This window comes from Kribbella sp. NPDC059898 (assembly GCF_042730855.1).
In the GTDB taxonomy this organism is placed as follows: Bacteria; Actinomycetota; Actinomycetes; order Propionibacteriales; family Kribbellaceae; genus Kribbella.
Map to the genome: position 1 here is coordinate 57,672 of NZ_JBHWKR010000014.1, position 56,786 is coordinate 114,457.

At 68.8% G+C, this 56,786-nt stretch carries 56 protein-coding genes and 1 riboswitch (2 of these 57 cut by a window edge); of the genes, 34 read left to right on the forward strand and 22 right to left on the reverse strand.

Translation table 11 applies throughout. The annotated features are described in order from the left end of the window. The 8 genes from ACFV9C_RS34325 to ACFV9C_RS34360 all read left to right on the forward strand — a co-directional run. Positions 1-682 carry the 3' portion of a Cmx/CmrA family chloramphenicol efflux MFS transporter gene (locus ACFV9C_RS34325; protein WP_380200170.1) on the forward strand. 455 nt of this gene lie to the left of the window's left edge, so 682 of the gene's 1,137 nt are visible here — the last part of the coding sequence; its start codon lies off the left edge, out of view; the stop codon is at positions 680-682. Between the two features lie 27 nt (positions 683-709). Beyond that, positions 710-910 (forward strand): cold-shock protein, encoded by a 201-nt coding sequence (locus tag ACFV9C_RS34330; protein ID WP_132316966.1) that lies wholly within the window; start codon positions 710-712, stop codon positions 908-910. Between the two features lie 59 nt (positions 911-969). After that, a complete protein-coding gene (locus ACFV9C_RS34335; RefSeq protein WP_380200173.1) occupies positions 970-2,118 on the forward strand; it encodes an L-histidine N(alpha)-methyltransferase in 1,149 nt (382 codons plus the stop codon). Then, complete coding sequence (locus ACFV9C_RS34340) at positions 2,115-2,678, forward strand: hypothetical protein (RefSeq protein WP_380200175.1); 564 nt, start codon at positions 2,115-2,117, stop codon at positions 2,676-2,678. The genes ACFV9C_RS34335 and ACFV9C_RS34340 overlap by 4 nt, the downstream gene beginning before the upstream one ends. A 128-nt stretch (positions 2,679-2,806) precedes the next feature. Beyond that, the gene (locus ACFV9C_RS34345) at positions 2,807-4,825 is read left to right on the forward strand and encodes a hypothetical protein (protein WP_380200177.1); all 2,019 of its coding nucleotides are present in this window, start codon (positions 2,807-2,809) and stop codon (positions 4,823-4,825) included. Between the two features lie 93 nt (positions 4,826-4,918). Further along, entirely contained in the window at positions 4,919-6,184 is a 1,266-nt protein-coding gene (locus ACFV9C_RS34350) for an extracellular solute-binding protein (protein ID WP_380200179.1), read from the forward strand. A 104-nt stretch (positions 6,185-6,288) separates the two neighbouring features. Further along, on the forward strand, positions 6,289-7,104 hold the full coding sequence (locus ACFV9C_RS34355) for a carbohydrate ABC transporter permease (protein ID WP_380200181.1): 816 nt from the start codon (positions 6,289-6,291) through the stop codon (positions 7,102-7,104). Beyond that, positions 7,105-7,968, forward strand: coding sequence for a carbohydrate ABC transporter permease (locus ACFV9C_RS34360; protein WP_380200183.1), 864 nt, complete (start codon positions 7,105-7,107; stop codon positions 7,966-7,968). Between the two features lie 628 nt (positions 7,969-8,596). On the opposite strand, the gene ACFV9C_RS34365 is transcribed toward ACFV9C_RS34360, so the two are convergent. From ACFV9C_RS34365 to ACFV9C_RS34380, 4 genes are read right to left on the reverse strand one after another with little or no spacing between them, the layout of a single operon-like run. Beyond that, entirely contained in the window at positions 8,597-9,418 is an 822-nt protein-coding gene (locus ACFV9C_RS34365) for a hypothetical protein (protein ID WP_380200185.1), read from the reverse strand. Continuing rightward, positions 9,415-10,095 (reverse strand): pentapeptide repeat-containing protein, encoded by a 681-nt coding sequence (locus ACFV9C_RS34370; protein ID WP_380200187.1) that lies wholly within the window; start codon positions 10,093-10,095, stop codon positions 9,415-9,417. Before ACFV9C_RS34370 ends, ACFV9C_RS34365 begins: the two co-directional genes overlap by 4 nt. Positions 10,096-10,125: 30 nt before the next feature. Further along, positions 10,126-10,308: a hypothetical protein gene (locus ACFV9C_RS34375; protein WP_380200189.1), complete on the reverse strand. Its 183-nt coding sequence runs from the start codon at positions 10,306-10,308 to the stop codon at positions 10,126-10,128. Continuing rightward, positions 10,295-11,473: a radical SAM protein gene (locus tag ACFV9C_RS34380; RefSeq protein WP_380200190.1), complete on the reverse strand. Its 1,179-nt coding sequence runs from the start codon at positions 11,471-11,473 to the stop codon at positions 10,295-10,297. The genes ACFV9C_RS34375 and ACFV9C_RS34380 overlap by 14 nt, the downstream gene beginning before the upstream one ends. Positions 11,474-12,168: 695 nt before the next feature. On the opposite strand from ACFV9C_RS34380, the gene ACFV9C_RS34385 reads away from it, so the two are divergent. Both ACFV9C_RS34385 and ACFV9C_RS34390 read left to right on the forward strand, forming a co-directional pair. After that, a complete protein-coding gene (locus ACFV9C_RS34385) occupies positions 12,169-13,563 on the forward strand; it encodes a transcriptional regulator (protein ID WP_380200192.1) in 1,395 nt (464 codons plus the stop codon). Next, the gene (locus tag ACFV9C_RS34390) at positions 13,560-14,519 is read left to right on the forward strand and encodes an FAD-dependent oxidoreductase (protein ID WP_380200194.1); all 960 of its coding nucleotides are present in this window, start codon (positions 13,560-13,562) and stop codon (positions 14,517-14,519) included. Before ACFV9C_RS34385 ends, ACFV9C_RS34390 begins: the two co-directional genes overlap by 4 nt. A 346-nt stretch (positions 14,520-14,865) precedes the next feature. On the opposite strand, the gene ACFV9C_RS34395 is transcribed toward ACFV9C_RS34390, so the two are convergent. Then, the gene (locus ACFV9C_RS34395; RefSeq protein ID WP_380200195.1) at positions 14,866-15,831 is read right to left on the reverse strand and encodes an LLM class flavin-dependent oxidoreductase; all 966 of its coding nucleotides are present in this window, start codon (positions 15,829-15,831) and stop codon (positions 14,866-14,868) included. Between the two features lie 94 nt (positions 15,832-15,925). Here ACFV9C_RS34395 and ACFV9C_RS34400 point away from each other — a divergent pair, with 94 nt between their 5' ends. The 3 genes from ACFV9C_RS34400 to ACFV9C_RS34410 all read left to right on the forward strand — a co-directional run bounded on the left by ACFV9C_RS34400 (position 15,926) and on the right by ACFV9C_RS34410 (position 19,422). After that, the gene (locus ACFV9C_RS34400; RefSeq protein WP_380200197.1) at positions 15,926-17,044 is read left to right on the forward strand and encodes a mandelate racemase/muconate lactonizing enzyme family protein; all 1,119 of its coding nucleotides are present in this window, start codon (positions 15,926-15,928) and stop codon (positions 17,042-17,044) included. 11 nt (positions 17,045-17,055) lie between these two features. Then, positions 17,056-18,009 carry a dihydrodipicolinate synthase family protein gene (locus ACFV9C_RS34405; protein WP_380200199.1) on the forward strand — a complete coding sequence of 318 codons (954 nt, stop codon included), beginning with the start codon at positions 17,056-17,058 and terminating at the stop codon, positions 18,007-18,009. A 189-nt stretch (positions 18,010-18,198) separates the two neighbouring features. After that, a complete protein-coding gene (locus ACFV9C_RS34410) occupies positions 18,199-19,422 on the forward strand; it encodes a hypothetical protein (RefSeq protein ID WP_380200200.1) in 1,224 nt (407 codons plus the stop codon). On the opposite strand, the gene ACFV9C_RS34415 is transcribed toward ACFV9C_RS34410, so the two are convergent. The 5 genes from ACFV9C_RS34415 to ACFV9C_RS34435 form a co-directional block, all read right to left on the reverse strand. After that, the gene (locus tag ACFV9C_RS34415) at positions 19,423-20,427 is read right to left on the reverse strand and encodes a zinc-dependent alcohol dehydrogenase family protein (RefSeq protein ID WP_380200202.1); all 1,005 of its coding nucleotides are present in this window, start codon (positions 20,425-20,427) and stop codon (positions 19,423-19,425) included. 104 nt (positions 20,428-20,531) lie between these two features. Next, positions 20,532-20,810 carry a ubiquitin-like small modifier protein 1 gene (locus ACFV9C_RS34420; RefSeq protein WP_380200204.1) on the reverse strand — a complete coding sequence of 93 codons (279 nt, stop codon included), beginning with the start codon at positions 20,808-20,810 and terminating at the stop codon, positions 20,532-20,534. Beyond that, positions 20,807-22,072: a threonine synthase gene (gene thrC, locus ACFV9C_RS34425; RefSeq protein ID WP_380200206.1), complete on the reverse strand. Its 1,266-nt coding sequence runs from the start codon at positions 22,070-22,072 to the stop codon at positions 20,807-20,809. The genes ACFV9C_RS34420 and thrC overlap by 4 nt, the downstream gene beginning before the upstream one ends. Positions 22,073-22,085: 13 nt before the next feature. After that, a riboswitch (SAM riboswitch) is annotated at positions 22,086-22,227 on the reverse strand. A gap of 220 nt (positions 22,228-22,447) precedes the next feature. Further along, positions 22,448-23,392 (reverse strand): DNA-3-methyladenine glycosylase family protein, encoded by a 945-nt coding sequence (locus ACFV9C_RS34430; RefSeq protein ID WP_380200208.1) that lies wholly within the window; start codon positions 23,390-23,392, stop codon positions 22,448-22,450. Positions 23,393-23,421: 29 nt separating this feature from the next. Beyond that, a complete protein-coding gene (locus tag ACFV9C_RS34435) occupies positions 23,422-24,585 on the reverse strand; it encodes a Fic family protein (RefSeq protein WP_380200210.1) in 1,164 nt (387 codons plus the stop codon). Between the two features lie 111 nt (positions 24,586-24,696). Between ACFV9C_RS34435 and ACFV9C_RS34440 the strand changes: the two genes are divergently transcribed. After that, positions 24,697-25,164 (forward strand): hypothetical protein, encoded by a 468-nt coding sequence (locus tag ACFV9C_RS34440; protein WP_380200212.1) that lies wholly within the window; start codon positions 24,697-24,699, stop codon positions 25,162-25,164. Here the strand turns inward: ACFV9C_RS34440 and otsB are convergent. The 3 genes from otsB to ACFV9C_RS34455 form a co-directional block, all read right to left on the reverse strand. Next, positions 25,130-25,963 carry a trehalose-phosphatase gene (otsB, locus tag ACFV9C_RS34445; RefSeq protein WP_380200214.1) on the reverse strand — a complete coding sequence of 278 codons (834 nt, stop codon included), beginning with the start codon at positions 25,961-25,963 and terminating at the stop codon, positions 25,130-25,132. The genes ACFV9C_RS34440 and otsB overlap by 35 nt on opposite strands. A 7-nt stretch (positions 25,964-25,970) precedes the next feature. Next, positions 25,971-26,558, reverse strand: a complete 588-nt coding sequence (locus ACFV9C_RS34450; RefSeq protein WP_380200216.1) for a LytR C-terminal domain-containing protein — start codon at positions 26,556-26,558, stop codon at positions 25,971-25,973. A 62-nt stretch (positions 26,559-26,620) separates the two neighbouring features. Further along, the gene (locus ACFV9C_RS34455; RefSeq protein WP_380200218.1) at positions 26,621-26,929 is read right to left on the reverse strand and encodes a DUF3263 domain-containing protein; all 309 of its coding nucleotides are present in this window, start codon (positions 26,927-26,929) and stop codon (positions 26,621-26,623) included. A 148-nt stretch (positions 26,930-27,077) separates the two neighbouring features. Here ACFV9C_RS34455 and ACFV9C_RS34460 point away from each other — a divergent pair, with 148 nt between their 5' ends. The 4 genes from ACFV9C_RS34460 to ACFV9C_RS34475 are packed head-to-tail and all read left to right on the forward strand — an operon-like array spanning position 27,078 to position 32,296. Next, positions 27,078-28,481 (forward strand): amidase, encoded by a 1,404-nt coding sequence (locus ACFV9C_RS34460; RefSeq protein WP_380200220.1) that lies wholly within the window; start codon positions 27,078-27,080, stop codon positions 28,479-28,481. Next, the gene (locus tag ACFV9C_RS34465) at positions 28,472-29,473 is read left to right on the forward strand and encodes a Gfo/Idh/MocA family protein (protein WP_380200222.1); all 1,002 of its coding nucleotides are present in this window, start codon (positions 28,472-28,474) and stop codon (positions 29,471-29,473) included. Before ACFV9C_RS34460 ends, ACFV9C_RS34465 begins: the two co-directional genes overlap by 10 nt. An 8-nt stretch (positions 29,474-29,481) precedes the next feature. Continuing rightward, positions 29,482-30,888, forward strand: coding sequence for a trehalose-6-phosphate synthase (locus ACFV9C_RS34470; protein WP_380200224.1), 1,407 nt, complete (start codon positions 29,482-29,484; stop codon positions 30,886-30,888). Beyond that, entirely contained in the window at positions 30,875-32,296 is a 1,422-nt protein-coding gene (locus tag ACFV9C_RS34475; protein ID WP_380200226.1) for an FGGY family carbohydrate kinase, read from the forward strand. The genes ACFV9C_RS34470 and ACFV9C_RS34475 overlap by 14 nt, the downstream gene beginning before the upstream one ends. A gap of 10 nt (positions 32,297-32,306) precedes the next feature. Here ACFV9C_RS34475 and ACFV9C_RS34480 read toward each other — a convergent pair whose 3' ends face one another. Beyond that, a complete protein-coding gene (locus ACFV9C_RS34480) occupies positions 32,307-32,915 on the reverse strand; it encodes a hypothetical protein (RefSeq protein WP_380200228.1) in 609 nt (202 codons plus the stop codon). 129 nt (positions 32,916-33,044) lie between these two features. Between ACFV9C_RS34480 and panD the strand changes: the two genes are divergently transcribed. Next, positions 33,045-33,461: an aspartate 1-decarboxylase gene (gene panD / locus ACFV9C_RS34485; RefSeq protein ID WP_380200230.1), complete on the forward strand. Its 417-nt coding sequence runs from the start codon at positions 33,045-33,047 to the stop codon at positions 33,459-33,461. Between the two features lie 24 nt (positions 33,462-33,485). Continuing rightward, positions 33,486-34,925: an aminopeptidase P family protein gene (locus ACFV9C_RS34490; RefSeq protein WP_380200232.1), complete on the forward strand. Its 1,440-nt coding sequence runs from the start codon at positions 33,486-33,488 to the stop codon at positions 34,923-34,925. Here ACFV9C_RS34490 and ACFV9C_RS34495 read toward each other — a convergent pair. The 5 genes from ACFV9C_RS34495 to ACFV9C_RS34515 form a co-directional block, all read right to left on the reverse strand. Further along, positions 34,922-35,626 carry an aspartate/glutamate racemase family protein gene (locus ACFV9C_RS34495; RefSeq protein WP_380200234.1) on the reverse strand — a complete coding sequence of 235 codons (705 nt, stop codon included), beginning with the start codon at positions 35,624-35,626 and terminating at the stop codon, positions 34,922-34,924. The genes ACFV9C_RS34490 and ACFV9C_RS34495 overlap by 4 nt on opposite strands. After that, positions 35,626-37,134: an NCS1 family nucleobase:cation symporter-1 gene (locus tag ACFV9C_RS34500; RefSeq protein ID WP_380200236.1), complete on the reverse strand. Its 1,509-nt coding sequence runs from the start codon at positions 37,132-37,134 to the stop codon at positions 35,626-35,628. Before ACFV9C_RS34500 ends, ACFV9C_RS34495 begins: the two co-directional genes overlap by 1 nt. Positions 37,135-37,268: 134 nt before the next feature. Beyond that, entirely contained in the window at positions 37,269-37,973 is a 705-nt protein-coding gene (locus tag ACFV9C_RS34505) for a GntR family transcriptional regulator (RefSeq protein WP_380200238.1), read from the reverse strand. A 43-nt stretch (positions 37,974-38,016) separates the two neighbouring features. Further along, positions 38,017-38,694 (reverse strand): LppP/LprE family lipoprotein, encoded by a 678-nt coding sequence (locus ACFV9C_RS34510; RefSeq protein ID WP_380200240.1) that lies wholly within the window; start codon positions 38,692-38,694, stop codon positions 38,017-38,019. 49 nt (positions 38,695-38,743) lie between these two features. Further along, positions 38,744-41,551 (reverse strand): LuxR C-terminal-related transcriptional regulator, encoded by a 2,808-nt coding sequence (locus tag ACFV9C_RS34515; RefSeq protein ID WP_380200242.1) that lies wholly within the window; start codon positions 41,549-41,551, stop codon positions 38,744-38,746. Between the two features lie 118 nt (positions 41,552-41,669). Between ACFV9C_RS34515 and ACFV9C_RS34520 the strand changes: the two genes are divergently transcribed. Continuing rightward, positions 41,670-42,074, forward strand: a complete 405-nt coding sequence (locus ACFV9C_RS34520) for a DoxX family protein (protein ID WP_380200244.1) — start codon at positions 41,670-41,672, stop codon at positions 42,072-42,074. Next, positions 42,071-43,372: an FAD-binding oxidoreductase gene (locus ACFV9C_RS34525; protein ID WP_380200246.1), complete on the forward strand. Its 1,302-nt coding sequence runs from the start codon at positions 42,071-42,073 to the stop codon at positions 43,370-43,372. Before ACFV9C_RS34520 ends, ACFV9C_RS34525 begins: the two co-directional genes overlap by 4 nt. Here ACFV9C_RS34525 and ACFV9C_RS34530 read toward each other — a convergent pair whose 3' ends face one another. From ACFV9C_RS34530 to ACFV9C_RS34540, 3 genes are all read right to left on the reverse strand, one after another. Continuing rightward, the gene (locus tag ACFV9C_RS34530; RefSeq protein WP_380200248.1) at positions 43,373-45,316 is read right to left on the reverse strand and encodes a M13 family metallopeptidase; all 1,944 of its coding nucleotides are present in this window, start codon (positions 45,314-45,316) and stop codon (positions 43,373-43,375) included. Positions 45,317-45,409: 93 nt separating this feature from the next. Then, complete coding sequence (locus ACFV9C_RS34535; RefSeq protein WP_380200250.1) at positions 45,410-45,691, reverse strand: HU family DNA-binding protein; 282 nt, start codon at positions 45,689-45,691, stop codon at positions 45,410-45,412. 75 nt (positions 45,692-45,766) lie between these two features. Then, complete coding sequence (locus ACFV9C_RS34540) at positions 45,767-46,594, reverse strand: phytanoyl-CoA dioxygenase family protein (protein ID WP_380200252.1); 828 nt, start codon at positions 46,592-46,594, stop codon at positions 45,767-45,769. Between the two features lie 28 nt (positions 46,595-46,622). On the opposite strand from ACFV9C_RS34540, the gene ACFV9C_RS34545 reads away from it, so the two are divergent. From ACFV9C_RS34545 to ACFV9C_RS34600, 12 genes are all read left to right on the forward strand, one after another. Further along, positions 46,623-47,423, forward strand: a complete 801-nt coding sequence (locus tag ACFV9C_RS34545) for a helix-turn-helix domain-containing protein (RefSeq protein ID WP_380200254.1) — start codon at positions 46,623-46,625, stop codon at positions 47,421-47,423. Between the two features lie 84 nt (positions 47,424-47,507). Beyond that, positions 47,508-48,527: an LCP family protein gene (locus tag ACFV9C_RS34550; protein WP_380200256.1), complete on the forward strand. Its 1,020-nt coding sequence runs from the start codon at positions 47,508-47,510 to the stop codon at positions 48,525-48,527. Between the two features lie 20 nt (positions 48,528-48,547). Continuing rightward, positions 48,548-49,312 (forward strand): YndJ family protein, encoded by a 765-nt coding sequence (locus ACFV9C_RS34555; RefSeq protein WP_380200457.1) that lies wholly within the window; start codon positions 48,548-48,550, stop codon positions 49,310-49,312. Further along, entirely contained in the window at positions 49,299-49,844 is a 546-nt protein-coding gene (locus ACFV9C_RS34560; RefSeq protein WP_380200258.1) for a DUF1990 family protein, read from the forward strand. The genes ACFV9C_RS34555 and ACFV9C_RS34560 overlap by 14 nt, the downstream gene beginning before the upstream one ends. Positions 49,845-49,984: 140 nt before the next feature. Beyond that, positions 49,985-50,662 (forward strand): uracil-DNA glycosylase, encoded by a 678-nt coding sequence (locus ACFV9C_RS34565; protein ID WP_380200260.1) that lies wholly within the window; start codon positions 49,985-49,987, stop codon positions 50,660-50,662. 15 nt (positions 50,663-50,677) lie between these two features. Further along, the gene (locus ACFV9C_RS34570; protein WP_380200262.1) at positions 50,678-51,076 is read left to right on the forward strand and encodes a hypothetical protein; all 399 of its coding nucleotides are present in this window, start codon (positions 50,678-50,680) and stop codon (positions 51,074-51,076) included. Positions 51,077-51,143: 67 nt separating this feature from the next. After that, complete coding sequence (locus tag ACFV9C_RS34575; RefSeq protein ID WP_380200264.1) at positions 51,144-51,845, forward strand: DUF969 domain-containing protein; 702 nt, start codon at positions 51,144-51,146, stop codon at positions 51,843-51,845. After that, positions 51,842-52,813 carry a DUF979 domain-containing protein gene (locus ACFV9C_RS34580; protein WP_380200266.1) on the forward strand — a complete coding sequence of 324 codons (972 nt, stop codon included), beginning with the start codon at positions 51,842-51,844 and terminating at the stop codon, positions 52,811-52,813. Before ACFV9C_RS34575 ends, ACFV9C_RS34580 begins: the two co-directional genes overlap by 4 nt. Positions 52,814-52,820: 7 nt before the next feature. Then, the gene (locus tag ACFV9C_RS34585; RefSeq protein ID WP_380200268.1) at positions 52,821-53,795 is read left to right on the forward strand and encodes a DUF2891 family protein; all 975 of its coding nucleotides are present in this window, start codon (positions 52,821-52,823) and stop codon (positions 53,793-53,795) included. Positions 53,796-53,940: 145 nt separating this feature from the next. Continuing rightward, positions 53,941-55,128 (forward strand): ROK family protein, encoded by a 1,188-nt coding sequence (locus ACFV9C_RS34590; protein WP_380200270.1) that lies wholly within the window; start codon positions 53,941-53,943, stop codon positions 55,126-55,128. A 12-nt stretch (positions 55,129-55,140) separates the two neighbouring features. Further along, on the forward strand, positions 55,141-56,463 hold the full coding sequence (locus ACFV9C_RS34595) for an ABC transporter substrate-binding protein (protein ID WP_380200272.1): 1,323 nt from the start codon (positions 55,141-55,143) through the stop codon (positions 56,461-56,463). Beyond that, positions 56,460-56,786: the beginning of a carbohydrate ABC transporter permease gene (locus ACFV9C_RS34600; RefSeq protein WP_380200274.1), read on the forward strand. It continues 600 nt past the right edge of the window; the window shows 327 of its 927 coding nt (coding positions 1-327); the start codon lies at positions 56,460-56,462; its stop codon lies beyond the right edge, outside the window. Before ACFV9C_RS34595 ends, ACFV9C_RS34600 begins: the two co-directional genes overlap by 4 nt.

A 56,786-nucleotide genomic window follows, 5' to 3' on the forward strand; every position in this document is an offset into this window, starting at 1 on the left:
GTACCTCGGCTGGCGGTCGGCGTTCTGGGCGGTCGCGCTGATCTCGCTGCCCGCGCTGATCGGAATCCTCCGCTCGGCCCCATCCCGCGCCACCGGGCCGACCGTCCACGCCGGAATCCGCGTGTCGCCACGGCTCGCCGTACTGCTGCTGCTCGGCGCCCTGGTGAACGGCGCCACGTTCTGCTCGTTCACCTACCTGTCGCCGGTGCTCACCGACGTCACCGGGCTCGACCGTGCGTGGGTCCCGGCGTTGCTCGCGCTGTTCGGCCTCGGCTCGTTCGCGGGCGTGACCGTCGCCGGGCGGTACGCCGACCGGAGCGACCACCGGCTCGTACTCGTTGCCGGAGGCATCCTGCTGCTCGGGTGGTGCGCCTTCGCGCTCACCGCGGCGTACGTCGTACCGTCCGTCGTCCTGGTCCTCGTGCAGGGTGCGCTGTCGTTCGCGGTCGGCTCGACGCTGATCGCGTACGCGCTGTACGCCGGGTCGGCGTACCCGGTGCTGACCGGCGGGCTGGCCACCGCCGCGCTGAACGTCGGCGCCGCCGCCGGACCGGTCCTCGGCGGCCTCGCGATCGGCCTCGCCGGCTTCCGCGGACCGCTGTGGGTGAGCGCGGTTCTGGTGGCCACGGCGCTGCTCGTCGGCGGCTCGATTAGGATTGCTGGTCGCGAGGGGCCTGGGTGAAGCGGGTTCCGTGGTCGAGGAGATTCGATGGTGCGCGGCACCGTGAAGTGGTTCAACGCGGACAAGGGGTACGGCTTCCTGGCCGTCGACGGGCAGGACGACGTGTTCGTGCACTGGAGCAAGATCGTCTCCGACGGGTACAAGACGCTCGAGGACGGCCAGCAGGTCGAGTTCCAGATCGTCGACGGTCCGAAGGGCCGGGAGGCCGACGCGGTCACCCCGGTGTGACCAGGGCGGTCCGGTCCGGTAACCGGTAACCTGACGTCTCATCGTGTGAGGGGTGAGACGTGACTGAGCCGGTACCGGTGATCCGGAAGCTCGAACGTGCGCTGGCGGACGACGATTTCGCCTGGTCCTTGCTGCTGGTCGGCGAGGACCAGACGGACAAGCTCGCCACGCTGACCGGCGACCTGCGCGGACCGTTCTCGGACTCCGGCGACGGCAAGCAGATCACGTCCGGCTTCTCGTACTGGGGCATCGGCCCGACGATCGCCTGGGCGAACGCCACCAACGACCCGTTCTACCTGGTGATGAAGGCCGGCACGGAGTCGTTCCTGCGGCACTGGCGCAAGCTCCGGCCGCACGTCGAGAACGGCGGCTTCCACCTGGTCAGCCTCGGCGTCGGCACCGGCGTCAAGGACCGGACGATCCTCAGCGACATGCGCCGCAACCACCGGGAGATGTACTACATCCCGGTCGACATGAGCTCCGAGATGCTCCGGATGGGCACGCTGGAGCCGGTCCGCGGCGCCCGCTTCCCGGTCTCCCAGGTGCTGCCGGTGCAGCTGGACTTCTCGATCGACGAGAACGTCGACGAGCTGGCCGAGATGCTGGCCCGGCTGGTCGGCGACGAGCCGATCCTGTTCACGCTCACCGGCAACACGCTGGCGAACTTCGACAGCGACGAGGAACTGCTCGGCACCCTCACCCGGGTGCTGCGGCCGCAGGACCGGCTGCTGCTCGAGGTCGCCAGTACGACGCGCCTCGACCAGCAGGCCGCCGACGCGGCCGCGGACGAGTACCACCAGACCCGGGCGTTCGCGGAGTTCGTGACCAGCGCGCTGCGGTACAACACCGACCTGAAGATCAACAACGACCTGGTGAAGTTCGTCGGCGAGGTCGAGGACGACGGGCTGCTGGTCAAGATCCTCTGGCAGAACGACACCGGCGAAGAGGTCCGGATGGAGCTGCCGGACCACACCGAGGTGGTGCTGCCGGTCGGCGACACGATCCGGCTCTACACCACCCGGAAGTACTCGGCGGACCGGCTGAAGCGGCTCACCGAGGCGTGCGAGCTGACCCCGATCGAGGCGATCCAGTCCCAGTTCCGGTACGCCCGCCGCCCGAACCCGTTCGGCCTGGAGCTGCTGCTGCTCGCGCCGAACGGGTCCGTCGAGACTCGGCACAGCCTGGCCGACGACATCTGGTCGCAGTGAACCGGCGCCGCCTGGTCAGCTGGGTGACGTACGGCCTGCTGGGGATCGCGTTCGTCCTCGGCATCATCTGGTTCATCTGGCCGGGCAACTCGCGCTGGGAGCCGGCCGTCAACTCGCTGACCCTGGTGGCCGGGCTGACCGGCATCTTCGTGGAGCGGCTGACGTCCGAGGCGGAACGCCGTACCGAGGTACTGCGATCCGTCGAGGGTGAGCTGGACGAGAACAAGCGGCTGCTGAACGACCCGCGGTTCTCCCCGGACGCGCCGACGAGCCGGCAGGTGTACCCGCGGCTGATCGTGTCCGCGGTCGACCTGGCGCTCGTGTCCGGAGCGCTCGGCCTGCACAAGGACGCCGAGCTGGTCCGGATGCTGCACCGCTGGCGGGACACCGCGCACCTGTTCAACCGGCGCCTCGACCTGACCGAGGTCAGCACGTTCTCGAACACGATCTCGCCGACCGAACTGGCCGCCTTCCGCAAGGCGCTGCAGCGCGACGACAGCTACCTCGCCGCCACCCGCGAGCTGCTCCAGGAGCTCCTCGACGCCCTCCCGCCGACCTAACGGCCGGGGCCGTAACCGGGCGGATTGCTGCCAGTAGTGGCAAATTTTCCTGAGCCGTTGACTTCGTCACGCCGCGAGCGCTTCACTTTCGGACAGGACCGTAAATACGGCACCCCGGAGGCAATCGCATGCGATCAGTCCGCTCCCTTCTCGCACTGGCCCTCGTCGCCGTGCTCGGCACCACCCTGACTACCCCGGCGCAGGCGGGGAACAAACCACCTGTGGGCACCGTCGTCTCACTCGGCACTCCGCTGTCCGACGTACTGCTGATCGGCGGCACGGTCGCGCCCGGCCCGAACGGGAAGACCGCGATCTGGAACGTGTCCAGCGGCAGCCCGGCGTACCTGAACGCGATCGACCCGGCCACCGGTGACAGCCTGCTGTCCGCGGCGTTGCCCGGCGCCGACGGCAGCTACGCGGTCGCCGCCGCGCCGGACGGCACGATCTACGCCGGCACCTACAACAACGGCCACCTGTACCGGCTGAAGCCGGGCGCGACCACCGCGGAGGACCTCGGCCGGCCACTACCGACGGAGACGTTCGTCCTGCGGATCACCGTCGACGAGCAGGGCAACGTGTACGGCGGGACGTACCCGCACGGCAAGGTGTTCCGGTACGACCACGCGACCGGCGCGGTCCGCGACTACGGCACGATCAAGGCCGGCCAGGTCTACGTGAAGAGCATCGACTACGGAGGAGGCAAGCTCTACACCGGCTCCGAGCCGGACGCGTACTTCTCCGAGGTCGACGTCAACACCGGAGCGGTCACCGAGATCCCGGCGCCGCCCGGGATGGGCGACCCGAAGAACCAGGTGGTCTACGACGTGAACGTCCGCGGCGGCCGGATGTACGCCCGGGTCAGTACGGCGTTCCCCGGACCGCTGTACGTCTGGGACATCGCGTCGAGGACCTGGGTCGACACGATCCCGAACGAGCACGGCCTGGACATCTCGCCGGTCGGGGCGGACGGCTCGATCTACATGATCCAGGCGAGTGAGCTGAAGAAGTACGACCCGGCCACCAAGACGCTGACCGGGACCGGCCTGACGTTCACCGGCCGGATCCAGAACGCCCGCTCGATCGGGTACGCCGACCTGAACCTGCCGGACTACCCCGGGACCAGCGTGGTCGGCACGCTCTGGCGCGGCGAGGAGTTCCGGTACAACCCGCAGACCGGCAAGTCCGAGATCTTCCAGACCAAGGTCCGCCGGGAGCCGATCGAGATCCTGTCCGTGGCCGGCGGGAAGAACAGCATCTATGCGGGCGGCTTCCTCAACGGCGGCGTCTCGGTGGTCAACCCGTCGACGGGCGAGGCGAAGTTCAACCGGTTCTCCCAGGTCGAGGCGCTGATGGAGGCGTCCGACGGCACCGTGTACGTCGGCGCGTACCCGGAGGCCCGGCTCTACGCGTACGACCCCACGAAGACCTGGAGCAGCCCGGAGTACTCCCCCGGACCGCCCGGGACGCCGGACAACCCGACCCAGCTGGTCAACCTGAAGCCGGACCTGCTCCAGACCCGCGCCCGGGCGCTGACCGAGGTCGACGGCAAGATCGCTGTCGGTACCGTCCCGGACGGCGACCGGCTCGGCGGCGCGCTGGTGATCTACGACCCCACGACCGGGACGTCGGAGAAGTACCGGAACGTCGTACAGGACGAATCCGTGTTCGGCCTGACGTCGCGCTGCGGCATTGTGTACGGCGGAACGTCGATCGCCGGTGGCCTGACGACCACCCCGCCGACCCGCACGGCGGGCACAGTGTTCGCGTGGGACGTGACGGGGAAGAAGAAGCTCTGGGAAACCGTGCCGGTGCCGGGTGCGGCGACGGTCTCGTCGGTGACGATCGGGCCGGACGGCCTGCTCTGGGGCGTGGCCGGCAAGACCGTGTTCGCGCTCTCCCCGGGCAACGGCAAGCTGAAGCGCTCCTTCACGCTCGGTACGACGACCTCCAGCGGCGACATCGTGGCCACCTCGGAGGCCGTGTACGTGAGTATCGACCTGAACAAGATCTACCGGATCGCGCCCGGGGCGAAGTCCGTCCCGACGCTGTTCGTCGAGCACGCCCACCGGCGGCTCGGCGTCCGGGGAGACCACCAACTACTGATGACCAGCGGCTCCGAGCTGTTCCGGATTGATATCAGCCGTTGACAGCCGAAATTCACCCCGGCTACTTTCGGTCCTGACCGTTATTCGGTTCGAGCAGTTCCGGCCCTGACTTCCGGACACCACCCTGGGGGTGCGATGAAACTCACCGTCCGCCGCATTGCGGCACCACTTACGGCGCTCGTGCTGGCCGCAGCGCTCAGTTCCTGCGGCGGCAGTGACAGCGGCAGCAGCGGGGGCAAGAAGAGCCTCACGCTCTGGATGTACCCGGTGATCGCCGACAAGGCGGCCAACGACACGTACTGGAAGAAGGTCGAGACCGACTTCGAGGCCGCCAACTCGACCGTCGACCTGAAGATCGAGCAGCAGCCCTGGACCGACCGCGACCAGAAGCTCGCGGCCGCGTTCTCCGGCAAGAAGGGCCCCGACGTCCTGCCGATGATCCCGGACCAGATCCCGCAGTACGTCGCGAACGGGAACCTGGAGCCGGTCGACGACGTGGTGAACCCGCTGAAGGACCAGTTCCTGCCGTCGGCCGTACCGGGCCTGACCGTGCAGGGCAAGGTGTACGGCGCGCCGATCTACCACACCGTCACCACGACGATGTACAACAAGACCGTCCTGGCCAAGGCCGGGATCGCCAAGCCGCCGGAGACCTGGGACGAGGTCAAGGCCGCGGCGCCGAAGCTGAAGGCCGCCGGGTTCCAGACGCTGGACTACTCGGCCTCGCCGGAGGCGACGCTGAACCTGAACTTCTACCCGCTGCTCTGGCAGGCCGGCGGCAAGGTGTTCGCCGACGACGGCAAGAGCGTCGCGTTCAACCAGGCGCCCGGTTTGAAGGCGCTGACGTTCCTCAAGACGCTGTGGGACGAGGACGCGATCCCGAAGACCGCGCTGACCGCGGGCAACGTGATCGCCGACTCGCCGCTCGGCAAGGGGAAGGTCGCGATGTCGTTCAGCTCGGTCCTCGCCGACGCCGGCACGGCCGCGAAGACGTGGGGCGCGCCGAACGTCGAGATCGGGCTGCCGCTGAAGGACGAGAAGCAGGCCGCGCTCGGGCTCCCGGGCGGTCTGGTCGTGAACGCGGCGTCGGAGAACATCGACGGTGCGAAGAAGTTCCTCACGTTCATGATGCAGCCGGCCCAGCTCGACGGTCTGGCCAAGGCGTCCGGGTACTACTCCCCGCGCACCGACGCGAAGTCCGAGCTCGCGGACCCGAACGCCCCGAAGTTCGCCGCCGCCCTGCAGTACGCCGTACCGGGTGAACCGAACCCGGCGGCGCGGCAGATCATGTCGTTCCTGAGCACCGACATCCAGGCCGTCCTGACCGGCAAGAAGCAGCCCCAGCAAGCCCTCGACGACGCCGCCAAACAAGCCAACGACCTCCTCTCGAGACAACGTTGACCGACACGAACTCGGAGGCAGGCCGGGCGGGGCCTGCCTCCATCCCCCGCTCGTCTCGCGGCGGGCTCCGACGGCCGTGGGTCGGGTTGGTGTTCGTTGCGCCGATGCTGGTGCTGTTCTTGCTGTTCCGGTTCCTGCCGGTGGTCGGCGCGCTCCTGCTCTCGCTGACCGACTACCGGATCAGCGGCAAGTGGGACTTCATCGCCCTCGACAACTACAAGCGCCTGTTCTCCGACGGCATGTTCGGCGACGCGCTCGTCGTCACGCTGACGTACACAGTGATCTTCGTACCGCTGACCGTCCTGCTCTCGCTCGGCACCGCCGTACTCCTGCACCGCGTCGTCTGGAACCGCGGCTTCTTCCGCGGCGTCTTCTTCCTCCCGTACGTGACGAGCATCGTCCTCGCCGCCGTCATCTGGAAGTGGATCTACGACGTCCAGGACGGCCTGCTCAACTCGATCCTCGGCATCGTCCACATCGGCCCGATCGACTTCCTCAGCCAATCCAGCACGGTGCTTCCGTCGATCGCGGTCACCTCGGCCTGGAAGGGCTTCGGCTACTCGATGCTGATCCTGCTCGCCGGCCTGCAGGCGGTCCCGAAGTCGTACCTGGAAGCGGCGATGATCGACGGCGCCGGCACCTGGCAACGGTTCCGGTACGTGACCCTGCCGCAGCTCCGCCCGGTGCTGTTCTTCGTGCTGGTGATCGAGACGATCGGCGCGTTCCAGGTCTTCGACGCGATGTACGTGATGACCGGCGGCGGCCCGGTGCACGCCAGCTACTCGATCGTGTACTTCCTGTACGACAGCGGTTTCAAGTACTTCGACTTCGGCTACGCCAGCGCGATCGGCCTGGTGCTGTTCCTGATCGTGCTGATCGTCTCGCTCGTACAGCGCCGGCTCGTCGGGAGGGACGACTAGATGACGCAGGTACTCGAGGCCCGCCCGGTGGTCGACACGGCCGTCACGGGCCGCCGTACGACGGCCCGGCTGACGTTGCCGACGCTGCTGACGCTGACCGCGATCGTGACCATCGTGCCGTTCGCGGCGATGGTACTGGTCGCGTTCGCGCCGCCGAGCGGGCAGACGTTCCCCGGCGCACTGAACCCGGCGCACTTCACGCTGGAGAACTTCCGGGACGTGCTGTCCAGCTCGGACATCCCGCGCTGGACGGTGAACTCCCTGCTGTACTCGCTGGTGTCCGTGGCGTGCGTACTGCTGTTCGCGTCGATGGCCGGCTACGCCTTCGCGAAGAAGAAGTTCCCCGGCCGGGAGATCATGTTCTGGGCGTTCCTCGCGACGCTGATGGTGCCGTTCCAGGCGACGCTGATCCCGTCGTACATCCTGGTCGCGAAACTGGACTGGGTGGACAGCTACTGGGGCCTGATCGTGCCGACGCTGGCGAACTCGCAGGCGGTGTTCCTGATGCGCCAGTTCATCATGCAACTCCCCGACGAACTCTTCGAAGCCGCCGAGATCGACGGCGCCCCCGAATGGCGCATCTTCACCACCATCGTGCTCCCGCTGATCCGCCCGGTCCTGGCCACGCTCGGCATCTTCGTCTTCCTCTGGCACTGGAACGACTTCCTCTGGCCGCTGGTCATCGGCCAGTCCGGCAAGATGCAAACCCTCACCGTCGGCCTGGCCACCCTCCAAGGCCAAGCAGTCCCCATCAACCAGATAATGGCCGGCGCCACCATCACGGTAGTCCCCAGCCTCCTGGTCTTCGGCCTCCTCCAACGCTACCTAACCGACAGCATCGCCATGTCCGGCCTCAAGGCCTAACAGCCGAATCTGACGACGGGCTGAGGTGGCATCCGGGGATGTCGTGAACGGGGGATGTGGTGAACGGGGGGATGTGGTCAGCCCCACGCGTGCTCCGCGGGCGCTTACTTCGTCGCTCCGCTCCTCAGCGCACCCACTCCGCGCGCTCCCACCCACCCCCGGGCTGCCGCCCGGTTTTGCGAGCTGCCGCTCGCGAGTGACTACTCGGCCGGCGTGCTACGTGGAGCCGGATGTGGTGACGGGCGGAGTGGCGGTGCGGAGGTGACGTGTGTGGCTGGTGTGAGATGTGGCGGGTGGCGAATGTGGTCAGCCCCACGCGGGTGACCACATTCGCGGAGGTGCGTAAGGCTGCAGGTGGTGCGTGGCTCCTCGGGATGCGAGCCAGCCGGATGTGTTCGACGGGTGAAGGTGGTAGATCCCCCGGCTAAGCGCCGGAGCGGCCGGCTGCCGCAGGCACTCCGCGGCTGCCGCCGGAGCGACCGCCCTACGATGCCGGTCTCCTGTGATTGATGCCGGTCTCCTGTGATTATCGAGTGGATCCGAGCGCTCGGTCCGTGGGGTGTCACGTCATCGACTGCTGCGCCTGATCCGTGTGGAGGGCCGATCGCAGCGCCTCGCCCGAAGCTGTCTAGAGGCGCTTGAGGATCTCTGTCGCGTGCTGCCGGACCGGGCGGGCCAACTCGGTCAGTTCACCACCGTCAGCAAAGCGGAGTAGGCGTGTAGCCGCAGCGAGCGTGGCGACGTGTCCAGTGTGTGTGTCGAGGAACTCGGAAAGCGCTGCGCTCACTGTCCGAGCGAGGTCTGGACGGGCGAGGCTCGTGCAGACCAGGGTTGCGGCGTCGTATCCGGCGGGCGCCCTGCCCCAGGTTTCCCAGTCCAGGATCGTCAATGTCGGGCTGGTGAGGTTGCCCCAGTGGAGGTCGCAGTGTGCGGTTGTCCAAGGCACCGAGGCGATGTCGAGATCGATGCCGAAGAATGCTCTGATGCCGTCGTTCACATAGTCTGCGTCGACTCCGGTCGGCGGTGCGGGGTGCTCGGCGAGCCCGTGCAGGGCCCGGTTGAGATCGGACAGCCATTGCTCGGGCAGGGCGACTTCCCGAGTGAGCGTCATGCCGGTGGACAGGGCCGCATCGGCAACAAATGTGCTGAGCTCGCCGCGCATCCTGCGCCCGCCGTCCTCCCACTCTCTCCATCGCTTGACCGTGGGTTTGGGCACGCCCCGGATCGCGTTGGCAGCAAGGTTCTTCTCGAGGTAGTTGCCGTCGCCCCATTCCGGGTCTGCGTACACAACTCGGAGCCAGGCATCCCTACCCGCATCGGTAACGCGGCAACCGACCGAGTGAAGTCGCCCGGTGTGCAACGGCTGACCGATCCGCTCAACGCCGAACTCGTGCGCGGCCCACTCCAGGTGACCTTCCATCCAGGCACGTCGCTGATTGTCGTCGGTCACCCGTCGTCCCCCTCGGCGTACCGCAGGTCAAGTTCGGATACGAGTGCCTCCGCGAGCTCCTGCCTTTGGACGACGTCGATCAGGATGCCATTGAGGTTGCCAGCGCCGCGGATGGTGGATAGGTCGGTGCGGCGGAAGTCGAAGTCCGTGTAGGTCCCGCCGTCGAACTCCACGGCGTCGAGGGTGCAGCCCGACATGTGGCCGCCAGGAAGCTCTGACCTCTGGAACCTCACCTCCTTGAAGCGGCTGTCGACGAACACAACAGGCGTGCTTGCGCGGATCGAGTCGAAGGTCGCGTACTCGATCCGGCAGTTGTCGAAGACGACGTTGCTCCACATGTTGTCGACGAAGTTGGCGCCGAGGATCTTGCAGTCGCGGAACACCACTCGGGACATCACGCCGTCCATCCAGTCGCTGGACATCAGGACGCAGCGATTGATCACGATCGATTGAAGCGTCACCTGGCTGAATGTCACCCGCTCAGCTTCGATCTGCCTCAGCCGGCCGCCGGACAAGGTCGTGTCCGCCACAATCAAGTGGCGGACAGACTTGTCGGCGTACTCGAAATCGGTCAACGACCCAGCACCATCCAGTTCGTCGACCGCAGACAACTCGTCGTCCTCGAAGGAAGGCTTCAGGATCCTGGCTCGTCCGTATTCTTCGATCTCCATCAGCATCCGTTCGGGACAGAGGTGATTGGGGCCAACCTACCGGTCGCGGAAGTAGATGGTCTTCTTCTTGAACGGCTTCGGCTTCTGCGCCCAGTTGTCCCAACCCGGCTTGTTGTTCCACCCGACGACTGTCGGGGGCGGCGTGTCCTGCCGTCGGGTTTCGATCATCTCTGCGACCTGGCTGTTGGCGGTGGTAGCCAGTTGCTCAAGGATTGTCATATCGCGATGCTCCTCTCGGAATGGATGTCGTGGAGTGCCAGTACCACTGCCTGTACTGAGGTCCGGCAGTGCTCGGTCTCAGTGGCCAAGAAGTTTCCGTGCTCGAAGAACCGGTTTCCGGCGTAGGCGCCTTGGCAGTGAGCGAAGAACTCGCAGGTTGCGATGCACCGCTCGATCCCAGCGCGGAACTCCTGGACGTAGCGCAGTTCCGTGGCACGACCGATGATGCTCGGAAGCGGGTCGGTGAGAACAGTTCCTGCAACGAAGTCATGATATTTCTCGCTGCGAGCACCCAGAAGTTCGGGCGAGAGCAGGACCGTGTCACCGTTCCAACCGATTGTCGGGATCGGATCGACCAGCACTCTGCCGCTCGCGCCGCCGGGGGCAAGGCGAGATATTCGAGCAGATGCTCGACCTCCCGCACCTTCAACTGTGGGTTGCCTTGGCTCCAGATGAACGTCTCGCGCCAGAAGCCACGTGCCTGCTCGATCGTTGGTGTCCCGTCGTGCTGGTTCGCTCCCTCCTTCTCTTCCATATTGATGCCGACGAATGGGCAACCCAGGCTCGCGAGGAAGTCCAATAGCTCGCGCGCTCGGCCAGCGTTCGCCGTGTCGACGACTGCGATGACCGTGAAGCCGATGTCTCGCTGCTCGAGCTTGGAGATCCCCGCAGCAATTCGGTCGAACGCCGGCTCGCCGCGCCAGTCGACGCGATTGCCGGTCATGTCGGGCGGGCCGTCGATGCTGAGTCCGATCGACACGTCGTACTCGTTGAACAGATCGCACCAATCGTCGCTGATCAAGGTCGCATTCGTCTGGATCACGTGCATGATCCGGCCAGCGCGCCGCAACTGCTCGAACGGCGCCAACAGCTCACGCATCGCTGCGACGCCGATGGTCAGGGGTTCGCCGCCGTGCCAGACGACCTCAAGCACGCCGTCCGACGGCCACGTGTCCGGGATGCCTGACGCGATCGCTTCGGCGACAGTTGGCGACATGTCGCGCTTCAGTTTCCGTGCCGGCAGATAGCAGTATGTGCAGTCCAAATTGCAGAGCGACGTTGGCTGGAGGATCAGCGCAGCCGGTTCAGCGGCCAACCACGCGGGTTGGGAACGCGCTGTCTCGGTGCTGGCGACTTGGTCTTCGACTACTTGTACGGCGGGCATCGGCGGTGCTCCGATCGGGTATGGGGCGGGGGCTGAACCCGCGCTGCGTGGAGGTAGATCCGGGGTGCCGAGCGGTGCGACGGAGGGTGGGATCTGCTCGCTGGTCGGTGAGGTGGCGCGGATCCCGGTGGAACGGCGGAACGGACGCGGAGTGTGGGGACTGAGGAGAACGAGGGTTGTCCCATCTCAGCACGTCCGCTCCGCCGGCTTGACTGCGATCACCACCTCCGTGGCCGCCGCTGCGCAGGTGATCGCGGATCTGGGATGGGTTGCCGAGTGCAACCAGGTTGATGAGTGTCGGTACGACGAGCGGGAGGTCGTCGGATTCGAGCAGAGAACCGAGGAGGTCGAAGACGGTGCCGCGCGGCGCCTTGCACGTACACCTTCGCGAGTTGCAGGCCGCGGTCGCTCGCGCAGGTGCTGCGTCGTCGATGTGTTGCCAGGAGTTCCCCGGTGTTTCTCCTGAAGGGCATCGAGATGAACCCGAGCGGCGTCGTCATCACTCGTCCTTCCACGTCCGGTCCTGCCACTGGCGGACGGGCATCGGGTGCCCCGGCTGCTTCTTGTCGAGATCCGGGGCTTGCTGGGGTTCCAGACTCAGCCACGCCCTCCGATTACGGGGAGGTACTAGTTGCGTCAAAAGCGTCAACTTCTGCGACAATCGTGGAGACGATGCGGAGGAGCTGGGGGCTCTGGTGAACGAGGTTCTGGATGAGCTCCTCCGGGAACTGAACTGGTCACCTCGCCTGCTGGCGCGCCGCCTCAACCGAGAATTCGGCGCAGGAACGGTCGCCGAGACGGCGCCGTACCACTGGCGCGACTCGGGTGGCGTGCCTCGCCCGCCACTTCCCGCGCTCGTTGCGCATCTGCTGTCCTGTGAGCTCGGGCGCCTAGTTACTGTCGGCGAACTGTGGCAGAGACGGGCAACGGACTCCCCTGTGGTCATTCCGGCGGACGCGGGTATGCGGCAGTCATGGACTCGAGGTGGCACGCTTGGGGCTATCGATGACTGGGTGGTGGCAGGGTTGCTGGACAGGAGACAGTTTCTGGCGATTTCGGGTGTCAGTCTGACATCGTTTCCTGGTGGCTACCTGGCAGACGAGAAGGCCGCACACGCCGTCACAACCGCCGGTGCAGCCGGCCCGCTGATCGACCAGATCGAGCAGTCAATTCCCTTGCTCCAAAGGCTGGATGACGCCAGCGGTGGTGGTGCTCATCTTGACTATGTGAGCGCACAGTTTCGCTCCGTTGCGTTGCTGCTGCGGCAAAGCAGCCAACCCCGTTCGGTCGAGACCCGCCTGTTCTCGGCGCTCGCGGAGATCGGCCAACTGGCCGGCTGGATGGCCTTCGACGCCGGCCTTCACGGCCCGGCGCAGCGCTACTTGTTCACCGCCCTTCGAGCAGCGCACGAATGTGGGTACAAGTCGATGGCCGCCCATATCGTTGCCGATCTCGCATTCCAGGCGGCCACCCGGGAGCAGTCATCAGACGCGGTGGCTCTCGGTGAGTTCGCAGCCAAGATCGCCGAGCGTGCCCCCGCGAGCGTACGTGCGTCAGTTCAGACGCGCTTGGCCTACGGATACGCCGTGGCTGGCGATCTGTCCGCGTTCGAACGGGCTCACAAGAGTGCGCTCGACGTGCTAGCCAGCAGCGACCGTTCAGAGGACCCAGCATGGATGTACTACCTGACGCCTAGTCACCTCGACACCCAGGCTGGTTACGCGCTGACGCACGTCGGCACACTCGCTTCGGACAACGGCAGCCCATCCAATGGCCGTTCGATGCTGCGTGCAGGGGAGAAGCTCCTGCGCCGAGGTGCGTACGACAGACCACTCGCCGATCAGGCGCAACGTCGCGCGCTCTTCGAGGGAGCGTGGCTGGCGACCGCGGCCGCCGGTCGTGGCGACTTGGAGGAGGCCTGCATTCTTGGACGCACGGCCGTCGCGCGAACGGCCACGGTGCGCTCGGCTCGAAGCCTCGATGTGCTGGGCAAGCTCGCGGCGCGGCTACGGCGCGCCAAGCGCAATGAGTACGTCCGCGACTTCCTTCCATCCCTTGAATCCTGTCTGCGCAGGGGGTCGGTGTCGTGAAGCAGCCGATCGTTGTCGTCGGTGCTGGCGTGATTGGTCTGACCACCGCCGTCCGGCTGGCTGAGGCAGGCAATCAGGTCGACGTGGTCGCCGCCGAGCCGCCTCGAGCTACCACCTCTGCCGTGGCCGGTGCCCTGTGGGGGCCGTGGCTCGTCGAGCCGCGCGAGCGTGTGCTTCCCTGGGCTGCCCGCAGCCTGGACGTTCTGCGCGAGCTAGCCGACAACCCGAAGTCAGGCGTTCGGGTGACGAAGGGCATCGAGGTGTCCCGAAGCAGCTACGGCCCACCGGACTGGGCCAGCCTGCTGCCTGACCGGACACCCTGCACCGTCGAGGAACTCCCGACCGGCTACGGCCACGGGGTCCGGTACAGCGCTCCGCTGGTTGACATGCCAGTTCACCTCGACTATTTGCTTGCCAGACTGCAAGCGGCCGGCGGGACGCTGACCATCCGGCAGTTGAAATCACTGGATCAGGCTGGTGCAGACTCGCAGACCGCGATCGTGAACTGTGCGGGCATCGGTGCCAGGCAACTCGTGCCCGATACGGATCTGGTTCCGGTGCGTGGCTACCACGTAGTAGTGACGAACCCCGGCCTCACGGAGTTTGTCGAGGCGGATACCGGGGATTCGTCCGAATTGCTCGCCATCTATCCGCACAACGATCACGTGATCCTCGGTGGGACCGCGGAGCCTGAAGTATGGAACCGCGACCCAGACGCCGTGATCGCAGCTGCCATCTTGAACAGGTGCGTCGCCCTGGAACCTCGCCTCGCTCGTGCCACGATTCTCGGGCATCGAATCGGCCTGCGGCCGACCAGACCCACGGTTCGTGTCGAGGCGGAGCGATCAGCGACCGGGCGCGTGATCGTTCATAACTATGGACACAGCGGAGCGGGCGTCAGCCTCAGCTGGGGCTGCGCAGATGAGGTCGTGACATTACTTGCGGTCGCCATCTGAGTCGTCGGCCCATTCCGGGGACAGCTCGCCGATTCATTGACCTTCACGGGGGCCGGGTGCCGACGGCACAAGACATCTCAGTGAGTGTTCACGCCCACGCAGACGACGCTCGCGCGACGATACGGGCGCTGGCGTAGGTATCTGACCAGGTCCGCCCGGTGGAACAGTCGGGTCTGTCTCACCACGGTCGGTTGGGTTGTCACTCGCGAGCGCCGGCGAGCAGGTCGCGGGCGGCAGCCGGCAAGAGTCCGGGCGCCAGCCCGGGGGGTGGGTGGGAGCGCGCGGAGCGGACGCGTCTGAGGAGCGCAGCGACGAAGCTAGCGGCCGCGGAGCACGCGTGGGGGACCTACAGCAGGTTGCCGAAGTTTTCGATGGATTTGAGGGTGTCGGACTGGCTCATGCCGGGGGGCTGGATGCGGAGGATGATGCCGTCGGCGCCCATTTCGGTGTAGTGGGCGAGGCGGTCGGCGCATTCGGCTTGGGAGCCAATGAGGCTTCGGGCGGTGATGTCGTCCCAGCCTTGGGTGTAGCGGGCCGCGTCCGTCGATGTGCGCTTCCAGCCGGTATAGGCGTCGTACAGGTCGCGGAGTGGCTCCTCGAGGACTGTGCGGGCCTGCTGGGAGGTGTCGGCGCAGTAGCCTTCGCGGCAGAGGATGACCTCTTGGCCGAGCGACGACGGGCCCTGGGGATACGACCGGTATTCCGCGATCTTGTCCGGCAGATCGGCGTCGAGTTCGTTGAAGGACGTCGTCCACCCGTCGCACATCCGCGCCGTCCGTTCCAGTACGGCGGACACCCGCCCGCCGTTCCACAACCGCGGTCGCGGGGACTGCACCGGGCGCGGCGACAGGTACGCCTCGGAGATCGACGTGAACTTCCCGTCGTACGTCACCTCGTCGGACGTCCACAGCCGGGTGAGGATCTCCAGCCCCTCCTCGAACCGCGCAACCCGCTCCGCCTGCCGTACGCCGTACAGCGCGAACTCCTCCGGCCGGTACCCGAGCACGAACCCGGCCGTCAGCCGCCCGCCCGACAGTACGTCGATGTGCGCCAGCGTCTCGGCCAGCACCACCGGGTCGTACAGCGGCGCCACGATCCCCGCCGTCGCGATCCCGATCCGCGACGTGTGCGCGGCCAGCCAGGTCATCGAGGTGAGGATCTCGTGGTACCCGGGCCGGTGCAGGTGCCGTTCGCCGAGCACCACCCATTCGAACCCGGCCTGCTCTGCGAGCTTCGCCTGTTCGACGGCGTCGGCCAACCGGGGCCGCTCGTCCGGGGTGCCGTAGAGGTTCAGATACAGACCCAGCCGCATCAGGGGTGCCACCTTCCGCCGTTGACAGGGAGCGCTTAGGGTATTTACGGTCTTGACCGTAAATGCTTTCCGCCCAGAACGCTAGGAGCCGGTCATGAGTCTTGCAGCAGAGCCGGCCGGTTTGCCGGACGGGGGAGCGGCCGCGCCGATCAGCGCGGTCAAGACCCGGGTGGTGAGCGCCCGCTACCGGCGGCCGTTCCAGATCAGCAGCGGGGTCAGCAACGAGCTGATCAGCCTGGTCGTCGAGGTGCACACCGCGGACGGCGCGGTCGGGATCGGCGAGACGTCCCCGATGACGGCGTACACCGGTGAGACGCTGGCCGGGGTCCAGGCCGCGATCGAGGAGCACCTGGCGCCGGCGCTGGTCGGCCGCGACCCGCTCGACCGGGCCGGCGCGCACGTCGTGATGGACGGCGTACTGCGCGGCCAGCAGGTCGCCAAGGCCGGCCTCGACATCGCGCTCTTCGACCTCGCGGGACGCCTCAGCGGCTGGCCCGTGCACGCCCTGCTCGGCGGCAGCGTCCGGGACCGTGTGCAGACCACCTGGGTCGTCGGCCTCGGCACGCTCGACGAGATGGCCGCCGAGGCCGCGGAGTACGCCGGCCGCGGGTTCACGCACCTGAAGGTGAAGGGCGGCCACGACCCCGCGAAGGACCTCGAGCTGATCCGCGCGGTCCGCGCCGCGATCCCCGCCGACGCCGAGCTCTGCCTGGACGCCAACGAGGGGTACGACGCGACCACCGCGCTCCCGTACCTCGCGAAGATGAGCGCCGCCGGCCTCACGCTCCTCGAACAGCCGCTCCCCCGCTGGGACCTCGCCGGGCTGGTCCGCCTCCGCGACCGCCTCGACGTACGGGTGATGGTCGACGAGAGCATGCACTCGCTGCACGACGCGCTGGAGATCGCCCGCCGCGGCGCCGCCGACGTACTGAACATCAAGATCCTGAAGGTCGGCGGCCTGCACCGCGCGCTGCAGATCGCCGCGGTCGCCGAGGCGGCCGGGCTCGCGGTGAAGGTAGGCTCGATGCCGGAGCTGGGCGTCGCCACGCTGGCCGCCGTCCACCTGGCCGCCGCCGTGCCGGGCGCCACCGTCGCAGCGGATCTGGTGGGTCCGCTGATGGTCGACGAGGACCCGCTGGCCCCGACCGTGTTCGCCGACTGCGACGGCTGGATCGACGTACCCAAGCGCCCCGGTCTCGGCCACGACGTCTGAGAGGTCATCTGATGCATCCGCTCGTAGAACGCCTTCGCGGCACCCTCCTCCCCGCGGTCGTCACGCCGATGGACCCCGACGGGGTCGTCGCGTACGACGCCTTGTCCGCGTACGCCGTGACGCTGACGAGGCACGCGATCGGCGGGGTCGCTGTCTGGGCACACACCGGCCGCGGACTGTACCTGTCGCCCGGTGATCGGGTGAAGGTGCTCGAGACGTGGCGGGCCGCGACCGACGTACCGATCGTGGCGGGGGTCGGCGTACCGAAATCCGCCGACGCGCAGACGTTGCGGGAGGCGGCGGACGCGACCGTCGAGATGGCGCGGGCCGCGGCGGCGGGCGGGGCCGACGCGGTGATGGTGTACCCGTTGGCCGGGTTCAACGAGGTCGCGGACGGGCACGCGCAGGCGGTCGCGCTGCACGAGCGGGTCACGGCGGAGAGCGGGCTGCCGCTGGTCGGGTTCTACCTGCACGGCGAGGCCGGCGGGTATCCGTACTCACCTGACCTGATCCGGGACCTGCTGTCGCTGGACGCGATGCTCGGCGTGAAGACCGCCACGCTGGACCGGGCGATCGGCTGCCAGGACGCGATCTGGGCCGGCCGCGGTACCGGGAAGCTGCTGATCACCGGCGAGGACCGGATGTACGGCCCGTCGTTCATGTGGGGCGCCGACACCGCGCTCGTCGGGATCGCGTCCGCACAGGTCGAGCTGTCGGCCGCCGTACTGCGGGCCTGGACGGCCGGCGAGCACGCGGAGTTCCTGGCCGCGTCGGACCGGCTGGACCGGTTCGCGGCGGCGACGTTCTACGCGCCGATCGAGGGGTACGTGCAACGGATGCTCTGGGCGGCCGAGTGGGAGGGGCTGGTACCGGCCGCGGCCGCGCACGATCCGTACGGGCCGACGCTCCCGCCGGGCGAGCGTGAGCTGGTGATCCGCTGCTTGCGGGAGCTGCAGGGGCAGTGAGGTGGCGCGCTCCCTCCTTCGCTCCACCACACCGACGCTCCCTGGATCCGCCTCAGGGGGTGGCGGTAATTGTGGTCTTGACCGAAACTAGGAGAGTACCGGCCGGACGTCAAGATCTCAGGCCCGTGCTGCGCTATTCTGCGTGGTGAGAGGACTTGAGGGCCAGACCAGAAGTCGTCGGAGGCTGCCGTGGGGATCTGCGTCGGGGTCGTCGGCCCGGAGGACCTGGTCCAGCGGGTGACCGCGGTCGGCGCCCCGAGCGGTACGACGCTGGTCCCGCTCCCGTACCGGCACGAGACCGAGGCGGTCGACCTGGTCCGGCAGGCGCACGGTGACGTCGACGCGTTCCTGTTCACCGGGGTCGTCCCGTACACGATCGCCACCGAGGCCGGCGCGGTCGACCGGCCGGCGATGTACGTCTCGTACGACGGCGCGACGCTGCTCCGGGCGCTGGTCGAGCTGCTCCGGCTCGGGCACAACGTCACGCAGTTCTCGATCGACACGCTCCGGCGTTCCGAAGTACTGGAGACGCTGATCGAGGCGAAGCTGCCGACGGACCGGATCCACGTGCTGCCGTACCGGCCCGGGCTGACCTCGGACGACATCGTCGAGTTCCACCGGAACGCGCGGGCGAAGCACGACACGAAGGTCGCGATCAGCTGTCTCGGGTCGGCGTTCCACCTGATCGAGAACGAGATGCCCTCGGTCCGGCTCGCCCCGTCGAGGTACTCGATCCGCTCGACGCTGCAGGCGCTCGTACTGACGACCACCGGCCAGCACGTCGGCGACGCGCAGGTCGCGCTCGGCGTCATCGACCTCCCGGAGCCGGACGACGCGCTCGCCGCCGACCTGATCACGCTCGGCGGCAGCCTCGCCGCCCTCCCCGACGGCCGGCACCTCGTCGTCACCACACGCGGCCTGCTCGAGCAGGCGACGGAGCAGTTCTCCCGCATGCCCTTGCTGGATCACCTGGCCGCGCGACACAGCACGGCGTACGTCGGGTTCGGCATCGGCCGCACCGCCGCGGAGGCTGAGGCCCTGGCCCGCCGCGCGGTCGGCCGGGCCGCGTCGATCGGCACCGTCGCGGGCGTGGTGTCGATGTCCGACGACGTCGAGATCGTCATCGAGCCCACCGGCGACCAGCCCGCCACCATCCGCGGCACCGAAAGCCTCCCGCTGCTCGCCCGCCGCGTCGGCCTCAACACCCAAACCCTCGCCCGCATGCGAGAACTGACCGCCACCCTCCCCGACGGCCTCACCACCCAGGACGTCGCCGACCACCTGGCCGTCCAGCTCCGCACCGCCCGCCGAGTCCTCAAACGCCTCGAACGAGCCGGCCTGGCCGCCCCCACCGGCACCCAGCAACACGGCCGCACCGGCCGCCCACCCACCGTCTACCTGATCCGCCTGTAGCTACGGGGTGATGACGGTGACGCCGGCGGGGGTGCCGGTGGAGAGGGCTGCCAGGGCGGCTGGGGTTTCTTCGAGGGTGATGGTGCGGGTGATCAGGCGGCCGGGGTTGAGGTTGCCGGTGGCAACTAGGTTGAGCATTTCGGGGTAGGCGTGGGCGGGCATGCCGTGGCTGCCGAGCCAGGAGAGTTCCTGGCCGATCAGGCGGGCTACGTCGAGGTTCACGCCGGCGGGAAGGAGGCCGATCTGGACGTGGCGGCCTCGGGGGCGGAGAGCCCGCAGGGCTTGCTGGACGATGTCGCTGGAGCCCAGCGCGTCGATGGTGACGTGCGGGCGACCGACTTCGGTGAGGTCTGCAGGAGGTTGGAGGGTGTGGGTGGCGCCGTAGGTGCGGGCCAGGGTGAGGGCGTCGGGGTTGGTGTCGATGGCGGTGACCTCGGCGCCCAGGGCGGTGGCGATCATCACCGCGGAGAGGCCTACGCCGCCGCAGCCGAAGACGGCTACGTGTTCGCCGGCGGTTACCTGGGCGACCTGGTGGACGGCGCGGAACGACGTGGCGAAGCGGCAGCCGAGGCCCGCGGCGGTGGCGAAGTCCATGTCGTCGGGGAGCCGGACCAGGTTCACCTCGGCGTACGGTACGGCGACGTACTCGGCGAACGAACCCCAGTAGTTGAACCCCGGCTGCAGCTGGTTCGGGCAGACCTGCTGATTACCTTCGAGGCACTGCTCGCACGTCCCGCACGCGCAGATGAACGGCGTCGTCACCCGATCCCCGACCACCCACCCGGACACCCCGGCCCCGACCGCGGCGATCGTCCCCGCCAACTCGTGCCCGGGCACATGCGGCAACACGATGTCCGGGTCGTGCCCCATCCACCCGTGCCAGTCACTCCGGCACAACCCGGTGGCCTCGACCTTCAGTACAACCGCCCCGGCCTCCGGCTCCGGCCGCGGAACATCTCGTACGACGGGCACAACGCCGTACGCCTCAACCACAACCCCACGCATCCCCGAATCCTAAGCCGCCCCCGACTCGTGGCGATTGGTTCCTGCCCCGAACCGCGAGTCGTGGATTTCAGCGCCAAAACCCACGACTCAACGCCGGGTCTGAATCAGCAGCCGCCGGCGACGGCGGGGATGATGGAGATCTGGCCGCCGTCCTTGATTGTGGTTTGGAGGCCTTCGGCGAAGCGGACGTCGTCGTCGTCGACGTACACGTTGACGAAGCGGCGGAGTTCGCCGGACTCGTCGAGGACGCGGCCCTTGATACCGGGGTACGACGTGTCGAGCGAGTCGAGTACCTCGGTCAGCGTGCCGCCCTCGGCGGAGACCTCAGAGGCGCCCTGGGTGTAGGGCCGCAGGATGGTCGGGACGCGCACACTCACACTCACTGCAGGCCTGCCTTCACAAAGGCGTCGTACGACGCGGGAATGGTCACCTTGGGGCCGACCCGGTCGGCCACGGCGTCGAGCGTCTTCAGCCCGTCGCCGGAGTTGATGATCACCGTCTCGGCCTCGGGGTCGAGCTGCCCGGTGGCGATCAGCTTCTTCAGCGTCGCGACCGTCACCCCGCCCGCGGTCTCGGCGAAGATGCCCTCGGTCCGGGCCAGCAACTGGATGCCGTCGACGACCTCGTCGTCGCTGACGTCCTCGATCGCGCCACCGGTACGGCGGGCCACGTCCAGCACGTACGGCCCGTCCGCCGGGTTCCCGATCGCCAGAGACTTCGCGATCGTGTCCGGCTTCACCGGCTTCACCACGTCGTGCCCGTCGCGGAACGCCTGCGCCACCGGGGAGCACCCGGTCGCCTGCGCGCCGTACACCTTGTAGTCCGTGGCGTCGACGAGCCCGAGCTTGCCGAGCTCGGTGAAGCCCTTGTCGATCTTGGTCAGCTGGGAGCCGGACGCGACCGGGATCACGATCTGCTGCGGCAACCGCCAGCCGAGCTGCTCGGCGATCTCGAAGGCGAGCGTCTTGGAGCCTTCGGAGTAGTACGGGCGGACGTTGACGTTGACGAACGCCCAGCCTTCCTCCTCGCCGGCGATCTCGGAGGCGAGCTTGTTCACGTCGTCGTAGTTACCGTCGACCGCGACCAGCGTGCCGCCGTACACGGCGGTGGTGATGATCTTGGGGCGCTCGAGGTCCTTCGGGATGAAGACCACGGAGCGGATGCCGGCCCGGGCGGCGGCCGCTGCGACGGCGTTCGCGAGGTTGCCGGTGGACGGGCAGGCGAAGACCTTCATGCCGAGCTCGCGGGTCGCGCTCAACGCGCTCGCCACGACCCGGTCCTTGAAGGAGTGCGTCGGGTTGCCGGAGTCGTCCTTCACCCACAGCTTGCGCAGGCCGAGCTCACGGGCCAGGTTCTGCGCGTCGACGAGCCGGGTGTAGCCGGGCTCGGTGTTCGGGAAGCTCGCCACGTCCACCGGGACGGGGAGCAGCGGCTGGTAGCGCCAGATGTTCTTCGGGCCGGCCTCGATCTGCTCGCGGGTGATGGTCGGGTACTCGTACCCGACCTCCAGCGGGCCGAAGCACTCCATACAGGCGTAGAACGGGCCCAGCGGGGACTTCGCGCCGCAGGCGCGACAGCTGAGGTGCGTACCGTTGCCAAAGGCACCTTCACGGAGGGTGTGGGTACCGGCGGCGGTCAGGCTCATGAGTGAGGTTCCCCTCTCATCTTCCCCGGAACCGGATCTCGGCACGGGACGGATTTGGCACCGTTCCCTCGCGGAGGTGACCCCGGACGGGGGCTCCACGGGGAGGGTTGCCGGGACATCAACGGGCCGTTTCCCTCAGTCCCTCTGGATGAGCTCCCCCGAGATTACCCAATCGGGTCCATATTGTGTCCTGTGATCCCACCATTCGAGATGCGCGATCTCACCCCCGACCCGGATCTCCAGGCCACCACAATCCGCCCGCCGACCGGCCGCTGAGCGGGGCGCCACGCCTCCCGCCGCGATTGTGATGGCCTGGGCATCCGCACCCACTCCCAACCACTGGTGGACGGCCGGTAGGTGGTGGGGGCGGTGTGGCTACAGCCGGTGGGTGGCGCCTGGGGTGTGGGTGGGGAGGGATTTGCGGGGGCCGAAGCGGGGGTGGCCGGGGCCGGCGAGTTCGAGGAGGCGTTGGACGCGGAAGCGGTGGCCGCGGTACGGCTCGATCAGTTCGGCGCAGCCGTCGTCGTCCAGTTCCTCGCCGATCAGCGCGTACGACACGTTCCGGGACACGTGGTAGTCCGCGAACGAGAACGCGTCCGCATCCCCGTGCGCCCGCTGCCGTACCTCGGCCGCCGTCCACACGCCCACCCCGGGCAGCGACCGCAACCGCCGTTCGATCTCGGCACCGTCGGTCAGCTCGAGCGTCCGCTCCAACGCCGACGCCCGGGACGCCGCCGTCAGCACCACCCGCGACCGCCGGCTCTCGACGCCCGCCCGCAGGTACTGCCACGACGGGATCAGCCGCCACTCCTCCGGCGACGGCGGCACCATCAGCACCCGGTTGCCCTGCTCACGAGGCCCCGGCGCGGGCTCGCCGTACTCGCGCAGCAGCAACCGCCACGCGCGGAACGCCTCCTTGCCGGTCACCACCTGCTCGATCCCCGCCGCCGCCATCGCCTCGAACACCGCCCGCGACCGCGGCACCCGCACATGCGGGAACCGCCGCGCCGCGTCCACCAACGCCCGATGCGCCGGCAGCGGCTCGAACCCGTCCCAACTGTCCCGCTCCCCCAGCAACTCCGGCACACCGTCCAACGCCCACGCGGCCCCCGGTCCCCACGCCTCCGCCTCGACAGTCCCGGCGTACGGCGTCAACCGCAACAGCACCGGCCCGTCCGGCGTCCGCGTCGCCCGCCACACGGTCCGCCGCCCCGCATCGAACACGTACGCCGGATCACCCGGCCCCTTCCGCAACCCACCAATCACCGAATGCGGATCCACCACCCGCCCCGGACGCCAAACCCGCACCACCGAACTCACCCACCAAGTCTTACCCACCCCACCGACAACTAGTTGACGGTGGGTACGGGGGCAGCGAGATGTTGCTTCATCCACGGGTACGGATCAGCCAGCGGCTCCCGGTTCGCGAGCGCCGCTTGGACCATCAGCGTCAGCCGACCACCCATGACGTAATGCCGTCCCTTGGTCTCTCCGACGGCCTGCAAGAGTTGGAGTTCTGTGGCCATCGCCAGGTCACGCGATGCCGTCCGCTCCTCGATCCCGGCCCGACGCACGTAGGTGGAGCGGCGTATCCGAAACCCCAGGGAGGCATCGAACAGTTCGTCCGCAACCCGCTCCGGCAAGCCGAACTCGTCGATCACCTCGTCGAACAGCTGCCACAGCTTGCCGGCTTCGCGATAGCGACGACGGACCGTCTGCGCCTGGATGTGATGCGCGCGGAGGTTGAACTTCACCCACAGCGCAGCCGACCGATCGGGATGCCAGGCGCCGACACCGGTCGCAGCGAGGACGCGGTAGTAGTCGTCGGTATTGCTCCCCAACCACTCCTCGATACTCGAGAACGCCGGCTCGCCGATCCCGCCCCTCGACAGCACAAGAGTCTGCAGCGCTCTCGCCATGCGCCCGTTCCCGTCCCGGAAGGGATGAATCATCACGAGGTTCAGGTGTGCCATCGCGGCACGAACAAGGGGATCGGTCGACGCGTCCCCGGCGAGGTCGGCCATGAGTTCACCGACCAGCGCCGGTACTTCGTCCGCGAGCGGACCTTCGTAGACGTTCTCACCGGTCGTCTCGTCGTGGACGTAGACGGCGCCTGGCCGATAGCTGCCCGGGCTCTTGGTGAGGTCGTGGCTGAGCATCATGAAGTGCATACTGCGGACCACGGAGGCGTCGAGCCGGAAGTCCGCGTCCTTCGCCATCGCCAGCACGTACCCCAACGCCTGCCGATATCCGCGAATCTCGGCGAAGGTACGCTCGTCCGCACTGAGCGCTTCCTCGTCGTCCAGGGCTGCCGCCGCGTCGTCCAGCGCTACGTCGTACCCCTCGATGCTGTTGGAGCCCTGGATCGCGCGCGCCAGCATGCTCCGCCGCAGCCCGCCCGCCCATCGCCGAGGCACGCGCAGAACGTCCGCGAGCTCGGAGCGGTAGGCGTAGATCTGCTCCAGGACCGCTTGGTCCTCCAGGTCGGGATCGGGGGTGCCGAAGATCGTCATCGCAGGATGTCCTAATGTCTTAATTCTTAGGACACAAGCGTACCTCCGTGTCCCGATGATTGCGACATCGAGACACAGACAAGCGCCCTTCGACGTCTCATACTGATCCCCATGACCGCCTGGCAGTGGGTGAAGGTTGTCGGGAACTTTCTTAATCTGTCGACGTTCGTGGGGGTGTTGGTCGGTGTGCTCGGGCGGGTGCGGTTCAGTCGGGGGCCGCGGGGGTTGGTCTTTGCGAACGGGTACAGGCTGGGGTTTCCGGTGGCGGGGGCGTTCACGATCGGGAATGTGGTTCTGAGCAAGAACGGGCGGGAGTACTTCGACGACGCGGCGCTGGTGCGGCATGAGGAGCGGCATTCTTGGCAGTACTTCTGCCTGTTCGGCCTGCCGATGCTGCCGTTGTACGTCGTCGGCGTGGTGATCTCGTTCCTGCTGACCGGCGACCCGGCGTCGCGGAACCCGTTCGAGCGGCTCGCGAGCCTGAAGGACGGTGGGTACGTCGAACACCCGATCCAGCCGATCGGGAAGACCGTGACGCAGGCGTTCAGCGTGCTGCGATCGCGTCCGAAAGGGCCGTGAGGACGGTCACCACGCCGCTCGGGTCGTCGACGACGATGTCCGCGGCGTCGATCAGCTCGGTCGCGTTCGAGGACCGGGTGGCGAGCAGTACGGCGGGCAGCCCGTCGGCACGTCGCGCCTGGATCGCGCGGTACGCGGCCAGGTCGCCCAGGTCGTCACCGGCGTACAGGACCGACCGGGCGGCGGTGGAGTCGAGCAGGCTGTTGATCGCGACGCCCTTGTCGATCCCGGGCGGGCGCAGTTCGAGGACCAGGTTGCCGGGCTCCAGCCGCAGCTCGGTCTCCTCGGCGAGCGCGGTCAGCGGCCCACGCAGTACCTCGAAGGCCCCGGCGGGATCCGCCAGCCGGCGGGTGTGCACGGCGAGCGAGCTGTCCTTGTCCTCGACGAACGCATCCGGTACGCCGGCGTCGCGGAGCAGAGCGGGCAACCGCTCGCGGGCCGTCGCCACGCCCGCGGGCACCGGCGCGCTGGTCACCTTCCCGGTCGTGGCGTCCCACCGCTCGAGGCCGTAGTGCCCGAGTACGACGAGGCGCCCGAGGCCGGGGTGGCCGCTGACGCCGGACAGTTCGGTGGCGACCAGTGCGGGCCGGCCGGTGACGATCGCGACCTGGTTCACCGACCGGGCCAGCCGGGCCAGCGCGTCCAGGGCACCCTCGACCGGGCGGGAGCGGGCCGGGTCCTCGACCAGCGGCGACAGGACACCGTCGAAGTCGGTCGCGATCACCGCGGAGGCCGGGTCGGAGGCGATCGCCTCCCAGCCCTGGTGGCCGGCATCGGTCTTGATGACCGGAGCATTCATCCCGCCATCAACCCACGTAGTCCGAGGTCAGGATCACGGTCAGGCGGTCCTTCTTCATGTTGTCCAGCGCGCCCTTGGACCGGCCGACGCCGAGGTCGTGGGCGAGCTGGTTGGCGGCGGCCAGCATGCCCGGCGGGTAGTACACGGTGCTCTCGGCAACCTTGCCGTGCCAGTTGTCCGGCGAGCCGGCGACGGTCCACCCGGCCGCGCGGGCGCGGTTCGCGACCGAGTCGGCGAGACCCTTGCGCGGGGTGTTGTTGTACACCTCGATCGCCGGCCGCTCCTCGGCCGGGATGGTCACCGGCTGGGTGGGTTGCGGCGGCTGGCTCGTCTCGGTCGGCTGTGTGGTGGTCGTCTCAGGCGGTGCGGTCGTCTTCGGCGGTTCGGTCGTCGCCGGCGGCTGAGTCGTCTTCTCCGACGGTCGCGGGATGCTGGCCCCGACCGTCGACGGCCCGGTCGTGGGCTTCTTCTCCGGCGTACTCGCGGCGGCCGGCTTCTCGTCGGCCTTGCTGTCGTTGCCGCGGGTGCCGAACAGCACCAGCAGCCCGGCGACGATCGCGACCACGGCGGCGACCGCGACGAGCGACGAGAGCACCTGCCCCTGCTCGCCCCGACGGCGTGGGGCAGTAAGGCACGCCCTCAGGCGGCGGAACATGGTCAGACCTCGATGCCCAGGCGGCGTGCGGAGCGGGCGCGCTGGCGGGCGGCGCGGAGGCGGCGCAGGCGCTTGACCAGCAACGGGTCGTGCGCGAGGGCCTCGGGCCGGTCGATGAGCGCGTTCAGGACCTGGTAGTACCGGGTCGCGGACATCTGGAACTGGTCGCGGATCGCCTGCTCCTTGGCACCGGCGTACTTCCACCAGTGCCGCTCGAAGGCGAGGATCAGGCCGTCCCGCTCAGAAATCCCGGCGACGACCGGCGGCGCAGCTTCGGCGGGGCCGGGAGAGCTGGCGTTGGCGCTGTCCATCTGCTGCTGACTCCTGTGCGGTCGGTGATCGTCCGTCCGCCAGCCACTGTACGTGTTGAACAACAGCAATGTCATTCACCGACGACCGACACGAAGCGTGTCGCTGACGAGGCAACCGGACCCGTTCAACTCTGGCAGGATCGTGAGCGTGAGCTCAACCCAGTCCAGCGTGGCGCTGGTGGCGGAGCTGCAGGGGCGGATCGGGGATGTGGACCCTTCGGTCAACGCCATCTGCACGCCGAACCCCGCCGCGCTCACCGAGGCCGCCCGACTCGACACCGAACGTGACGAGGGGCGGGTCCGCGGCCCGCTGCACGGCGTACCGGTGCTGATCAAGGACAACATCGACACCGCGGACCTGCCGACCACGGCCGGTTCGCTGGCGCTGGCCGGGCAGCCGCCCCCGCCGCAGGACGCGCCGGTGGTACGCCGGTTGCGCGAGGCCGGCTGCGTGATCCTGGCCAAGACCAACCTGAGCGAGTGGGCGAACTTCCGCGGCTCCGCGTCCTCGTCCGGTTGGAGCGCGTACGGCGGTCTGACCCGGAACCCGTACGCGTTGAACCGCTCGCCCGGCGGCTCCTCGTCCGGCTCGGGCGCGGCGCTCGCAGCGGGACTCGCGGAGTACGCGCTCGGCACCGAGACCAGCGGGTCGATCGTCTGCCCGGCCGCGCTGAACGGCGTGGTCGGCCTGAAGCCCACGGTCGGCCTGATCCCGCAGCAGGGCATCGTCCCGATCTCGCACTCGCAGGACACCGCCGGGCCGATGACCCGCACGGTCGAGCAGACCGCCGCGCTGCTGACCGTGATGGCCGGTGGCCGGCTCGACTACACCGAGGCGTGTCGCGGCACGGACCTCGGCGACCTGCGCATCGGCGTACCGCGTGGTCCGCTGTGGGGGTACTCGAACGGGCTCGACCAGGTCACCGAGCGGGCGCTGGAGCTGCTCAGCCGGTGCGGAGCGACGCTGGTCGACCACCTGTCGTTGCCGACGCCGGGCGGCGACGAGGACCAGTTGCACATCCTCGCGCACGAGCTGAAGGGCGACCTGGCGGCGTACCTCGCCACGCGCGCCCCGGGCGGTCCGCGCGACCTGGACGACCTGATCGCGTTCAACAAGAAGCATGCGGACCAGGAGCTGCAGTGGTTCGGGCAGGAGCTGTTCGAGCGCGCAGCCGCGACGGACGGGCTCGATTCCCCCGTGTACGTCGCGGCCCGGCTGACCGCGCTGCGCGCCGGGCGGGACGGGATCGACAACCTGCTCCGCAACAACCAGCTCGACGCCCTGGTCAGCCCGTCGTACCAACCGGCCTGGACCATCGACCTGGTGAACGGCGACCACGTGATGGGCAGTTCGTCGTCGCACGCCGCCCTGGCCGGCTATCCGCTGCTGTCGGTGCCGTCGGGGCTGGTGTCCGGTCTCCCGGTCGGACTGACGATCAGCGGTACGGCGCGGAGTGAGTTCACGCTCATTCGCTTGGCGCACGCCTTCGAAACCGCGAGAATCGCAGCAGACGGACCGTTCCCGACCCCGGAGTTCAGACAGTGGGTATAGATCGCGTCAGGTGGGGAGTCGTTGCGACCGGCAACATTTCGACCCAGTTCACGCAGGACCTGAGGTTGCTGGCGGACGACGCCGTCGTCACCGCGGTCGCGTCCCGTTCACAGCAGAGCGCGGACAAGTTCGCCGCCGAGTTCGGCATCCCGCACGCGTACGACGACTACCGCCGGCTGATCGACTCCGGCGAGGTCGACGTGATCTACATCGGTACGCCGCACCCACAGCACTACGCGATCGCCCGGACCGCCCTGCGCGCCGGCATCGCCGTACTGTGCGAGAAGCCGGTCACGCTGACCGCCGCGCAGGCACGGGACCTGGTCGCGGTCGCCCACGAGCACCACACGCTGTTCGCCGAGGCGATGTGGATGCGCACCGATCCGGTGATTCAAGCGCTCTTCAAGGATCTCCACAGCGGCGTGATCGGTGAACCCCAGCAGGTCACCGCGGACTTCGCGTTCCACAAAGCTTCATTGCCGGTTCGCCTGCTCGACCCGGCGCTCGGGGGAGGCTCGCTGATGGACGGCGGCATCTACCCGATGACCTTCGCGCACATGGCGTTGGGCCGCCCGGCGGAGGTGAAGGCAGTCGGCTCGCTCAACGACGACGGCGTCGACCTGAACGTCGCGATGGCCTGGCGGTACGACTCCGGTGCGGTCGCCGCCCTCACCTGCGGGCTGCGTTCGCAGAACCCGTGGGTCGCGGCGATCAGCGGCCCGGAGGGGAACCTGCAACTGCCGCACCGGTTCCACCACCCCGAGTACTACGTGCGCACGACCGCTTCCGGAGCGGAGCGGATCGACGTACCCACGCATGGCCGTGGGTACCACTACGAGGCGAGCGCAGTGATCGCAGCGCTGCGCGCCGGACTGGTCGAGGTACCGGTCCTGCCCCATGCCGCCACCCTCGAGATTCTCGACCTGCTCGACGAGACCCGGAGCCAGATCGGGGTCCGCTACCCCGGTGACGACGACGACCTGAGTGGATGACGCTGACCATGTCTACAGTGCCGAACGGTAGGAGTTCCTTCGTAGTGGTGGCCAACCGGCTGCCGGTCGACCGGATCGAGATGCCCGACGGCAGTACGGCGTGGCGCCGCAGCCCCGGCGGGCTGGTGACCGCGCTGGCACCAGTGATGCAGAACCACCACGGCGCCTGGATCGGCTGGACCGGCAGTGCCGACGAGAAGCTCGACCCGTTCGACAACGACGGCATGCACCTGGTCCCGGTGATGCTGAGCGCCGAGGACGTCCAGCTGTACTACGAGGGCTTCTCCAACGCCACGCTCTGGCCGCTGTACCACGACGTGATCGTGGCGCCGGAGTTCCACCGCGAGTGGTGGGAGTCGTACGTCGCGGTGAACCGCCGGTTCGCGGAGGCCGCCGCGGAGGCCGCCGACGACAACGCCGACGTCTGGGTGCACGACTACCAGCTGCAGCTCGTCCCGGCGATGCTCCGGCGGCTGCGGCCCGACGTACGGATCGGGTTCTTCCTGCACATCCCGTTCCCGCCGACCGAGCTGTTCGCGCAGATGCCGTGGCGGCGGCAGATCCTGGACGGGTTGATGGGCGCCGACCTGGTCGGGTTCCAGCGCCCCGGTGCGGCGTCGAACTTCGCCCGGCTGGCCCGGAACCGGATGGGCCTGCGCACTCGCGGCGACCGGATCCACCTGCCGGACGACCGGATCGTGCGCGCCAAGGCGTTCCCGATCTCGATCGACGTGAACGAACTGGAGAGCCTGGCGCGGCAGCCGGAGACCACCGCCCGGGCCGCCGAGATGCGCCAGGAGGTCGGCAACCCGGAGCACATCCTGCTCGGTGTCGACCGGCTCGACTACACCAAGGGCATCCGGCAGCGGCTGCGGGCGTTCGGCGAGCTGCTCGACGAGAAGCGCGTCTCGGTCGACGACGCGGTCTTCATCCAGGTCGCGACGCCGTCCCGGGAGCGGGTCGAGCAGTACCGGGTGCTGCGCGACGAGATCGAGCTGCTGGTCGGCCGGATCAACGGCGAGCACGGCCGGATCGGTACGCCGGCGATCAACTACCTGCACACGACCTACTCGCGGACCGAGATGGCCGCGCTGCTCCGGGCCGCCGACGTCGCCGTGGTGACCCCGCTGCGGGACGGCATGAACCTGGTCGCGAAGGAATACGTATCCACCCGGTACGACGACACCGGTGCGCTCGTGCTGAGCGAGTTCGCGGGCGCGGCGGACGAGTTCCGGCAAGCTTTCCTGGTGAACCCGCACGACATCAACGGGATGAAGGACACCATCGTCGACGCGATGAACACCGACGAACGACAGCTCGGCCGCCGGATGAAGGCCATGCGCAAGCACCTCGCGGCGCATGACGTGAACGTCTGGGCCCAGAACTTCCTGAAGGCTCTGCATGACGAAGACTGACCACCGGATCCTCGCGCTCGACCTGGGGACGTCGTCCGCGCGGGCGCTCGTGCTGGACGAGTCCGACGCGTCCCCGATTCCGGGTGCACTGGCCCGGCACAAGATCTCCCCGGCGTACGGGCACGACGGCTCCGCGACGCTCGACCTGCACGAGTACGTCGAGGGGCTGCTCGGCTGCCTGGACGAGCTCCAGCAGAACGGGCACCTGGACGGCATCGGTTCGCTGGTGCTGTCCACGCAGTGGCACTCGATCGTTGCTCTCGACAACAAAGGCGCGGCGCGTACCCCGGTGATCACCTGGGCCGACACGCGCTCGGTGGACCTCGACCTCGGGACGTCGTTCGACGAGCAGGCGTTCCACGCCCGGACCGGGACCTGGCTGCACCGGCTGTACTGGACGCGCCGGATCCCGTGGCTGCTGGCCTCCGACTCCCCCGCCGCCTTCGCCGGCCTGCCCGATCTGGTCCTCGAACGGCTGACCGGCGAGCGGGTCACGTCGGTGTCGGTCGCGTCCGGGACCGGGACGCTGGACCTGGCGACCGGCGCGTACGACGAGGAGGCGCTGGCGGTCGCGGGCGTGACCGCGGACAAGCTGCCGACGATCGTTCCGACCGGCTGGACCGGGCGGTTGTCCAAGGAGTACGAGCGCCGCTGGCCCGGGCTCGTCGGCGTACCCGTGCATCCGCCGACCGGCGACGGCGCCGCGTCCAACGTCGGGACCGGCGGGTACGACGCGGGAACAGCCGCCGTGACGGTCGGTACGTCGGCCGCCGTACGGGTCGTGCACCCGATCGAGAACGCGCCGGAACTGCCGTGGGAGCTGTGGCGCTACCGGGTCGACGACAAGCGCGCCGTGACCGGTATGGCGTTCTCCGCGGCCGGAAACCTGCACGCGTGGCTGACCGGCGTACTGCGACTGGAATCCGACGAACCGCTCGGCGTGGAGATCGGCGGGACGCACGCGATCGCGATCCCGTTCATGGCCGGTACCCGCCCGCCCGCGAACGTACCGGGCGGCTCCGGGGTGTACTTCGGGCTGTCGTTCGACGACAGCTCCGCCGACCTGCTGGCAGCCGCGCTGCAGGGTGCGTCGCTGGAGATCGACCGCGGCCTCCGCCAACTCGACGCGCTCTTCGACCGCCCACTCGACGTGGTCCTCGGCGGCGGCGGCATCGACGCCTCCGAGTGGTGGCGCCGCTGCCTCACCGCAACCTTCGCCCGCCCCACCACAGTCTGTGCCGAACCCGAAGTCGGCGCCCGCGGCGCCGCCGCCGTCGCCCTCGGCCTGTCCCCCGAACCGGGCGGCGAGCACCTGACACCCGTTGCGGAGGACGTCGCACGGGTCGGCGAACTCCGCGCACGGTACGACGTACTCCGAGAGCTGGCTGTGCAGGCGTCGGCGATCTAGTACTGCAGGATCAGGGGGTGATGACGAGCGTCTGAGTCGCCTTGTTCAGCACGAGACCGAGCGTCTTGCTGTCGGCGGGACGGCCCGCGACGGTGAGCTCGGCGTCGGTCAGGGTCCGCCCGTTCTGAGCGACGTACCGCGTGGCCACCCAGCGGGTCGCGCTGCCGCTCTTGTACGTGTAGACGATCGTGCTGACGGTGAGCCGGCCCTGCCCGGCGGTGGACGGCATGCCGACGGTCGACGTACCCACGATGTGCAGCCCGCGGGTGCCCTTCAGCGCGGCGATCTTCTGCTTCAGCGCGCTCTGCGGCGTCTGCGGGCCCCACCAGGTGTCGAACCGGATCATCCGGCTGTTCGCGGTGTCGTCGAAGCGGGTCTCGTGCGCGGCGACGTGCACCTCGCGCCAGGTCTTCGGCAGTACGGCGTTCGACAGGTATCCGTGCGGGTACTTGCGCTCGAAGTACCGCTTCACGAACGTCACCGACGTACTGCTCTGGGCGGCCGTCAACTGGACCGGCTGCCGGGTCTCGGCCGCGCTGCTCGGCTGTGCCGTCCCCAGCAGCACAGCCCCCGTCGCCGCCAGCGCCGCCACCCCTGCCATCACGCCGTACCGCTTCATCTCTCGTTCCCTCCGTAGGACGCTCCCCCGTCGGCAGCGCACCGGTCGAGACACCGCGAAGGCACGGAAAGTTGCCGACGTGACTGCGACCACTGACAACAGCGTCGGTACGCCGGATCATTTCGGCTCATGTGGCGCGAGATGATGAAGTCGAAGGTGCACCGGGCGACCGTGACGCAGGCGGACCTGGACTACGTCGGGTCGTGCACGCTGGACGCGGAACTGATGGACGCGGCCGACCTGCTGCCGGGCGAGAAGGTCGACATCGTCGACATCACCAACGGCAACCGGCTGTCGACGTACCTGATCGAGGGGCCGCGCGGGTCCGGGATTGTCGGCATCAACGGCGCCGCGGCGCACCTGATCCACCCGGGCGACCTGGTGATCCTGATCGCCTACGGGATGTTCGACACCGCCGAGGCCAAGGTCTTCGCGCCGAGCGTAGTCTTCGTGGACGAGCACAATGCGATCACCCGCATCGGCTCCGACCCCGCGGAGGCACTGCCGGACAGCAGCACGCTGCGCGGGGACCAACTGCACCCGTAGCGCAGAGATGAGGACTGGTCACCGATGACCGAGAACGCTGCCGAGAACACCGCACCCAAGACGGCGTCGCACGACAACGAGCCGAGCCCGAAGCTGCGGGCGTTCATGAACTCGGGGTGGGCCGACTCCGAGCGGCACGATCTGTCACTGAGCGACGTCGGCGTGTGGGCGGCGAAGCGCCGGGACGCGTTGTCGCAGGCGTTCCCGGGCGAGCGGCTGGTGATCCCGGCCGGTACTTACAAGGTCCGTTCGAACGACACCGACTACGTCTTCCGGCCGCACACCGACTACGTGTGGCTGACCGGCAACCAGACCTCCGACGCGGTCCTGGTGCTGGAGCCGAACGGCACCTCCGGCCACGACTCGGTGCTGTACTTCCGCCCGCGCGCCGACCGCGCCCAGGGCGAGGAGTTCTGGCGCGACCGGATGTACGGCGAGCTGTGGGCCGGCCGGCGTCCGTCGCTGACCGAGACCGCGAAGGAGTTCGGGATCGAGACCCGGCACGTCGACCGGCTGGCCGACGCGCTGAAGGGCGACGTACCGACCCGGGTCCGGCGCGACGAGGACGAGTCGATCGCCACGCTGCTCAGCGGCGCGCACACCGACGATCTGAAGGACAACGCGCTGGCCGCGACGCTGTCCGAGCTGCGGCTGGTGAAGGACGCGTACGAGCTCGAGCAGCTCCGGGACGCGGTCGCGATCACGCACCGCGGGTTCTCCGACGTACTCGCGGAGATGGACAAGGTCCGGCAGTACGGCGAACGCTGGATCGAGGGCACGTTCTGGCGGCGCGCCCGTGCCGAGGGCAACGACGTCGGCTACACGTCGATCGCCGCGGCCGGCCCGCACGCGACCACGCTGCACTGGATCGAGAACGACGGCCCGGTGAACGACGGCACGCTGATGCTGCTCGACATGGGTGTGGAGAACCGGCAGCTGTACACCGCCGACATCACCCGCACGCTGCCGGTGAACGGCGAGTTCACGCCGCGCCAGCGCGACCTGTACCAGCTGGTCCTGGACGCGCAGAACGCCGGCATCGCCGCGCTCACGCCGGGTGCCGCGTTCCGCGCCGGGCACGAGGCGGCGATGGAGGTCGTCGTCCGCGGCCTCGACGCGATGGAGCTCCTGCCGGTGCCGGCGGAAGAGGCGCTCGACCCGCAGAGCCGCCTGTACCAGCGCTACACCTTGCACGGCGTCAGCCACATGCTCGGCCTCGACGTCCACGACTGTGCGTCGGCCCGCAACGAGACGTACCGGCAGGGGACGGTGCAGCCGGGGTACGTGCTCACCGTCGAGCCCGGCCTGTACTTCCAGGCCGACGACCTGACCGTCCCGGAGGACCTGCGCGGCATCGGCATCCGGATCGAGGACGACATCCTGATCACCGACGGCACCCCGGAGAACCTCTCCGACGCGATGCCGCGCACCGTCGAAGCCATCCAGAACTGGATGGCGTCCTAGACATTCTGGTAGCGCGGGTGCGGCGCGAACTCGCCGAGCTTGCCTGTTCGTAGCCGCATCCGCACCAGCATCTCGACCGTCGTGGTCGCGGCCGCGACGCCGTCGATCACGCTGACGCCGAGTTGGGCCGACAGGTCGTGGCACAGGTCCGCCATCCCGGCGCAGCCGAGCACGATCGCGTCGGAGCCGTCCAGCGCAAGGGCTTCCTCGCAGGCCCGCAGGATCTTCGCCCGCGCGTGCGGATCCGTCTCCAGCGCCAGGACGGGGATCTCACACGCGTGGATCCCCCGGCACTGCCGCGCGACGCCGTACTCCTCGGTCAGGTCGTGCGCGTGGCCGACCGTCCGCGCCAATGTGGTGACGACGCTGAACCCACGGCCCAGGTACGCCGCCGTACGCATGCCCGCCTCCGCGATCCCGACGACCGGCCCGCGGGCGAGCTCCCGCGCGGCCTTCAGCCCCGGGTCGCCGAAGCACGCGATCACGTACCCGTCGTACCCGGCGGCCTCTCCGTCCACGATCTCCTGCAGCAGCCCCGGTACGGCGTACGCGTCGTCGGCGTGGCTCTCGATCGAGGCCGGGCCGTGCGGCGGGTTCACCGCCTCGACGGTGACGCCCGGGCCGGCGACGGCGCGCGCGCAGTCGCCGATCAGCGCGGTCATCGACGCCGTACTGTTCGGGTTGACGACCTTGATCCGCATCATGCCTGCCCTTGAGCGACGCCCGCGCGGCGCGCCAGCACCGAGTAGAGCGCGTAGCCCGCGCCGCAGCCGATGAACCAGCTGTAGTCGCTGATCCACAACGCCTCGCCGATCCACCGCGGGACCAGGACCGACGCGACCGAGATGACGCCGGCGGCGATCACGGACTGGATCGCGACCGGGTTGTAGCCCTTGCGGTAGTGGTACGCGCCGTCTTTGTCCAGGGTGAACATGTCGTCGACGACCAGCTTCTGCTTGCGGATCAGGTAGAAGTCCGCGATCAGGATGCCGAACAGCGGGCCGATCAGCGCGCCCAGGATGCCGAGCGTGTAGTGGATCGCGGTGTCGTTGTTGTACCAGTTCCACGGCGTCAGCAGCACCGAGCCGACGGCCGCGATCATGCCGCCCATCCGCCAGCTGATCTTCTGCGGGCTGACATGCGAGAAGTCGAACGCCGGCGAGATGAAGTTCGCGACGATGTTGATGCCGACGGTCGCAGTTACGAAGGTCAGCGCGCCGAGCAGGATCGCGAACGTGTTGTCGATCCGCTCCACGGTCTTGATCGGGTCGGTCAGCAGCTCGCCGTACACCGGGACCGTCGCGCCGGCAGTGAGGACGGTCAGCAGCGAGAAGAAGACGAAGTTGACCGGCAGGCCCCAGAAGTTGCCACGGCGGACACTCTTGAAGCTGTTGCCGTAGCGGGCGAAGTCGCCGAAGTTCAGCATCGGGCCGGAGAAGTACGAGACCACCAGCGCGATCGCGCTCAGCATCGTGCCGATCGTCGCCCAGCCGGACAGGCTGTGCCCGGACAGGTTCAGGTCGATGTGGAAGCCGGACTTGACCAGCAGGTAGCCGCAGAGCAGCAGCATCGTCACGTACACGGCCGGGCCGGCCAGGTCGATGAACCTGCGGATCGTCTCCATCCCGCGCCAGAACAGCGCCGCCTGGGCGACCCAGAGGATCGCGAAGCTGACGTACCCGAGCGCCGACAGGCCGAGGAACCCGTGCACGTGCGAGTCCGCCCACGGGCCGAGGCCCGGCCAGAGCTTCAGGAACACGATGTTCAGCGACTCCGCGGCCAGGAACGTCTGTACGCCGTACCACGCGACGGCGATCAGGCCGCGGATGATGGCCGGGATGTTCGCGCCGAGCACGCCGAACGAGACCCGGCTGATCACCGGGTACGGAACGCCCGCCTGCTGGCTCGGCTTGGCGACCAGGTTGCAGAAGAACTGCACGATGCAGATGCCGGCGATCAGGCAGACGAACACCTGCCAGCTCGTCAGCCCCAGCGCGAACAGGCTGCCCGCGGTCAGGTAGCCGCCGACACTGTGCACGTCGGACATCCAGAACGCGAAGATGTTGTAGCTGCGCCAGGTCTGCTTCTCCAGCGGCGCGAGGTCCGCGTTCGTCAGCCGCGGGTGGTAGTCACGCTGCGCGCCGCCGGCTCGGGACGGGTAGCCGGCCGCGTCGACGATGTCCGCGGGCACACGGGGTTCGGTCACCATGCTGGCCTCCTCGGGGCCTGGCCGCGGCGCGGGATCGCGCGGCCGAGTGCACCGAAAGCTAGGCCACGCCCAGTGGGGATCGCCATGTAAAACGGTCAAATATAGGAAATGGCGGCCAAATATAGGAGCCGGTGTCAGACCGGGTCCGCGAAGCACTCCGGGTCGTCGGCGAACTCCGCGATCGCGGACTTGAGATGGGTGTAGTGCCGCTCGGACTCGGCGATCAACGTCTCCAGGTCGCGGGCGACGTACGCGCTGATCAGCCGCTCGTGGTCGGTGCGGAACTCGGCCCGTTCGTGCGCCGGGACCCGGGACATCGGCCGGGCCGGTTCGGTGATGTTCCAGGCGGTCTCGTACATCCGGATCAACCGGTGCATCCCGGACGGCTCGATCAGCGCGAAGTGGAACCGCCGGGTCGCGGCGGCGTACTGGCGATCACCCGCGGCACTCGCCGCTGCCAGCGAGTCGTGGGTGCCCCGGATCCGGTCGTGGTCGGCGGCGGTCGCGTTCACCGCCGCGGCCCGCAGCGCGGCGGCCTCCAGCGCCTGGCGTACGTCGTACAGCTCGCGGAACTCCAGGAACGTCAGCTTCGCGACCCGGTACCCGATGTGCGGGCGATGCTCGACCAGGCCTTCCCCGAACAGGGTCTTCAGCGCCTCCCGGACCGGGATCGCGCTGACGCCGAAGAACGCGGCCACCTCGTCGATCGGCACCGACGTACCGGGCGGCTGGTCGCCGGTCAGGATCGCGTGCCGCAGATCGCTCTCGACCGGCGGCATCTCGCCCGCCGCGGCCGTGGTCCGCGCGAGACGCGACGTGAAGTCCGACGATCTCCGCATCTCCGGACGATATGCCCCGGCCGGACCGGCTGTCGAGGAACAACTACGACTCGAGGCGGATGGCTACCGGAGTGCCGACGTACGGGCGGGTGCCGCCGCTTGGGGCGAAGCCGTCGTTGTCCTGCCAGGCCCAGTGGATCGTCACCGGCTTCAGCGACGGGCAGCAGGCCGGATCGTCCTTGGCGAAGTGCGTGTACTTGATCGTGAACACGCCCTGGCCCGCGCCCGCGAGGCTGGTCACGCCGGTCGTCTCGGTGTCACCGTCCCAGCCGGCGAACTTCGTGCCGTGGAAGAAGAACACCACCTGCCCGCCGCTGTCGGCGGCGTTCGAACGGGTGCCGACGACCGCGGTGAGCTTGCCACCGGCGCCGTCCGGGACGGTGGCCTTCACGGTGCTTGGGACGAAGTGCACGCTCGGCTGCTTGACCTCTACGGTCTGCGCCATCGCGCTCTTGATCGCCCCCGCGTCCGGCACACCGCTGGTGCTCACCGTCACCGGGGTCGCGGACTTCGTGGGTCGCGTGGCGGTCGGCGTCGTCGAGTCGCTCGGGAGCCCACCCGGATCCGTCGGCGTCCACCCCGGCGAGCTCGCGCTCGTAGCGGTTGACGTCTGGGCCGCCGGAGAACCCGCGGCCCCGGAACCGCCGCCCGAGCACCCCGCCAACGTCCCCGTCGCGACGACCGCAACCGCCAGCATCAGCCTGCGCGCACCCACCATCATCAGCCCTCCGTCAGAATCAGGTCGAGACCAAAACTAGCAACGGACCGGCTCACGCTTGTTGCCGACCGCCACCATCTACCCCGAGAGCGGCGAGTGCGGTCTGTGCCTCGGTGGTGTGGGCAGGGTGCAGGACGAGGGTGCTGACGCGCTCGAAGTGCGCGCCGATGCGGCCGAAGACCTCGGCGGCTTGGAGCAGGCCGTCGAGGTCGCGGCTGGAGCGTGCGGCGGCTCGGGTACGGCAGGCGGCGGCCCAGGTGTTCTCGACGGCGTCGCCGGCTGTGGCGTCGAGCAACTCGGGTGCCTCGGGCAGGGCGGCCAGTACGGCGAGTTCAGCCGCGGCGGTGCGCGCGTACGGCGCCCACCAGCGTTCAGCGAAGTCTCCGAACGCCCGCCGTACGATGCCCGGCGCCTGCTCGACGTCACCCAACTGTACGGCGACCCGCGCCCGCACGAACGTGTACGGCGCCGCCAGCCACGGCGCATCCTCCAGGTCCGTACACCGCGCCACCTCGAGCGCCCGCCGCTGCCAGAGCTCGAACAACCCGTCGTCCCGCACCCCGTGCACCATCGCGGCCGCCGACAACGCGGACGACATCCATTCGACCGGCGGCCGCCCCGCGCGCTGCCACCGCTCCCACAACGCCTCCGCCTGCGCCACGCAGGCATCGAACTGCCCGGTCAACGCAGTCACCCGAATCAACCGAGGCAACGAGATATACGGATGATCCCCCACCGGATCATCCACCCGCCCACCCGACACAGTTGTCTCCGGCGCACCGACCGCCGCCGCGGACGCCCGCAGATCACCGACCGCGGTCGCGGTGGTGGGGGCGACATCGTCCACCCGCCTATCCGGCGCAGTTGTCTGTCGGGCGCCGACTGCCGCGGCGGATGCGCGGAGGTCGCCGACCGCGGTTGCGGTGGTGGGGGCGACGTGGAAGGCGTCGATGATTTCGGCGGCGGCGTATGGCTCGTGCCGTGGCAGCGGGCCGACCAGGCGCATGCGTTCCACGGCGTACGCGCGGGCGTCGCGCAGGCGGCCAGCGTTCCCGGCAGCCACGGTCAGCGCGTCGAGCGCGCCCGCGATCAGCACCGGGTCGCCCGTACGACGAGCCGCTTCGACGGCCTGCTGCGCCAACTCAGCATCTGCACCGATGCGCCGGCCGCCGTACTCCCACGCCTTGGCGGTCGCGAGCAGCGCGGTCACCTGCGCGTCACCCGGTCCCGCGCAGTCGATCGCCTGCTGCAGAAGGTATGCGGTGCGCTCGGCGGGTACGTCGTACAGCGAGCCGGTCGGGTACCGGTTCACCGCGATCACCGCGAGCGCGAGCACCGTCGCCCGAACGTTGCCATCAGCAACCGCCCGCTCGGCGGCGTCGAGCAGCAGCCGTACGCCGGTCTCCGCGTCCGAGATCGCCAGCGTGGCATCCGCCGCCGACCGCAGGTCCAGCGCCGCCGCGACCCCGTCCGCCGCACGATCGGCGGCCGCCCGGTAGTCCCCGATCGACTCCCGGAACTGCCGCCGCGCGAACCCGAGATGCCCCAGCGCCCGCGCCAACCGATGCGCAGTCTGATCCGGCTCGGCCGCGGTTGCCGCGAGGGCGGCCCGGAGATCGGCGGCGACCTCGTCGTACGGCTGTTGCCAGCCAGGCGAATCCAGCCGGCTTTCGAGACCGGTGGCGGTATCGGCGGCCCAGTGCAGGCAGCGGTCCTGGGCGATGGCCAGCTCGTCAGCGGTCAGCTGCTCGCGGGCGAACTCCCGGATCGTCTCCAGCAGCCGCCAGCGCGAACCCCGGCGTACGGCGAGACTCTTGTCGGTCAGGCGCCCCAGCAGATCGGCGACCTCACCCCGACCCAACTCCGGACTGGTCGCACTGGCTGCGTCCAGATCGAACCCGCCGACGTAGATCGCCAACCGCCGGAACAGCAGCCGCTCCGCCTCGTCCAGCAACTCGTGGCTCCACCCGATGACAGCCGCCAGCGACCGGTGCCGGGCATCCATCCCACGGCCACCCGCGAGCAGCCGCAGCCGGTCGTCGAGCGCCGCCCGCAACCCGTCGGCGCCGAGCGACCCGATCCGCGCCGCGGCCAGCTCGATGGCGAGCGGCATACCGTCCAACCGCGCACAGACCTCCGCCAGTTCCTCGTCCGACGCAGCGAACTCCGGGTCGACCGCCCGCGCCCGTTGCACGAACAACTCGGTCGCCGCGTCCAGTGGTGGCAGCAGCACAGTCGTCTCGGCCGGTACGGCGAGGCGCTCCCGGCTGGTCGCAAGAATCGTCAGCTCGGGACACGTCCGCAGCAACTGCTCCGCCAGCTCGGCCACCTCGTCAACCAGGTGCTCACAGTTGTCCAGCACCAGTAACGAACGCCCCTGCTGCAACTGCTCCACAAGAACCTGCTCCAGGCTCTGGTGCGGACGCTCAGCCAACCCCAACGCTGTAGCCACAGCCCGGCTCACAAGCCCGTCCCGCACCGGCACCAGATCTACAAACGCCCCAACGCCGGCCGCCTCAGCCGCCACCACAGCGGCGAGCCGCGTCTTCCCCATCCCACCAGGCCCCAACAGCGTCACCAGCCGGGCCCGCCCCAGCGCTTCCCGCAACGCCGCCGCCTCTGCGGCCCGCCCGACAAACGTCGTTCGACCGGCCGGCAGCCCATTCACCCCAGCATGTTGAGTCCCTGCCAGATCGGCGAGCTCGCGACGGTCGGTGGCGCCGTACTTGCGGAGAAGGGACGACACGTGGCTCTCGACCGTGCGTACCGAGATGTGCAGTGCGTGGGCGATCTGCGCGTTCGACCGATGGGCGGCCAGCGCCGCCAGTACCTCGGCCTCGCGTGCGGACACCTCGTTCACGCGCCCCATCATGACCGATCGGTGGGGTTTCCGTGGTGGATCCGTGGTCGGCACGGATGTGGTCCGTGGCCCGCCGGACCGAGAGTCGTCGTACCGGAACAGCCCCTTGGAGGTAGTGATGAGTTCGACGATGACGACGGCGCGCAAGGCCCGGACGGGAAGCGTGGCGCTGTGGGTGGTGCAGGTGGTGCTGGCGGCGATGATCGCGATGGCGGCGCTGCCGAAGCTGTCGGGTGACCAGGTGATGGTGGACATCTTCGACGCGGTGGGCGTCGGTCAGTGGTTGCGGTACGTGGTCGGCGTCCTGGAGTTGGCCGGCACGATCGGCCTGCTCGTACCGCGGCTGTGCGGTCTCGCCGCGCTCGGCCTGTCGCTGCTGCTGGTCGGAGCGACGCTGACGAACATCCTCGTGCTGGGCGCGTCCCCCGCGATCCCGCTCGGGTATCTGCTGGTCGCGGCCGGGATCGCCTGGTTCCGGCGTACGTCGGTCCTGGCCTTGGTACGCGCGGCGGTCCGGCGATGACGATCGCGGCGTTCGAAGGTCGCCTGACCCGGCCGGGGGACGCGGGCTACGACTCCGGCCGGGCGGTGTGGAACGCGATGGTGGACCGCCACCCGGCGCTGATCGCGCGCTGTGCGAGTACGGCGGACGTGGTGGCGGCGCTCCGCTACGGGCAGGACGCCGGGCTGGAGCTCGGCGTCCGCGGCGGCGGGCACAGCTTCCTCGGGCTCCCCGTGGTGGAGGGCGGTCTGTTGCTGGATCTGTCCGCCATGAACACGGTCCAGGTCGACCCGGTCAGCCGTCGAGCACGGGTCGGCGGTGGGGCGTTGCTGGGTGCCCTCGACGTGGCCGCCCAGCGGTACGGCCTGGCGACGACGGCCGGCAATGTCTCGCACACCGGCGTCGGCGGGCTCACCTTGGGCGGCGGCGTCGGGTGGCTGGCCCGTGCGTACGGGTTGACCTGCGACAACGTCGCGTCGTACCAGCTGGTCACCGCGGACGGCGCCGTACTGCGGGTCAGCGAGACGTCGTACCCGGACCTGTTCTGGGGACTGCGCGGTGGCGGCGGGAGCTTCGGGGTGGTGACCGAGTTCGAGTTCCGCCTGCATCCGGTGGGCACGCAGGCGTTGACCGTGGACCTGTACTACGACCTGGCCGACGGCGGTACGGCGCTATACGGCTGGCGGGACCTCCTCGCGGAAGCCCCGCGCGCGGCCACACCCGTAGCTCGGGTAGGACGCCGCGCTGGCCGGCCGATCGCGAGCATCGGGTACGTGTGGGTGGGCGACGCCGAGGAAGGGCGCCGACTGCTGCCGTCGTACCAGGCGATCGGCCGGCCGATCGCCCAACGGGTCCGCGAGGTCAGCTACCTCGACCTGCAGACCCAGTCCGACGACGTCGAACGGCACGCGCTGCGCAGGTACTGCAAGGGCCACTACCTGCGCTCCTTGCCGGACGCCGCCATCGACGCGTTCCTGTCCCGGGACCTGCCCGGAGCACGGCTGACGCTGAACGGCGGCGCGATCACCGACGTACCGGACGACGCAACGGCGTACAGCCACCGCGACGCCCTGCTGGAGTTCACCACCGGCGACGACTGGACCGACCCCACCGAGGACACGGACCGCATCACCGCGGCCCGCACCTACGCCGCCGCCCTGGAGCCCTACACCAGCGGCAGCTACGTCAACACCATCGCCGACAACTGCCCAACCGCCATCCACCGCGCCTACAGCCCCGAAAAGCTCTCCCGGCTACGCGACCTCAAGTCCACCTACGACCGGGCCAATACCTTCAGCCGCACAGCGCTGACGTGCTGATCACCAGATGCGGACGCGGTCGTCCGGTGCCAGCCACATGGCGTCGGTTTCGGTGGTTTTGTAGGTGGTGTGGAAGACGTCGATGTTCTTGACCACCGCGTTGCAGCGGAACTCCGGCGGGGAGTGTGGGTCGATGGTCAGGCGGCGGGCGGCTTCCTCGGGGCGGGTCTTGGTGGCCCAGGCGTGGGCCCAGGCGGCGAAGAAGCGTTCGGCGCCGGCCTGGATCTCCTCGTCCGGCTCGGTGCCGTCGAGGGACAGCTGGTAGGCGACGTACGCGATCGACAGGCCGCCCAGGTCGCCGATGTTCTCGCCGAGGGTGAGTTTGCCGTTGACCTTCTGGCCGGGGGTCTCGGCCGGCTCGAGGGCGTCGTACTGCGCGACGAGCTTGTCGGTGCGCTGTTCGAAGGCGGCGCGGTCCTCGTCGGTCCACCAGTCGTTCAGGTTGCCGTCGGCGTCGTAGCGCGAGCCCTGGTCGTCGAAGCCGTGGCCGATCTCGTGGCCGATCACCGCGCCGATCGCGCCGTAGTTCGTGGCGTCGTCGGCGTCCAGCCCGAAGAACGGCGGCTGCAGGATGCCGGCCGGGAAGACGATCTCGTTCATCCGCGGGTTGTAGTACGCGTTCACGGTCTGCGGCGTCATCCGCCACTCGTTCCGGTCGACCGGCTTGCCGAGCTTGTCCAGGTCGCGCTGGGTCTCCACCGCGACCGAGCGGCGGACGTTGCCGAACAGGTCGGCCGGGTCGACCGCGAGCGCCGAGTAGTCCTTCCACTCGTCCGGGTACCCGATCTTCGGCACGAAGGTGCCGAGCTTCTCCAGCGCCCGCTGCCGGGTGTCCGGGCCCATCCAGTCCAGCGCCTCGATCCGCTGCCGGTAGGCGGCGACCAGGTTCTGCACGAGCTCGACCATCCGGGCCTTCGCGTCCGGCGGGAAGTGCTCCGCGACGTACAGCTTGCCGAGCGCCTCGCCCATCGCCTGCTCGACCGCGCCGACGCCGCGCTTCCAGCGCTCCCGCAGCTCCGGCGCACCGGTCAGCGTCTTGCCGTAGAAGGCGAAGTTCTCGTCGACGAACGCCTGGCTCAGCAGCGGCGCCGCGGTGTGCACGACCCGCCAGCTCAGCCACTCCTTCCACCGGTCGACGTCGACCTCCCGCAGCGCACCGGCCGCGGCGGTCAGGAAGTCCGGCTCGCGCACCACGACCTCGGCGAACGCACCCTCCGGTACGCCGGCACCGGTCAGCCAGGTCGCCCAGTCGAAGCCCGGCGTGAGCGCGTCCAGCCCGGCCCGGTCGAGCTTGTTGTAGGTGAGCTGGACGTCCCGCTCCTTCACCCGGTCCCAGTGCGCGCCGGCGATCCGGGTCTCGAGCTCGAGGATCCGCTCCGCCGCGCCGCTCGGGTCCGGCAGCCCGGCCAGCTCGAGCAGCTTCGCCACGTGCGCGACGTACGCCGTGCGGATCTCGGCGAAGGCGTCCTCGCGGTAGTACGACTCGTCGGGCAGGCTGAGGCCGCCCTGGGTCAGGTGCACGATGTTCCGGTCGGACTGCTTCGCGTCGGCGTCCACCCAGTAGTGGAAGACCCCCGGCACGCCCTCCAGCTCGAGCTGCCCGAGCACCGAGACCAGCCCGGCGACGTCGGTGACGCCCTGCACCAGCGCGAGCTGGCCGGCGATCGGGCCGGCGCCCAGCCGCTCGATCGTCTCGGTGTCCATGAAGCTGCTGTAGAGGTCGGCGATCTTGCGCGGCTCGCTGCCCTCCGGGTGCCCGGCCGCGACGGTCTTCTCGACGATCGCGCGGACGTCCTGCTCGGCGGTGTCCCAGAGCGCGTGGAACGCGCCGTGGATCGCCTTGTCCGCCGGGATCTCGTGCTCCGCCAGCCACGCCCCGTTGACGAACCGGTACAGATCGTCCTGCGGTCGCGCCGCGGCCGACCCGTCGATTCCTGCTGTCATCCCTGGCCCCTTGTCACGAGTGGAGTTGCTGCCAGCGAACATACCTGTTTCGCCGCGGGCCAGGGACCGGGTATTGCCACGCTGTGGAAAAGCTCAGCGCCCGGCGCGCGCCGCCGCCTTCAGCCGGCTCCCGCAGGACAGTCGCACCGAGTACCCGGCCGGGATGTCCAGCGGCTCGCCGGTCTGCGGGTTCCGGCCGGTGCGCGGCGCGCGCAGGACCCGCTCGATGCTCAGCAGGCCGGTCAGCGACACCTTCTCACCGCGCTGCACAGCCTCGGTGACCACGTCGCCCAGCGCGTCGAGGACCTTCTCGGCCTGGTTCCGCGGGATGCCCGCCTTCACCGCCACGCCGCTGATCAGTTCGTTCCGGTTCACGACTCTCCTCAGATTCGGTTCGCACGTCCGCGCCCACCTTAACTGAAATGATTGTCGTTAGCGAGAAGGGCTCCGTCAGAGGCCGTCGCGGTCGTGCCAGTGCTGCTGCCAGCGGGCGTCGACGGCGTCGTCGGCACGCTGGTACCGGATGTCGGTGGACAGCCGCATGCCGTCGGACACATTGTCGAGCGCCGCATGGATCGTGTGTGCGGTGTGTACGACGACATCCCCGGCCCGATAGTTCGCGACCAGCCAGTCCGCGTCGTACTCCGTTGCCAAAGCGGGCAGGTCCGCCGTCATCGACGCGGCCGGGCGTTTGAGCCGGCCGGCCGCCTCGTCGGCGAGTACGCGGTGGTGGCTGCCCGCCAGGTACGTCAGGCCGCCGCGGCTGACCGGGCAGTCGCCCAGCGGGATCCACGCCGACAGCACCTGGTCACTCCCCTCCCGCAGGTAGACGAGGTCGTAGTGCGCCTGGGTCGCCGTACCGATGCCGTTCTCACCTGGCGCCGTCTGCCGGATGATCTTTCGCCGGTGCAGGAACGGATCCCCGTCGAGGAACCACGCGAACCAGTCCTTCAACGCCGGCTGCGTACAGAACGCCGCGTACTCCGGACCCGGCACGATCTCCTCGAACAGCACCTTCCGGTACGCCGCCCTGTCCGCGGCAGCACCCGTCAGCCCGAAGTAGTACTCGCGGAACGCCCACACCACGGCGGGATCCAACAGCCCGGTCAGGTACAGGTACCCGTCCCGCCGCAGCCGCGCCTGCAGCACCTCCCGATCGTCACGCTCTTCCTCCGGCACCGCGACCAGGTCACCCAGCCGCCGCTCATCCAGCACATACCCGTTAGACGTCAGCACACCTCCATTCCAGCCGCCCGCGACACCGAACGGAATGGACACCCGGCCCAGCCTCTTGGACTCTTGTGACGTGCACGATTGGTCGATCTACCTGACCCCAGGCGCCGCCGAACGCCAGCTTGGACTCTTCTGCCTAGGTGCTGGCGAGCAGACGAACGCGTCCCGGGCCGCACCGGAGCGCGCACTCGGCTGCCACGCGCTCGTGTGGCTCAAGGAAGGACACGGCCATCTGCTCCACGGCCCAGACCGCCAACTACTCGAAGTACGCGCGCCTGCCCTGCTGACACTGTTTCCAGGCGTCCTGCACGGCTACCGCCCCGCAACCCGCTGGCGCCAGGCCTGGGCACTCTTCAGCGGCCCAGCCACCGAAGCACTCACCGCACTGGGCCATCTCGACCTCAACCGACCAGTACGCCGGTACACCGACCCGCAAGCCGTCGACCGCGCATTCACCCGACTGCTGCGCGTGAGCAAGCAGCACAACGCAGTACAGCTCACAGGCGCCCTGTACGACGTACTGAGCCAGCAGGCACCACCACAGGACGACGTCGCCGCACGGCTTGCTGAGCTCGCGTGTACACCGATGAGCATCCAGGGATACGCCAGTGCGTTGGGAATCACAGTGAAGGAGCTACGCAATGCGGTGCGGCGTACGACTGGCTCAACGCCGCATGAACTCGTCCTGGCCACAAGACTCAGCTATGCAAAGGTTCTGCTGGCAGAGGAGGACCTGGCGGTGAGCTTGGTCGCACGGCGGGTCGGGTACGACGACCCGGCGTACTTCAGCCGGTTGTTCAGTGCCAGAGTGGGCATGTCGCCGGTCAGCTTCCGGCGCTCCGGTTCGCTCGCGGGCCGGATTTCCTCCCTTTGAAGGAGGTGCCATCGACTTTCCGACGTGTAAAACCATTCACTGGGGTGACGTGTTTGAGGGCCGGGCACCGATACGGTCATGGCTATGAGTGAAACGCAGCGCCTCGACCCGCGAACCGCGAACCCGCCGCCGCGCCGCCCCAAGAAGCGGCGCAACTGGTTCCTCCGGACCGTCGGACTGATCGTCCTGCTGTTCGTCCTCATGCTGATCGCGGTCCCGCTCTACGCCTGGAGCCGGATCGACAAGATCGACGCGATGCCGACCGGCGACCGGCCGGCCGCGACCCCGGGGACGACGTACCTGATGGTCGGGTCGGACGCCCGGGAGAACCTCACCCGCGCCGAGCGCGCGAAGCTGCACACCGGCGGCAACGCCGGCCCGGCGCGGACCGACTCGATCATGCTGATGCACGTCCCGAAGTCGGGCCCGACCGTGCTGATCAGCATCCCGCGGGACAGCGCGGTGAACATTCCGGGCGTGTCCGGCAAGCAGAAGATCAACGCCGCGTTCAACAAGGGTCCGGCGCTGCTGATCCAGACTATCGAGAACGTCACCGGCCTGCACATCGACCACTACGTCGAGGTCGGCTTCGGCGGCTTCGCCTCGGTCATCGACAGCATCGGCGGCGTCCAAATGTGCTTGCCGAAGGCAATGGACGACAAGCTCGCCCACATCAACCTGCCGGCCGGCTGCCAGCAGCTGGACGGCGTGACCGCGCTCGGCTACGTCCGTTCCCGGCACGCGGACGGGCAGAACGACTTCGGCCGCGTCCAGCGGCAGCGGCAGATGGTCGGCGCGGTCGCGAAGAAGGCCAGCTCGCCGTCGACGTTCCTGAACCCGATCCGCTACTACAACGTGGCGACCAAGGGCGTGGACGCGCTGACCGTGGACAAGGGCATGAGCCTGCTCGACTTCGTCCGGTTCGCGAACGGAATGCGGGCGATCTCCGGCAGTGGTGGCGTGACACTGACGGTGCCGGTGAGCACCGACAACTACCAGCTCGGCCACGGCCGCGGTGTCGCGGTCAAGTGGGACACCGCGAAGGCAAAGGCACTGTTCGACGCGATCAAGCAGGACAAGACCAGCGGCCTGAAGAGCAGTTGATCCTCCTAGTCCACGCGGTGGTGAGCCTGGGCATGCTCATCGTCGTTCCCCTAGGCCTCACGCTGCTCCCGACGCGAACCACCAGCACCCGCTGGTGGTTCGCGTTCGCCGTTCCGGGCGCGGTGTCGCTGTGGCTGCCGCGTGGTGCAGTGTCGATCGCGTTGGCGTCGATCTACTGCGTTGGCACGCTGGTACTGATCGCATTGGCCGCAAGGCACTTCTTGCAGCACAAGAAGCTCGGTGCACGTCAGGTCGCGCTCTACACCGCTCTGGCCACACCGTCGATCGCTGCGCTCGCACTGGTCGCCGAGAGGTCGTCGTACGAACTCTTCGGCTTCAACCTGACGGTCTTGTCGCTCACAGTCGCTCACTTCCACTTCGCCGGCTTCACAGCAGCCTTGATGGCGTACCTCTCTGCGGACGGCTTGGCCGCCGTGAGCGTCCCACTCGGCACGGTGATCGTTCTGCTCGGCTTCTTCCTCGGCGACGCGGTCGAGCTCGCAGGAGCCGTTGTACTGACCACAGGCATGTGGCTGGTCGGCTGGGAGCTCTGGAAGCGGTCGCGCCGGGTAGAACGCAGTACGGCGGTCCTCCTGGTCGTCTCGGGGTCCGTGCTGGTCGTCACGATGGTGCTGGCGGTCACCTGGGCGCTGGGGCATGTGGTGGACACGCCGTACCTGCCACTCGGCTGGATGGTTGCCACGCATGGGGTGGCGAATGCGGTGGGGTTTGGGTTGTGTGGGGTGCTGGCGATGCGACGGGAGGGGTTCGATGAAGCTGGATGACCTGGCGGGGTTGCGGTTCACGTACGACGAGGTGGGGTGCACGCAGTACGACGAGACGCCCGAGGGGTACCACCGGCTCGAGTACCGCGGACGGCTCGGCGACGGGGACGAGGTGTTCCAGCGTGCCGCGGACGCGTTGCTGGCGTGGCGGATGCAGCGGGCGGCCGGACTGCCGATGACCGCGACCGACGCACCACCCCGCGTCGGGACCAACTCATTGGGGCTACTAGGCCCGGGGCTCATCAGCAAACGGCTCCGGGGCCGGCTGGGCCTGCCTGTCCCCTGCCGCGTTGTCTGGACCGTCGACGAACCGGACCGCATCGGCTTCGCCTACGGCACGCTGGAAGGCCACCCGGAGTCCGGAGAAGAGTCCTTCCTCGTCACCCGCGACCCTGACGGCGTGTACGTCGCCATCCGCGCTTACAGCCGCCCCGCGACCTGGTACACGCGTCTGGCAGGCCCCGTCACACGCACAGCCCAGCGCTACGCAGCCACCCGCTACGCCGCGGCACTGCGCCGGCTGTCGACATAGCAAGGGCCCCGCAAGCTCATACCTTTGCGGGGCCGCGACCTTTGTACCCTCCGTAGTGACACCAGCGTTTGAGCGACACGCGAACAGCAGGCGACAACCCGGGGTGCACTACGGACCGCAGTACTGCGAGACTGTGGCGGGTGAGTCCTAAGACGTTGGCGGATCTGGTGGCGCCGGACTGGGCCGAGGCACTGGCTCCGGTTGAAGGCACTGTGGCGCAGATGGGCGAGTTCCTGCGCGCGGAGATCACTGCGGGCCGCGCGTACCTACCGGCCGGCGAGAACGTACTGCGGGCCTTCCACCGTCCACTGGCCGAGGTCAAGGTGCTCGTGGTCGGCCAGGACCCGTACCCTACGCCGGGCCACCCGGTAGGGCTGAGCTTCTCGGTCGCTCCCGACGTACGGCCGATCCCGCGCAGCCTGCAGAACATCTACCGTGAGCTGATGGCGGACGTGGGCGTGGCTGCCCCGTCGAACGGTGACCTGACGCCGTGGGCCGACCAGGGCGTGCTGATGCTCAACAGAGTGCTCACTGTGCAGCCCGGGAAGTCCGGTGCGCATCGCGGCAAGGGCTGGGAGTCTGTCACCGAGCAGGCGATCCACGCGTTGGTGAACCGCGGCGGCCCGCTGGTCGCGATCCTCTGGGGCCGTGACGCGCAGACCCTCAAGCCGATGCTGGGCAGTACGCCGTACGTCGAGAGCGCGCACCCGAGCCCGATGTCCGCGGACCGCGGGTTCTTCGGCTCCCGTCCGTTCAGCCGTGTCAACGCACTCCTGGCCGAGCAGGGCGCCGCTCCGGTGGACTGGCGCCTTCCCTAGGGCAGTCTGAGGTGCATGACGCGCTACGTGATCGATGCACCCACCCTGTTGCACCTCGTCGACGGTGAGTTGTCCGTCGCAGCACACCATCAGCTGGTCGCGCCGGCGGCCATCCGCTCGGAAGCGCTCGAGCAGCTGCTCCGCGACGTACGCCTCGGTACCCGGACCGAGAAGGACGCGCGGCAGCTGCACACCCGGATGACCGAGGTGAAGATCCGCGCGCTCGGTGACCGGGTGTCCCGCTGGACGGCGTGGAAGATCGCCCGCGACCAAGACTGGGACACGCTCCGGGACGCGGAGTACCTCGCGGTCACGCGGCTGCAGGCGGACGCGCTGATCACGGTCGATCCGGACCTCGCGGCCAAGGCCGAGGGCGTCGTCCCGGTGGAGCCGGTGGAGAATTTGTTCGAATGATCCATTGCAGGATCGTTCAACAATCTCCTATGGTGAGCGGAATCGCCCTGTCCCCCCGGGAGGAACCATGTGGGTTCTGCTCGCCATCGCGGTGGTGGTCGTCGGGTTCGCGCTCCGGATCAACTCGATGCTGGTCGTCACCGCGGCCGGGATCGTGGCCGGCCTGATCGGCGGCCTGTCTCCGGTCAAGATCCTGGACGCGTTCGGCAACGGCTTCGCCGGTAGCCGGTCCGTCACCGTCTTCATCGTCACGCTGCCCGTCATCGGGCTGATCGAGCGCTACGGCCTGCAGCATCAGGCCCGCAAGCTGATCAGCAAACTCAAGGTCCTGACCACGGGCCGGCTGCTCGCGCTGTACATGGTGATCCGGCAGGGCACCGCCGCGGTCGGCCTGACCAGCATCGGCGGGTACGCGCAGGCCGTGCGGCCGCTGATCCATCCGATGGCCGCCGGCGCCGCCGAGCGCAAGTACGGCAAACTGCCGGAGAAGATGCAGGAGAAGATCAAGGGCTTCGCGGCCAGTTCCGACACGGTCGGGGTCTTCTTCGGTGAGGACATCTTCGTCGCGGTCGGCTCGATCCTGCTGATCACCGGCTTCGTCGACACGACGTACGGCCTGAAACTCGAGGCGATCGACATCGCGGTCTGGGCGATCCCGACCGCGATCTGCGCGCTGCTCATCCACGGCACCCGGTTGTGGCTGTTCGACCGGCAACTCGACAAGCTCGCCGCCGAGGCCGAGGCGGACGCCCAGGAGGCCGCACGATGATCAAGGTCGAGTGGTTCTACTGGCTGTGCGGGATCCTGTTCGTGCTGATCGCGCTGCAGGTCGGCAACGACCGCGGCAACCCGAAACGGCTCGGCAGCGCGGCGTTCTGGGGTCTCCTCGGCGTCTCGTTCGGCTACGGCACGTTCGTCGTCCACAAGCAGGCTCCGGCCTGGGTGCTCGGCCTCGCGGTGATCGCGATCGCGGCGCTGGCCGGCCTCGGCTTCCCGGCGCGGGGTCAGGAACGGACGACGACACCGGCCGAGCGGGAGCACTTCGCGAACAAGTTCGGCAACAAGCTCTTCCTGCCCGCGCTGGTGATCCCGGTCGTCGCGGCGATCTTCGGCGCCTGGCTGGCCAAGGTGAAACTAGGCAACGGCAAGCTGCTGCTGGAGACCGGTTCGGCGACGATCATCGGGCTCGGGGTCGCATCGATCCTCGCGCTGATCGTCGGCATGGTGCTGTTCCGGCCGAAGTCTCCTGCTGTCCCGCTGCACGAGGGCCGGCGGTTGCTCGAGCACATCGGCTGGGCCGCGATCCTGCCGCAGATGCTGGCCACGCTCGGGCTGCTGTTCACCGCGTCCGGCGTCGGCAAGGCGGTCGGGAACGTCACCAACCACCTGATCCCCAAGGGCTCGCTGATCGCCGCGGTCGCGCTGTACTGCATCGGCATGGCGCTCTTCACGATCATCATGGGCAACGCGTTCGCGGCGTTCCCGGTGATGACGGCCGCGGTCGGCTGGCCGCTGCTGGTGCAGCAGTTCCACGGCACTCCGGCAGTCGTGTTCGCGATCGGGATGCTGGCCGGCTTCTGCGGCACACTGTGCACGCCGATGGCCGCCAACTTCAACCTGGTCCCGGCGGCGCTGCTGGAGATGAAGGACCAGTACGGCCCGATCAAGGCGCAGATCCCGACCGCGATCCCCTTGCTGGCCTGCAACATCGTCCTGATGTACGTCTTCGCCTTCTAGGAGTCCGATGAAGTACGCCGCTGCCTGGGCCAACATCGCCTGCGAGGTACTCGACACCACCTACCCGTACGCCACACAGCACGCGTCCGCCGGTCCCGACGACGTGGACGTGACGCCGGACCGGCTGCACCCGGCGTTCCACGGGTCGTACGACTGGCACTCCAGCGCGCACATGCAGTGGTCCCTGGTCCGGCTGCTGACGCTCGCACCGGACGAGGTCGGCCAACGCCCGGCAGAGCTGCTGGACACGCGGCTGACGCCGGAGGCCATTGCAGTCGAAGCTGCGTACTTACGGGAGCGTCCGTCGTACGAGCGTCCGTACGGCTGGGCGTGGGCAGCCATGCTGGTTGCTGCGGCGCGTGACACCCGCTGGGGCGACGCCCTTGCTCCGTTGGGTGAGGTGATCGCGGACCTAGTACTCGCGTGGCTGCCGAAACAGGCGTACCCGGTGCGCCACGGCGTACATCTCAACTCAACCTTTGCGCTTGCGCTGCTTCATGAGGCGTACGGCGAGCTGGGCCGGGCGGATGTGGTGGAGGCCGTGCGGGCGCGGGCGTTGGAGTGGTACGGCGAGGACACGGCGTACGACACGCGCTTTGAGCCGTCAGGGACCGACTTCTTGTCGCCTGCGCTGTCAGAGGCCGAGCTGATGCGGCGGGTGCTGCCGGATGCGGAGTTCCGGAGCTGGTTGTCGGCGTTCCTGCCAGGACTTGGAGCCGACGCGCACCAGCACCTGCTGGAGGTGCCGGTGACGGACAACACCGGGGACGGGCAGTTGGCGCATCTGGGCGGACTGGCGTTGTCCCGGGCCTGGCAGTTGCGGACGATCGCTGCTGCCGTGCCGGAGGTAGCCGACGTACTACGGGCCGGAGCTGATCATCAGGTGGACGCAGTGCTGCCGACTGTGACGGACGGGGACTTCATGTCGACGCACTGGCTGGTGTCGTTCGCCCTCCTCGCCGAACAGGCACAGCCGAGGTAACCGCCACACCCTGACTTTCCAGCGCCGCGATTGACAGCGGCGCCGCTCCGCCGTACGGTCTCGCGTTAATAGGAAACTTTCCTAACAGTTGGGAAGTTCAGCGCGGCGAGTACCCGCGGGCGGCGAAGGGAGGCAGGGTTGGCTCATGGCAACGACACCCGGAACGCCGCGCCTGCTGCGCGCGATGAACGACCGCGCCGCCCTGGACCTGTTGCTCAGCCAGGGCCCGCTCTCCCGCACCACGCTGGGCAACCTGACCGGGCTGTCCAAACCGACCGCGTCGCAGCTGCTCGCCCGCCTGGAGGCGGCCGGGCTGGTGCGCCCGAGCGGGACCACCGCCGGGCGCCCGGGACCGAACGCGCAGCTGTACGAGATCAACGGCGAGATCGCGTACGTCGCGGGGCTGGACGTCACGCCAACGCGGATCCGGGCCGCGGTCGCCGACCTGACCGGCAACGTGGTGGGCAGCTACGAGCTGGGCACCCCGGGCCGCAGCGCCAAGGGCACGGTCGACCGGGTGCTCAAGGCGATCGACGGTGCGGCCGGCGAGGCCGGGCTGAGCCGGGAACGGCTGCACCGGGTCTCGATCGGTACGCCGGGTGGCTTCGACCCGACGACCGGCCGGCTGCGGTACGCGACCCATCTGCCGGGCTGGCACGCGCCGCACCTGCTGGAGGAGCTGGCCGCGGCGATCGCCGTACCGCTGGAGGTCGAGAACGACGTCAACCTGGCCGCCGTCGCCGAGCAGCGCGTCGGCCATGCCCAGGAGCACGAGAACTTCGTGCTGCTCTGGGGCGAGGAGGGCATCGGCGCCGCGATCGTCATCAACGGCCGGCTGCACCGCGGTGCCACCGGCGGCGCCGGCGAGGTCGCGTTCCTGCCGCTTCCGGGTACGCCGCTGATCCGCAACGTCGGCCGCAACAACGCCGGCGGCTTCCAGGAGCTGGCCGGTGGCGAACCGGTCCTCGAACTCGCCCGTGAACACGGTCTGAAGGCCCGTACGCCGGAGGGCGCGATCGCGGCCGCGCTGCAGACCGAGGGCGCCGGCGACGCCGTGCTGAAGGAGTTCGCGCACCGGCTCGCGGTCGGCCTCGCGGCGATCGTCGCGGTCGTCGACCCGGAGCTGATCGTGCTGGCCGGCGGTGTGATCACCGCCGGCGGGGAACGCCTGCGCGGGCTGGTCCAGGACGAGCTCGCCGACCTCGCCGTACCGCGGCCGCAGCTGTTGATGACCGCGATCAGCACCGACCCCGTGCTCTCCGGAGCACTGCAGTCCGCACTGAGCACGACCCGCGACGAGGTCTTCGACACCGCGGGACCACCGATCACGTAACCAGGAGAATGGATGCGAAGCTTCACCCGTGCCGCCCTCGGCACCGCCGCAGTCGCCCTCGCAGCGACGGCCTGCACCGGAACTTCGAACGCGCCGCAGGCGAACGACGATGCCACCAAGGACGTGACGATCACGTTCTGGCACGGATGGAGCGCACCTTCCGAGGTCGCCGCGATCTCCTCGAACGTGAAGGCCTTCGAAGCCGAGCATCCGAACATCCATGTCAAGGTCGTCGGCAACATCAACGACGACAAGATCAAGCAGGCGCTCCGGGCCGGCGGTTCCAACGCGCCGGACGTGGTGTCGTCGTTCACCACCGACAACGTCGGCACGTTCTGCGCGTCGAACGTGTTCAGCGACCTCACGCCGTTCCTCGGAAAGTCCGGGATCGACCTGGACGCGACGTTTCCGAAACCGTTGCAGGACTACACGCAGTTCCAGGGCAAGCGGTGCACGCTCCCGCTGCTGAACGACGCGTACGGCCTGTACTACAACAAGGACGCCTTCAAGGCGGCCGGGATTTCCGGGCCGCCGAAAACGTTGTCCGAGTTCGACGCCGACGCGAAGAAGCTGACCAAGACCAAGGGCGACAGCTACACGCAGCTCGGCTTCATGCCGAACTTCCACGGGTACGAGTCGACCACGTCGCACTTCGCCGCGCTCTGGAACCCGACATACTTCACCCCCGACGGCAAGTCGAACCTGGCCAAGGACCCGGCGTTCGCGAGCATGCTGAAGTGGCAGCACGGCCTCGTCGCGCAGCTCGGTGGGTTCGCGAAGCTGGAGAAGTACCGCGCGACGTTCGGTGACGAGTTCGGGGCGAAGAACCCGTTCCACACCGGGCAGGTCGCGATGACGATGGACGGCGAATGGCGGCTCGGGATGGCCCGCGACGCCGGGGTGAAGTTCGACATCGGCGTGGCGCCGTTCCCGGTGCCCGACGACCAGGCCGACAGCTACGGCAAGGGCTACCTGTCCGGGACCGTGATCGGGATCGCGAGCACCAGCCAGAAGCAGAACGCGGCTTGGGAGCTGGTCAAGTTCATGACCACCGACACCGACGCCGTGGTGAGCTTCGCGAACGCGATCCACAACGTGCCATCGACGCTGGACGCGCTCAAGTCGCCCAAGCTCAACGCCGACCTCAAGCCGTTCCTCGGCATCGCCCAGCACCCCAAGAGCAGCACCACGCCGGCCAGCCCGAACGGCGGCGCGTACCAGCTGACGCTGCAGGACTTCGGCTACGCCTACGAGTCCGGCAAGGTCCCTGACCTGGCGGCCGGTCTGGCGAAGACGGACGAGCAGATCGACAAAGACCTGGCCCAGGCGAAATGACCCTCCGGCAAAAGCGTCGCAGGGAGTCCCTGCGCAACCTCGCCTTCCTGTCGCCCTGGCTGATCGGCGTCAGCCTCTTCTTCCTGTACCCGCTGGTCTCGACCGTCTACTTCAGCTTCATGAAGTACGACGGGTTCACCCCGCCGACCTGGACCGGCCTGAAGAACTGGCAGTACGTCTTCACCGACTACCCGTTCTTCTGGCCCGCCCTGCGCAACACCCTGTGGCTGGTAGTCGTCATGGTGACGCTACGGGTCCTTTTCGGCCTCGGCATCGGCCTGCTGATCACCAAGGTGAAGACAGGCGCCGGCTTCTTCCGTACG

Coding starts and splice junctions, on each gene's coding strand:
- ACFV9C_RS34330 (WP_132316966.1), top strand. CDS start 710: ATGGTGCGCGGCACCGTGAAGTGGTTCAACGCGGACAAGGGGTACGGC.
- ACFV9C_RS34345 (WP_380200177.1), top strand. CDS start 2,807: ATGCGATCAGTCCGCTCCCTTCTCGCACTGGCCCTCGTCGCCGTGCTC.
- ACFV9C_RS34350 (WP_380200179.1), top strand. CDS start 4,919: ATGAAACTCACCGTCCGCCGCATTGCGGCACCACTTACGGCGCTCGTG.
- ACFV9C_RS34355 (WP_380200181.1), top strand. CDS start 6,289: ATGCTGGTGCTGTTCTTGCTGTTCCGGTTCCTGCCGGTGGTCGGCGCG.
- ACFV9C_RS34360 (WP_380200183.1), top strand. CDS start 7,105: ATGACGCAGGTACTCGAGGCCCGCCCGGTGGTCGACACGGCCGTCACG.
- ACFV9C_RS34370 (WP_380200187.1), bottom strand. CDS start 10,095: ATGCTGATGGAGATCGAAGAATACGGACGAGCCAGGATCCTGAAGCCT.
- ACFV9C_RS34375 (WP_380200189.1), bottom strand. CDS start 10,308: ATGACAATCCTTGAGCAACTGGCTACCACCGCCAACAGCCAGGTCGCA.
- ACFV9C_RS34380 (WP_380200190.1), bottom strand. CDS start 11,473: ATGCCCGCCGTACAAGTAGTCGAAGACCAAGTCGCCAGCACCGAGACA.
- ACFV9C_RS34395 (WP_380200195.1), bottom strand. CDS start 15,831: ATGCGGCTGGGTCTGTATCTGAACCTCTACGGCACCCCGGACGAGCGG.
- ACFV9C_RS34400 (WP_380200197.1), top strand. CDS start 15,926: ATGAGTCTTGCAGCAGAGCCGGCCGGTTTGCCGGACGGGGGAGCGGCC.
- ACFV9C_RS34405 (WP_380200199.1), top strand. CDS start 17,056: ATGCATCCGCTCGTAGAACGCCTTCGCGGCACCCTCCTCCCCGCGGTC.
- ACFV9C_RS34415 (WP_380200202.1), bottom strand. CDS start 20,427: ATGCGTGGGGTTGTGGTTGAGGCGTACGGCGTTGTGCCCGTCGTACGA.
- thrC (WP_380200206.1), bottom strand. CDS start 22,072: ATGAGCCTGACCGCCGCCGGTACCCACACCCTCCGTGAAGGTGCCTTT.
- ACFV9C_RS34435 (WP_380200210.1), bottom strand. CDS start 24,585: ATGACGATCTTCGGCACCCCCGATCCCGACCTGGAGGACCAAGCGGTC.
- ACFV9C_RS34440 (WP_380200212.1), top strand. CDS start 24,697: ATGACCGCCTGGCAGTGGGTGAAGGTTGTCGGGAACTTTCTTAATCTG.
- otsB (WP_380200214.1), bottom strand. CDS start 25,963: ATGAATGCTCCGGTCATCAAGACCGATGCCGGCCACCAGGGCTGGGAG.
- ACFV9C_RS34455 (WP_380200218.1), bottom strand. CDS start 26,929: ATGGACAGCGCCAACGCCAGCTCTCCCGGCCCCGCCGAAGCTGCGCCG.
- ACFV9C_RS34470 (WP_380200224.1), top strand. CDS start 29,482: ATGTCTACAGTGCCGAACGGTAGGAGTTCCTTCGTAGTGGTGGCCAAC.
- ACFV9C_RS34475 (WP_380200226.1), top strand. CDS start 30,875: ATGACGAAGACTGACCACCGGATCCTCGCGCTCGACCTGGGGACGTCG.
- ACFV9C_RS34480 (WP_380200228.1), bottom strand. CDS start 32,915: ATGAAGCGGTACGGCGTGATGGCAGGGGTGGCGGCGCTGGCGGCGACG.
- panD (WP_380200230.1), top strand. CDS start 33,045: ATGTGGCGCGAGATGATGAAGTCGAAGGTGCACCGGGCGACCGTGACG.
- ACFV9C_RS34490 (WP_380200232.1), top strand. CDS start 33,486: ATGACCGAGAACGCTGCCGAGAACACCGCACCCAAGACGGCGTCGCAC.
- ACFV9C_RS34495 (WP_380200234.1), bottom strand. CDS start 35,626: ATGCGGATCAAGGTCGTCAACCCGAACAGTACGGCGTCGATGACCGCG.
- ACFV9C_RS34500 (WP_380200236.1), bottom strand. CDS start 37,134: ATGGTGACCGAACCCCGTGTGCCCGCGGACATCGTCGACGCGGCCGGC.
- ACFV9C_RS34505 (WP_380200238.1), bottom strand. CDS start 37,973: ATGCGGAGATCGTCGGACTTCACGTCGCGTCTCGCGCGGACCACGGCC.
- ACFV9C_RS34510 (WP_380200240.1), bottom strand. CDS start 38,694: ATGATGGTGGGTGCGCGCAGGCTGATGCTGGCGGTTGCGGTCGTCGCG.
- ACFV9C_RS34520 (WP_380200244.1), top strand. CDS start 41,670: ATGAGTTCGACGATGACGACGGCGCGCAAGGCCCGGACGGGAAGCGTG.
- ACFV9C_RS34525 (WP_380200246.1), top strand. CDS start 42,071: ATGACGATCGCGGCGTTCGAAGGTCGCCTGACCCGGCCGGGGGACGCG.
- ACFV9C_RS34530 (WP_380200248.1), bottom strand. CDS start 45,316: ATGACAGCAGGAATCGACGGGTCGGCCGCGGCGCGACCGCAGGACGAT.
- ACFV9C_RS34550 (WP_380200256.1), top strand. CDS start 47,508: ATGAGTGAAACGCAGCGCCTCGACCCGCGAACCGCGAACCCGCCGCCG.
- ACFV9C_RS34560 (WP_380200258.1), top strand. CDS start 49,299: ATGAAGCTGGATGACCTGGCGGGGTTGCGGTTCACGTACGACGAGGTG.
- ACFV9C_RS34570 (WP_380200262.1), top strand. CDS start 50,678: ATGACGCGCTACGTGATCGATGCACCCACCCTGTTGCACCTCGTCGAC.
- ACFV9C_RS34575 (WP_380200264.1), top strand. CDS start 51,144: ATGTGGGTTCTGCTCGCCATCGCGGTGGTGGTCGTCGGGTTCGCGCTC.
- ACFV9C_RS34580 (WP_380200266.1), top strand. CDS start 51,842: ATGATCAAGGTCGAGTGGTTCTACTGGCTGTGCGGGATCCTGTTCGTG.
- ACFV9C_RS34585 (WP_380200268.1), top strand. CDS start 52,821: ATGAAGTACGCCGCTGCCTGGGCCAACATCGCCTGCGAGGTACTCGAC.
- ACFV9C_RS34590 (WP_380200270.1), top strand. CDS start 53,941: ATGGCAACGACACCCGGAACGCCGCGCCTGCTGCGCGCGATGAACGAC.
- ACFV9C_RS34595 (WP_380200272.1), top strand. CDS start 55,141: ATGCGAAGCTTCACCCGTGCCGCCCTCGGCACCGCCGCAGTCGCCCTC.